The sequence below is a fragment of the Pseudomonas umsongensis genome (assembly GCF_012647205.1).
In the GTDB taxonomy this organism is placed as follows: Bacteria; Pseudomonadota; Gammaproteobacteria; order Pseudomonadales; family Pseudomonadaceae; genus Aquipseudomonas; species Aquipseudomonas umsongensis.
In genome coordinates this window covers 4,454,376-4,510,666 of sequence record NZ_CP051487.1, presented here as the reverse complement: position 1 = coordinate 4,510,666, position 56,291 = coordinate 4,454,376, and the positions used below count along the sequence as shown (strand labels likewise).

The 56,291-nt window shown below is 60.3% G+C and carries 55 protein-coding genes (2 of these 55 cut by a window edge); 15 read left to right on the top strand and 40 right to left on the bottom strand.

Translation table 11 applies throughout. The annotated features are described in order from the left end of the window. Positions 1-1,429: the 3' portion of an ABC transporter substrate-binding protein gene (locus tag HGP31_RS20335; protein WP_168758538.1), read on the top strand. The gene continues 314 nt to the left of window position 1, outside the view; 1,429 of the gene's 1,743 nt are visible here — the last part of the coding sequence; its start codon lies beyond the left edge, outside the window; its stop codon occupies positions 1,427-1,429. A 652-nt stretch (positions 1,430-2,081) separates the two neighbouring features. On the opposite strand, the gene nuoN is transcribed toward HGP31_RS20335, so the two are convergent. The 23 genes from nuoN to HGP31_RS20220 all read right to left on the bottom strand — a co-directional run bounded on the left by nuoN (position 2,082) and on the right by HGP31_RS20220 (position 28,864). Further along, on the bottom strand, positions 2,082-3,545 hold the full coding sequence (gene nuoN, locus HGP31_RS20330) for an NADH-quinone oxidoreductase subunit NuoN (protein ID WP_020799549.1): 1,464 nt from the start codon (positions 3,543-3,545) through the stop codon (positions 2,082-2,084). A gap of 7 nt (positions 3,546-3,552) precedes the next feature. Next, positions 3,553-5,085, bottom strand: coding sequence for an NADH-quinone oxidoreductase subunit M (gene nuoM, locus HGP31_RS20325; protein ID WP_020799548.1), 1,533 nt, complete (start codon positions 5,083-5,085; stop codon positions 3,553-3,555). Positions 5,086-5,124: 39 nt separating this feature from the next. After that, entirely contained in the window at positions 5,125-6,978 is a 1,854-nt protein-coding gene (gene nuoL, locus HGP31_RS20320) for an NADH-quinone oxidoreductase subunit L (RefSeq protein ID WP_020799547.1), read from the bottom strand. Next, the gene (gene nuoK / locus HGP31_RS20315) at positions 6,975-7,283 is read right to left on the bottom strand and encodes an NADH-quinone oxidoreductase subunit NuoK (RefSeq protein WP_007946416.1); all 309 of its coding nucleotides are present in this window, start codon (positions 7,281-7,283) and stop codon (positions 6,975-6,977) included. The genes nuoL and nuoK overlap by 4 nt, the downstream gene beginning before the upstream one ends. Positions 7,284-7,285: 2 nt before the next feature. Continuing rightward, complete coding sequence (nuoJ, locus tag HGP31_RS20310) at positions 7,286-7,789, bottom strand: NADH-quinone oxidoreductase subunit J (protein ID WP_020799546.1); 504 nt, start codon at positions 7,787-7,789, stop codon at positions 7,286-7,288. Between the two features lie 9 nt (positions 7,790-7,798). Then, positions 7,799-8,344, bottom strand: a complete 546-nt coding sequence (nuoI, locus tag HGP31_RS20305; protein ID WP_007970449.1) for an NADH-quinone oxidoreductase subunit NuoI — start codon at positions 8,342-8,344, stop codon at positions 7,799-7,801. Between the two features lie 12 nt (positions 8,345-8,356). Next, positions 8,357-9,364 (bottom strand): NADH-quinone oxidoreductase subunit NuoH, encoded by a 1,008-nt coding sequence (gene nuoH / locus HGP31_RS20300; protein ID WP_020799545.1) that lies wholly within the window; start codon positions 9,362-9,364, stop codon positions 8,357-8,359. After that, positions 9,361-12,075, bottom strand: a complete 2,715-nt coding sequence (gene nuoG / locus HGP31_RS20295) for an NADH-quinone oxidoreductase subunit NuoG (RefSeq protein ID WP_168758537.1) — start codon at positions 12,073-12,075, stop codon at positions 9,361-9,363. The genes nuoH and nuoG overlap by 4 nt, the downstream gene beginning before the upstream one ends. A gap of 137 nt (positions 12,076-12,212) precedes the next feature. Then, complete coding sequence (gene nuoF / locus HGP31_RS20290) at positions 12,213-13,568, bottom strand: NADH-quinone oxidoreductase subunit NuoF (protein WP_168758536.1); 1,356 nt, start codon at positions 13,566-13,568, stop codon at positions 12,213-12,215. Beyond that, positions 13,565-14,062, bottom strand: coding sequence for an NADH-quinone oxidoreductase subunit NuoE (gene nuoE, locus HGP31_RS20285; RefSeq protein ID WP_008053447.1), 498 nt, complete (start codon positions 14,060-14,062; stop codon positions 13,565-13,567). Before nuoE ends, nuoF begins: the two co-directional genes overlap by 4 nt. 2 nt (positions 14,063-14,064) lie before the next feature. Then, positions 14,065-15,849: an NADH-quinone oxidoreductase subunit C/D gene (nuoC, locus tag HGP31_RS20280; RefSeq protein WP_020799542.1), complete on the bottom strand. Its 1,785-nt coding sequence runs from the start codon at positions 15,847-15,849 to the stop codon at positions 14,065-14,067. Positions 15,850-15,922: 73 nt separating this feature from the next. Next, positions 15,923-16,597 (bottom strand): NuoB/complex I 20 kDa subunit family protein, encoded by a 675-nt coding sequence (locus HGP31_RS20275; protein ID WP_008061991.1) that lies wholly within the window; start codon positions 16,595-16,597, stop codon positions 15,923-15,925. A gap of 10 nt (positions 16,598-16,607) precedes the next feature. After that, positions 16,608-17,021 (bottom strand): NADH-quinone oxidoreductase subunit A, encoded by a 414-nt coding sequence (locus HGP31_RS20270; RefSeq protein WP_003223812.1) that lies wholly within the window; start codon positions 17,019-17,021, stop codon positions 16,608-16,610. A gap of 560 nt (positions 17,022-17,581) precedes the next feature. Further along, positions 17,582-18,907: an isocitrate lyase gene (gene aceA / locus HGP31_RS20265; RefSeq protein WP_020799541.1), complete on the bottom strand. Its 1,326-nt coding sequence runs from the start codon at positions 18,905-18,907 to the stop codon at positions 17,582-17,584. A gap of 458 nt (positions 18,908-19,365) precedes the next feature. Further along, positions 19,366-20,142: a secretin N-terminal domain-containing protein gene (locus HGP31_RS20260; protein WP_033044677.1), complete on the bottom strand. Its 777-nt coding sequence runs from the start codon at positions 20,140-20,142 to the stop codon at positions 19,366-19,368. 351 nt (positions 20,143-20,493) lie between these two features. Next, complete coding sequence (locus HGP31_RS20255) at positions 20,494-20,919, bottom strand: GNAT family N-acetyltransferase (RefSeq protein WP_033042527.1); 426 nt, start codon at positions 20,917-20,919, stop codon at positions 20,494-20,496. Then, positions 20,912-22,081 carry a ribosomal protein uL16 3-hydroxylase gene (locus tag HGP31_RS20250; RefSeq protein ID WP_020799538.1) on the bottom strand — a complete coding sequence of 390 codons (1,170 nt, stop codon included), beginning with the start codon at positions 22,079-22,081 and terminating at the stop codon, positions 20,912-20,914. The genes HGP31_RS20255 and HGP31_RS20250 overlap by 8 nt, the downstream gene beginning before the upstream one ends. Before the next feature lie 86 nt (positions 22,082-22,167). Then, entirely contained in the window at positions 22,168-23,538 is a 1,371-nt protein-coding gene (gene purB / locus HGP31_RS20245; RefSeq protein WP_083349383.1) for an adenylosuccinate lyase, read from the bottom strand. Between the two features lie 124 nt (positions 23,539-23,662). Then, positions 23,663-24,286, bottom strand: coding sequence for a high frequency lysogenization protein HflD (gene hflD / locus HGP31_RS20240; protein WP_020799536.1), 624 nt, complete (start codon positions 24,284-24,286; stop codon positions 23,663-23,665). Further along, a complete protein-coding gene (gene mnmA, locus HGP31_RS20235) occupies positions 24,283-25,428 on the bottom strand; it encodes a tRNA 2-thiouridine(34) synthase MnmA (RefSeq protein ID WP_020799535.1) in 1,146 nt (381 codons plus the stop codon). The genes hflD and mnmA overlap by 4 nt, the downstream gene beginning before the upstream one ends. A 59-nt stretch (positions 25,429-25,487) precedes the next feature. Next, positions 25,488-25,934, bottom strand: a complete 447-nt coding sequence (locus HGP31_RS20230) for an NUDIX hydrolase (RefSeq protein WP_020799534.1) — start codon at positions 25,932-25,934, stop codon at positions 25,488-25,490. Positions 25,935-26,142: 208 nt separating this feature from the next. Continuing rightward, on the bottom strand, positions 26,143-28,368 hold the full coding sequence (locus HGP31_RS20225; protein WP_020799532.1) for an NADP-dependent isocitrate dehydrogenase: 2,226 nt from the start codon (positions 28,366-28,368) through the stop codon (positions 26,143-26,145). Between the two features lie 328 nt (positions 28,369-28,696). After that, positions 28,697-28,864: a hypothetical protein gene (locus HGP31_RS20220; protein ID WP_020799531.1), complete on the bottom strand. Its 168-nt coding sequence runs from the start codon at positions 28,862-28,864 to the stop codon at positions 28,697-28,699. On the opposite strand from HGP31_RS20220, the gene icd reads away from it, so the two are divergent. Further along, positions 28,863-30,119, top strand: coding sequence for an NADP-dependent isocitrate dehydrogenase (icd, locus tag HGP31_RS20215; protein ID WP_007951441.1), 1,257 nt, complete (start codon positions 28,863-28,865; stop codon positions 30,117-30,119). The genes HGP31_RS20220 and icd overlap by 2 nt on opposite strands. Positions 30,120-30,199: 80 nt before the next feature. On the opposite strand, the gene cspD is transcribed toward icd, so the two are convergent. Further along, positions 30,200-30,466, bottom strand: a complete 267-nt coding sequence (cspD, locus tag HGP31_RS20210; RefSeq protein ID WP_020799530.1) for a cold shock domain-containing protein CspD — start codon at positions 30,464-30,466, stop codon at positions 30,200-30,202. 224 nt (positions 30,467-30,690) lie between these two features. On the opposite strand from cspD, the gene clpS reads away from it, so the two are divergent. Further along, positions 30,691-31,074: an ATP-dependent Clp protease adapter ClpS gene (clpS, locus tag HGP31_RS20205; RefSeq protein WP_020799529.1), complete on the top strand. Its 384-nt coding sequence runs from the start codon at positions 30,691-30,693 to the stop codon at positions 31,072-31,074. A 30-nt stretch (positions 31,075-31,104) separates the two neighbouring features. Then, on the top strand, positions 31,105-33,375 hold the full coding sequence (gene clpA / locus HGP31_RS20200; RefSeq protein WP_020799528.1) for an ATP-dependent Clp protease ATP-binding subunit ClpA: 2,271 nt from the start codon (positions 31,105-31,107) through the stop codon (positions 33,373-33,375). A 223-nt stretch (positions 33,376-33,598) separates the two neighbouring features. Here clpA and infA read toward each other — a convergent pair whose 3' ends face one another. From infA to trxB, 4 genes are all read right to left on the bottom strand, one after another. Continuing rightward, positions 33,599-33,817: a translation initiation factor IF-1 gene (infA, locus tag HGP31_RS20195; protein WP_002553999.1), complete on the bottom strand. Its 219-nt coding sequence runs from the start codon at positions 33,815-33,817 to the stop codon at positions 33,599-33,601. A gap of 111 nt (positions 33,818-33,928) precedes the next feature. Further along, entirely contained in the window at positions 33,929-34,636 is a 708-nt protein-coding gene (locus tag HGP31_RS20190; RefSeq protein ID WP_020799527.1) for an arginyltransferase, read from the bottom strand. Positions 34,637-34,690: 54 nt separating this feature from the next. Beyond that, complete coding sequence (gene aat, locus HGP31_RS20185; RefSeq protein ID WP_020799526.1) at positions 34,691-35,371, bottom strand: leucyl/phenylalanyl-tRNA--protein transferase; 681 nt, start codon at positions 35,369-35,371, stop codon at positions 34,691-34,693. 62 nt (positions 35,372-35,433) lie between these two features. Next, positions 35,434-36,393 carry a thioredoxin-disulfide reductase gene (trxB, locus tag HGP31_RS20180; protein WP_020799525.1) on the bottom strand — a complete coding sequence of 320 codons (960 nt, stop codon included), beginning with the start codon at positions 36,391-36,393 and terminating at the stop codon, positions 35,434-35,436. Positions 36,394-36,698: 305 nt separating this feature from the next. On the opposite strand from trxB, the gene HGP31_RS20175 reads away from it, so the two are divergent. The 6 genes from HGP31_RS20175 (at position 36,699) to cysG (ending at position 44,337) form a co-directional block, all read left to right on the top strand. Continuing rightward, positions 36,699-39,107, top strand: a complete 2,409-nt coding sequence (locus tag HGP31_RS20175; RefSeq protein WP_033044215.1) for a DNA translocase FtsK — start codon at positions 36,699-36,701, stop codon at positions 39,105-39,107. 68 nt (positions 39,108-39,175) lie between these two features. Further along, positions 39,176-39,799, top strand: a complete 624-nt coding sequence (lolA, locus tag HGP31_RS20170) for an outer membrane lipoprotein periplasmic chaperone LolA (protein WP_008062032.1) — start codon at positions 39,176-39,178, stop codon at positions 39,797-39,799. A 150-nt stretch (positions 39,800-39,949) separates the two neighbouring features. Continuing rightward, a complete protein-coding gene (locus tag HGP31_RS20165; RefSeq protein WP_020799522.1) occupies positions 39,950-41,272 on the top strand; it encodes a replication-associated recombination protein A in 1,323 nt (440 codons plus the stop codon). After that, entirely contained in the window at positions 41,272-41,646 is a 375-nt protein-coding gene (crcB, locus tag HGP31_RS20160; RefSeq protein ID WP_020799521.1) for a fluoride efflux transporter CrcB, read from the top strand. Before HGP31_RS20165 ends, crcB begins: the two co-directional genes overlap by 1 nt. 15 nt (positions 41,647-41,661) lie before the next feature. After that, positions 41,662-42,942, top strand: coding sequence for a serine--tRNA ligase (gene serS, locus HGP31_RS20155; protein ID WP_083349381.1), 1,281 nt, complete (start codon positions 41,662-41,664; stop codon positions 42,940-42,942). Then, the gene (cysG, locus tag HGP31_RS20150; protein WP_168758535.1) at positions 42,943-44,337 is read left to right on the top strand and encodes a siroheme synthase CysG; all 1,395 of its coding nucleotides are present in this window, start codon (positions 42,943-42,945) and stop codon (positions 44,335-44,337) included. It begins immediately after the preceding gene. 131 nt (positions 44,338-44,468) lie between these two features. Here cysG and HGP31_RS20145 read toward each other — a convergent pair whose 3' ends face one another. The 9 genes from HGP31_RS20145 to HGP31_RS20105 all read right to left on the bottom strand — a co-directional run bounded on the left by HGP31_RS20145 (position 44,469) and on the right by HGP31_RS20105 (position 49,463). Then, complete coding sequence (locus HGP31_RS20145; protein ID WP_168758534.1) at positions 44,469-45,467, bottom strand: glutathione S-transferase family protein; 999 nt, start codon at positions 45,465-45,467, stop codon at positions 44,469-44,471. A 90-nt stretch (positions 45,468-45,557) separates the two neighbouring features. Beyond that, positions 45,558-46,559, bottom strand: coding sequence for a glycosyl transferase family protein (locus HGP31_RS20140; protein ID WP_168758533.1), 1,002 nt, complete (start codon positions 46,557-46,559; stop codon positions 45,558-45,560). Then, positions 46,556-46,891: a TusE/DsrC/DsvC family sulfur relay protein gene (locus tag HGP31_RS20135; RefSeq protein WP_008062047.1), complete on the bottom strand. Its 336-nt coding sequence runs from the start codon at positions 46,889-46,891 to the stop codon at positions 46,556-46,558. The genes HGP31_RS20140 and HGP31_RS20135 overlap by 4 nt, the downstream gene beginning before the upstream one ends. Beyond that, entirely contained in the window at positions 46,888-47,181 is a 294-nt protein-coding gene (gene tusB / locus HGP31_RS20130; protein ID WP_020799593.1) for a sulfurtransferase complex subunit TusB, read from the bottom strand. The genes HGP31_RS20135 and tusB overlap by 4 nt, the downstream gene beginning before the upstream one ends. After that, a complete protein-coding gene (gene tusC / locus HGP31_RS20125) occupies positions 47,181-47,543 on the bottom strand; it encodes a sulfurtransferase complex subunit TusC (protein WP_168758532.1) in 363 nt (120 codons plus the stop codon). The genes tusB and tusC overlap by 1 nt, the downstream gene beginning before the upstream one ends. 1 nt (position 47,544) lies before the next feature. Next, complete coding sequence (tusD, locus tag HGP31_RS20120) at positions 47,545-47,937, bottom strand: sulfurtransferase complex subunit TusD (protein ID WP_168759202.1); 393 nt, start codon at positions 47,935-47,937, stop codon at positions 47,545-47,547. A gap of 198 nt (positions 47,938-48,135) precedes the next feature. Then, positions 48,136-48,840, bottom strand: coding sequence for a YoaK family protein (locus tag HGP31_RS20115; protein WP_020799590.1), 705 nt, complete (start codon positions 48,838-48,840; stop codon positions 48,136-48,138). 24 nt (positions 48,841-48,864) lie between these two features. Next, a complete protein-coding gene (locus HGP31_RS20110; protein ID WP_020799589.1) occupies positions 48,865-49,194 on the bottom strand; it encodes a DUF6388 family protein in 330 nt (109 codons plus the stop codon). A 20-nt stretch (positions 49,195-49,214) separates the two neighbouring features. Then, on the bottom strand, positions 49,215-49,463 hold the full coding sequence (locus tag HGP31_RS20105; RefSeq protein WP_168758531.1) for a hypothetical protein: 249 nt from the start codon (positions 49,461-49,463) through the stop codon (positions 49,215-49,217). Between the two features lie 148 nt (positions 49,464-49,611). On the opposite strand from HGP31_RS20105, the gene HGP31_RS20100 reads away from it, so the two are divergent. Further along, on the top strand, positions 49,612-49,962 hold the full coding sequence (locus HGP31_RS20100) for a hypothetical protein (protein WP_020799587.1): 351 nt from the start codon (positions 49,612-49,614) through the stop codon (positions 49,960-49,962). 135 nt (positions 49,963-50,097) lie between these two features. Here the strand turns inward: HGP31_RS20100 and HGP31_RS20095 are convergent, their stop codons facing one another. Continuing rightward, a complete protein-coding gene (locus HGP31_RS20095) occupies positions 50,098-50,523 on the bottom strand; it encodes a GNAT family N-acetyltransferase (RefSeq protein WP_020799586.1) in 426 nt (141 codons plus the stop codon). Between the two features lie 145 nt (positions 50,524-50,668). Here HGP31_RS20095 and HGP31_RS20090 point away from each other — a divergent pair, with 145 nt between their 5' ends. After that, positions 50,669-51,115 carry a hemerythrin domain-containing protein gene (locus HGP31_RS20090; RefSeq protein WP_033042600.1) on the top strand — a complete coding sequence of 149 codons (447 nt, stop codon included), beginning with the start codon at positions 50,669-50,671 and terminating at the stop codon, positions 51,113-51,115. A 97-nt stretch (positions 51,116-51,212) separates the two neighbouring features. Here the strand turns inward: HGP31_RS20090 and HGP31_RS20085 are convergent, their stop codons facing one another. After that, a complete protein-coding gene (locus HGP31_RS20085) occupies positions 51,213-51,725 on the bottom strand; it encodes a methylated-DNA--[protein]-cysteine S-methyltransferase (protein ID WP_020799584.1) in 513 nt (170 codons plus the stop codon). Between the two features lie 135 nt (positions 51,726-51,860). Here HGP31_RS20085 and ggt point away from each other — a divergent pair, with 135 nt between their 5' ends. Beyond that, the gene (gene ggt, locus HGP31_RS20080) at positions 51,861-53,588 is read left to right on the top strand and encodes a gamma-glutamyltransferase (protein ID WP_020799583.1); all 1,728 of its coding nucleotides are present in this window, start codon (positions 51,861-51,863) and stop codon (positions 53,586-53,588) included. A gap of 64 nt (positions 53,589-53,652) precedes the next feature. Continuing rightward, a complete protein-coding gene (locus tag HGP31_RS20075; protein ID WP_168758530.1) occupies positions 53,653-54,186 on the top strand; it encodes a cysteine hydrolase family protein in 534 nt (177 codons plus the stop codon). A 109-nt stretch (positions 54,187-54,295) separates the two neighbouring features. Here HGP31_RS20075 and HGP31_RS20070 read toward each other — a convergent pair whose 3' ends face one another. Next, entirely contained in the window at positions 54,296-55,201 is a 906-nt protein-coding gene (locus tag HGP31_RS20070; RefSeq protein ID WP_110754272.1) for a LysR family transcriptional regulator, read from the bottom strand. Between the two features lie 199 nt (positions 55,202-55,400). Between HGP31_RS20070 and HGP31_RS20065 the strand changes: the two genes are divergently transcribed. Next, positions 55,401-56,291, top strand: the 5' portion of a protein-coding gene (locus tag HGP31_RS20065) for a purine-cytosine permease family protein (RefSeq protein ID WP_033043508.1). The gene runs 609 nt beyond the window's last position; 891 of the gene's 1,500 nt are visible here — the first part of the coding sequence; it begins with the start codon at positions 55,401-55,403; the stop codon falls past the right edge of the window.

The following is a 56,291-nucleotide window of genomic DNA, read 5'->3' as shown; positions in this document are numbered from 1 at the left end:
CCTGTTGCAGGAAGGCGATGTGGTGGAAAAGCTGCAGACGCAGATGCAGTCGGACAAGAACATCTATGACGGCTGGGTCAACGACTCGGACCTGATCGGTACGCACTTTCGATACGGCAAGACCGAATCGATCACCGACCTGATGGCCAACGAGGGCAAGAACTTCACTTCGCCTACCCTGGACATCAAGGACTTCATCGGCATCTCCTTCACCACCGCGCCGGACGGCAAGATCTATCAATTGCCTGACCAGCAGTTCGCCAACCTGTACTGGTTCCGCGCCGATTGGTTCGAACGTGCGGACCTCAAGGCCAAGTTCAAGGAAAAGTACGGCTACGAGCTGGGTGTACCGGTGAACTGGTCGGCCTATGAAGACATCGCCAAGTTCTTCAGCGAAGACGTCAAGGAAATCGACGGCAAGCGTGTCTACGGGCACATGGACTACGGCAAGAAAGACCCGTCCCTGGGCTGGCGTTTCACTGACGCCTGGTTCTCCATGGCCGGTGGTGGCGACAAGGGCATTCCCAACGGCTTACCGGTGGATGAATGGGGTATCCGGGTCGAGGATTGCCATCCGGTCGGCTCCAGCGTGACCCGTGGCGGCGACACCAACGGCCCGGCGGCAGTGTTCGCCACCACCAAATACGTGGACTGGATGAAGAAATACGCACCACCGGAAGCGGCGGGCATGACCTTCTCCGAGTCCGGGCCGGTGCCGTCCCAGGGCAACATCGCCCAGCAGATCTTCTGGTACACCGCCTTCACCGCCGATATGACCAAGCCGGGCCTGGCAGTGATGAACGCCGATGGCACGCCGAAATGGCGCATGGCACCGTCGCCACGCGGACCGTATTGGGAGGAGGGCATGAAGCTGGGGTATCAGGACGTGGGTTCCTGGACGTTCATGAAGTCCACGCCTGAGAAGCAGAAACTGGCAGCCTGGCTGTATGCGCAGTTCGTGACCTCTAAAACCGTGTCGCTGAAGAAAACCATCGTCGGCCTGACCCCGATCCGCGAATCGGACATCAACTCGCAGGCCATGACCGACCTGGCACCGAAACTCGGCGGCCTGGTGGAGTTCTACCGCAGCCCGGCCCGCGTGCAATGGACCCCGACCGGGACCAACGTGCCGGACTATCCACGCCTGGCGCAACTGTGGTGGAGCCACATCGCCGAAGCCGCCAGCGGCGAAAAAACCCCGCAACAGGCACTCGACGGCCTGGCCAAGGATCAGGACGCGATCATGTCCCGTCTGGAACGCTCGAAGGCCCAAGCCACCTGCGCGCCGAAAATGAACCCGGAGCGCGATGCGCAGTACTGGTTTGATCAGCCGGGTGCGCCGAAGCCAAAACTGGCGAACGAGAAGCCGCAGGGTGAGACCGTGAGTTATACCGAGCTGCTCAAGTCGTGGGAGGCGGCGCGTAAGTAAAGTGCTGAAGTTGTGACATGCGAACGGCACCGGAAGGTGCCGTTTTCATTTGTGTCTGATAAGGCCTCTTCGCGAGCAAGCCCGCTCCCACATTAGATCGGCGTCGGACTCAAGTTATGTGTTCACTGCAGATCAACTGTGGGAGCGGGCTTGCTCGCGAAGAGGCCGTCTCTGGCAATCGATATCTAATGGACGGTCAAATGTATGAAGGTTAAAAGATCGCAGCCTTCGGCAGCTCCTACAGGGTGTACCTCGTTCCAATGTAGGAGCTGCCGAAGGCTGCGATCTTTTGATGTCGACTCAATAACAAAAACGGCACCCGAAGGTGCCGTTTTCATTTGTGTCTGATAAGGCCCCTTCGCGAGCAAGCCCGCTCCCACATTAGATCGGCGTCGGACTCGAGTTATGTGTTCACTGCAGATCAACTGTGGGAGCGGGCTTGCCCGCGAAGAGGCCGTCTCTGGCAATCGATATCTAATGGACGGTCAAATGTATGAAGGTTAGAAGATCGCAGCCTTCGGCAGCTCCTACAGGGTGTACCTCGTTCCAATGTAGGAGCTGCCGAAGGCTGCGATCTTTTGATGTCGACTCAATAACAAAAACGGCACCCGAAGGTGCCGTTTCTGTTTACTACCGAGTGTCGCTTAAGCGATCAACCCGCCAGACCCGATTGCTGTACCAGGTTCAACAGCGGCTGTGGATACAGGCCGAGGAAGAACGCCAGTACCGCGATGGCCAGCAGCATCACGCCGCCTGCACGTTGTTCCCAGTGCAGTTGGGCATCGTGGCGACGCAGGTTTGGTTCGATCAGGTACAGGGTGACCATGACACGCAGGTAGTAGAACACGCCGATGGCGCTGCCCAGTACCAGGGAGCCGACCAGCCACCATTGTTGCGACTGGACACCGGTGGCGATGATGTAGAACTTGCCGATGAAGCCCGCGGTCAGCGGGATACCAGCCAGGGACAGCATCATCACGGTCAGTACGGCAGTCAGGTACGGACGGCGCCAGAACAGGCCGCGGTATTCGTACAGGGCATCGGCGTCACGGCCGTTGTACGGCGACGACATCAGGGTGATCACGCCGAAGGCGCCGAGGCTGGTGATCACGTAGGTGACCAGGTACACGCCGATGGCTTCCACGGCCAGACCCTTGCTCGCCACCAGGGCGATCAGCAGGTAACCGAAGTGAGCAATGGACGAGTAACCCAGCAGACGCTTGAGGTTGCTCTGGGTTAGCGCCAGCAGGTTACCGAACAGGATCGACGCGATGGCGATGATGGTCAGCACGTCGCTCAGTACACCGCTGCTCGCCGCTGGCGAGATCTGGAACAGACGCACCATCACCGCGAACACCGCGACTTTGGAGGCCGTGGCCAGGAACGCTGCAACCGGCGCCGGAGCACCTTCGTAGACGTCCGGGGTCCAGAGGTGGAACGGTACCAGCGACAGTTTGAACGCCAGGCCGATCAGCATCATGCCCAGGCCCAGTTGTGCCAGCGAGCTTGGCAGGCCGGTGGCGGCCAGAGCCTGGCCGATACCGACGAAGCTCAGGGAGCCGGAGTCGGCATACAGCAACGCCATGCCGAACAACAGGAACGCGGAACCGGCAGCCGACAGCACCATGTACTTGATGCCGGCTTCCAGCGAACGCTTGTTGAAGAAGGCATAGGCGACCAGGCCGTAGACCGGTACCGAGAGCAGTTCCAGGCCAATGAACAAGCCAGCCAGGTGCTGCGCGCTGACCAGCACCAGGCCACCGGCGGCGGCCATCAGGATCAGCAGGTACAATTCTTCACGGTTGCCCGGGTAACCCGAACCGCCATCGCCGAGGTAGGCGTGGGCGAGGGTCACGCAAGCGAGGGTGGCGACCAGGATCAGCGCCATGTACAGGCAGGCAAAGGTGTCGATCTGCAGCAATGGCGTCACGGCCAGGGGCGCGACTTTCAGGGCTGGCAGGATCGACAGCAAAGCCAGGTTCAGACCCGCCACCGACAGCAGGAAGGTCTGGGAGTGGTTGCGGCGCCAGGCAATCGCCAGCATCACCACGATGATCGTGGCGCTGGTGATCAACAACGGCGCTAGCGCGATAAAGTGTTGAGTCGTGAATTCCATAGCGCTCTTACCGGGCCGAAGCGAGTTGAGTGAAGGCGGTGCCGAGCCACTGCTGCACGCCATGCATCGTCGCGGCAGAGGTATCGAGGAACGGTTGCGGGTAGACGCCGATGTAGATCAGCAGCGCAGCCAGGCCGACCACCATGATCATTTCGCGACCGTCCATGCCATGCAGGACCGCATCCGACTTGGCCGGACCGAAGTACGCACGGTGGATCATGATCAGCGAGTAGACCGAACCGAACACCAGGCCGGACGTCGCGATGATGGTGACCCATGGCGCGATCGGGAAGGTGCCGATCAGGATCAGGAACTCACCGACGAAGTTACCGGTACCCGGCAGGCCCAGGGACGCCGCTGCAAAGAACAGGCTGAGGGCTGGCAGGTAGGCGATCTTCGACCACAGGCCGCCCATTTCGCGCATGTCGCGAGTGTGGGTACGCTCGTACAGCTGGCCACTGAGGATAAAGAGTGCCGCCGCCGACAGGCCGTGCGCGAGCATCTGCATCACCGCGCCCTGCAGCGCCAGTTGGCTGCCGGAATAGATGCCGATCAGTACGAAGCCCATGTGGGAAACGGACGAGAAGGCAATCAGACGCTTGATGTCGGTTTGCGCGAACGCCAGGAACGCGCCGTAGAAGATCCCGATCAGACCCAGGGTCATGGCGAACGGCGCGAACTCGGCCGAGGCATTCGGGAACAGCGGCAGGGCGAAACGCAGCAAGCCGTAGGCAGCAGTCTTCAGCAAGATACCGGCCAGGTCCACGGAACCTGCGGTCGGCGCCTGGGCGTGAGCGTCAGGCAACCAGGAGTGGAACGGTACGACTGGCAGCTTCACCGCGAAGGCGATGAAGAAGCCGAGCATCAGGATGTACTCGGTGGTCGTCGACATCTTGGTTTTCAACAGGTCGGCGTAGTTGAACGTAATCACGCCGGTGTCGTTGAAGTTGACCAGTACCAGGCCCAGGATCGCCACCAGCATGATCAGGCCGGAAGCCTGAGTGAAGATGAAGAACTTGGTCGCCGCGTAGATCCGGGTTTTCTTGCCGTCCGAAGAACTGTGACCCCAGAGCGCGATGAGGAAGTACATCGGCACCAGCATCATTTCCCAGAAGAAGAAGAACATGAACAGGTCGAGGGCCAGGAACACGCCGACGACACCGCCCAGGATCCACATCAGGTTCAAGTGGAAGAAGCCCACGTGACGCTGGATCTCTTTCCACGAGCAGAGTACCGAGAGGACACCCAGCAGGCCGGTCAGCATGATCATCAACAGCGACAGGCCGTCGAGGGCCAGGTGCACGTTGATGCCGAAGCGCTGGATCCAGACGTGCTTGAACTCAAGCGCCCAGGTCGGATCGGCGCCAGGCGCCGGGGCAAACGAATAGTCGCCGTTAGCCCACAGCCAGAGGCCGAGGGCGAGCAACAGGGACATGGTGATCAGCGCAATCCAGCGGGGGAGGGTGGCGCCGAAGCGCTCACCCAGCCAGCACAGCAGGCCGCCGATGAAGGGGATCAGGATTAGCCAAGGCAGAATCATGACGGGCTCAATTCCTTTCGCAAGTTCGCAAGGTTCATATCAGACCGCTACCAGCACGACGGCGCCGATTACCAGCACGGCACCAGCAGCCATCGAGGCGGCATACCAACGCAGTTGACCCGTCTCGGTACGGCTCAGGGCGGTGTGACCGCCTTTGGCCATGCGCGGGATCAGGCCGATGGTCTGGTCCAGTGGGTCTTTGCGCAGGATGTGGCTGATCGCCAGGTATGGCTTGACGAACAGTTTGTCGTAGATCCAGTCGAAGCCCCAGGCAGCGAACCACCAGGCCGAGAGGAAACGGCCGATGCCGCTGTTGGCGATCGCGGTGACGAAGCGACGCTTGCCGAGGAACAGCAGCGCAGCCAGCAGGATACCGGACAGGGCGATGGCGCCCGAGGCGATTTCCAGGCTGTGCTTGGCTTCGCCGCCGGCATGGCCGACGCTTTGCGGCAGTACGCCGTGCAGGGGTGGAACGATCATCGCGCCAATGGCGGTGGACAATACGATCAGCACCGACAGCGGCAGCCAGTGAGCGATGCCGTGACCGGCGTGGGCTTCGGTCTTCGCTTCACCGTGGAACGCGATGAAGATCAGGCGGAAGGTGTACAGCGAGGTCATGAACGCACCGACCAGACCTGCGTAGAGCAGACCCTGGTTGCCGCTGGCGAACGCTTCCCAGAGGATTTCGTCCTTGGAGTAGAAACCTGCGGTCACCAGTGGCAGGGCCGCCAGGGCCGCACCGCCAACGATGAAGCTGGCGTAGGCCAGAGGCAGTTTCTTCCACAGGCCGCCCATCTTGAAGATGTCCTGCTCGTGGTGGCAGGCAACGATCACCGCACCGGAGGCAAGGAACAACAGCGCCTTGAAGAAGGCGTGGGTCATCAGGTGGAAGATAGCGCCGTCCCAGGCGCCAACGCCCAGGGCCAGGAACATGTAGCCGATCTGGCTCATGGTCGAGTAGGCGAGGATACGCTTGATGTCGGTTTGAACCAGGGCGGCAAAACCTGCCAGCACCAGGGTCACACCGCCGACGATGCCGACCAGGTGCAGGATTTCCGGCGCCAGGGTGAACAGGCCGTGGGTACGGGCGATCAGGTAGACGCCCGCGGTTACCATGGTTGCGGCGTGGATCAGTGCCGAAACCGGGGTAGGACCGGCCATCGCGTCCGCCAGCCAGGTTTGCAGCGGCAGTTGCGCGGATTTACCGACAGCGCCGCCCAGCAGCATCAGGGTGGCCATGACCATCCAGAAGTCACCGGCCTGGAATTTCTGCGGTGCCAGCACCAGCAGTTCCTGGACGTTCAGCGTACCCAGTTGGGCGAACAGGATGAACAGGCCGATAGCCATGAACACGTCGCCGATACGGGTCACGATGAAGGCCTTGAGCGCGGCGTTACCGTTGTTGCGGTTGCTGTAGTAGAAACCGATCAACAGGTACGAGCACAGGCCCACGCCTTCCCAGCCGAAGTACAGGAACAACAGGTTATCGCCCAACACCAGGAACAGCATGCTGGCGATAAACAGGTTGGTGTAGGCGAAGAAGCGCGAGTAACCGGCTTCACCGCGCATGTACCAGGACGCGAACAGGTGGATCAGGAAACCCACGCCAACCACCACACCGAGCATGGTCAGGGACAGACCATCGAGGTACAGCGCGAAGTTCGGCGTGAAGCCTTCCACCGCCATCCACTGCCACAACACCTGGGTGTAGTGGCCGTCTTCCGGTGGGGCGACGTTGAATTGCCAGATCACGTAAGCCGTGACGATGGCCGACAAGCCGACGGAACCGACGCCGATCAGCGCCGAGAGGTTTTCCGAGAGGCGTCCACGGGAGAACGACAGCAGCAGGAAACCAATGAGAGGGAATACGAAAGTCAGATAGAGAAGATTCATCCGCGCATCTCGCTGGCAGCGTCGATATCGAGAGTGTGGAAGCGGCGGTACAGCTGCAACAGAATCGCCAGGCCGATACTGGCCTCGGCGGCTGCCAGGCTGATCACCAGGATGAACATGATCTGTCCATCCGGCTGCGCCCAACGGCTACCGGCAACGATGAAAGCCAAGGCGGAGGCATTCATCATGACCTCCAGGCTCATCAGCACGAAAAGAATGTTGCGGCGGACCATCAGGCCGACCAGACCGAGGCAGAACAGGATGCCGGCGACCGCCAGACCATGCTCCATAGGGATAGCAGGCATCGTCATTGCTCCTTGGCTTCGTTGCGGCCCAAGTGGAACGCCGTCACGGCTGCGGCGAGCAGCAGCATCGAGGCGAGTTCGACCACCAGCAGGTACGGACCGAACAGGCTGATGCCCACGGCCTTGGCGTCTACGGTGGTGTGGCCAACGGCCTCACCGGTCTGGTGGGAGAACAGCACATACAGCAGTTCCACCAGCAGCAGCGCAGCCAGGGCGACCGGGCCGGCCCAAATACCGGGCTTGAGCCAGACGCGCTCTTGCTGAACCGAGGCCGGGCCAAGGTTCAGCATCATCACCACGAACACGAACAGCACCATGATGGCGCCAGCGTAGGCGATCACTTCCAGGACACCGGCAAACGGCGCGCCGAGGGCGAAAAACGTCATCGCCACGGCAATCAGCGAAATGATCAGGTAGAGCAGGGCGTGCACAGGGTTGGTGTTGGTGATCACGCGAAGCGTGGACACCACAGCGATACCCGATGCGAAATAGAAAGCGAATTCCATCTTTCTTCCTTAAGGCAGCAAGCTCTTCACGTTGATCGGTTCGGCTTCATTCTGCGCGGAGCCTTTCGGCTTACCGGCAATAGCCATACCTGCAACACGATAGAAGTTGTAATCAGGGTTTTTGCCGGGGCCGGAGATCAGCAGATCTTCTTTCTCGTAAACCAGGTCCTGACGTTTGAACTCGGCCATTTCGAAATCCGGCGTGAGCTGGATCGCGGTGGTCGGGCAGGCTTCCTCGCAGAGGCCGCAAAAGATGCAGCGCGAGAAGTTGATGCGGAAGAAGTCCGGATACCAGCGACCGTCTTCGGTTTCAGCTTTCTGCAGCGAGATGCAACCGACCGGGCACGCCACGGCGCACAGGTTGCAGGCTACACAACGCTCTTCGCCGTCGGGGTCGCGGGTCAGGACGATACGGCCACGGTAGCGCGGCGGCAGGTAGACCGGTTCTTCCGGGTACTGCAGCGTGTCGCGCTTGCGGAAGGCGTGGCCGAAAATCATCACCAGGCTGCGAAGCTGGGTGTAGAAGCCATGCACGATGTCAAATATGTACTTCATGATTCTCTCTCCTCACTGAGCCGCGACGGCGGGCGTGTTGAGCAACACGATCGCAGCGGTCACCAGCATGTTGACGAGGGTCAGCGGCAGGCAGAACTTCCAGCTGAAATCCATCACCTGGTCATACCGTGGGCGCGGAATCGAGGCGCGCAGCAGGATGAACATCATGATGAAGAACGCGGTTTTCAGTGCGAACCAGATGAACGGGATCTGCGGCAGGATGCCGAACGGACCGTGCCAGCCACCGAAGAACAAGGTCACCAGCAGTGCCGAAATCAGCACGATGCCGATGTACTCGCCGACGAAGAACATGCCCCATTTCATGCCGGCGTATTCAATGTGGTAACCGTCGGCCAGTTCCTGCTCCGCTTCCGGCTGGTCGAACGGGTGACGGTGAGTCACGGCGACGCCAGCGATGAAGAAGGTCAGGAAGCCGAAGATCTGCGGAATGATGAACCACATGTTCTGCGCTTGGTATTCAACGATGTCGCGCATGTTGAACGAGCCGACCTGGATCACGATGCCCATCAGCGACAGGCCCATGAACACTTCGTACGACACGGTCTGTGCCGAGGCCCGCAAGCTGCCCAGCAGGGCGAACTTGTTGTTGCTCGACCAGCCGGCGAACAGCACCGCGTAGACCGACAGGCCGGCCATGGCGAAGAAGAACAGGATGCCGATGTTGATATCCGCCACGCCCCAGGTCGGGGTGATCGGGATGATCGCGAAGGCAATCAGCAGGGCGCTCATGGCCACGACCGGTGCCAGGGTGAAGATCATCTTGTCGGCGAATGGAGGCGTCCAGTCTTCCTTGAAGAACATCTTGATCATGTCGGCGGCGATCTGGAACGCGCCGAACGGGCCGACGCGGTTCGGACCGTAACGGTCCTGCCAGAGGGCGAGCAGGCGACGCTCCACCCAGCTGAGCAGGGCGCCGCAAACCACCACGGCGAGCAGGATCACCACGGCCTTGAGGACCGCGATGATCACGTCGATCACTTCAGGAGTGAACAAGGTCATTGAGCTGCCTCCTGCAGACCGTCAACGGATTTACCAAAGATCGCTGGCGGAATGCCGGCGATGCCCGCAGGCAAGGCCACCAGGCCTGCGCCCAGCTCTTCGTTGATGCGCAGCGGCAGACGCAGGGTCTGGCCGGAAACGTTCAAGCTCAGCATGGCGCCGTCGTTGACACCCAGGCGGTCGGCTTCGGATTTGGCCAAGGCGACGTAGGCGGCCGGAATACGTTCCTGGACCGGCGCGGCTTTCGAAGAGTTCTCTTCGCTGCCGAACAGGTGGAAGAACGGCACGACCTGCCAGGTGCCCGGGGCCGGGTTGAACGCGCGCGGAACACTGGCGAACCAGTTCAGCGAATCACCTGTGCTTTCGATCAGGCGGGTGCCCGGGTCGCCAGCGCGGATGTGACCACCGACTTCGTCCTGGAACTTGTTCCAGGCTTGCGGCGAGTTCCAGCCCGGAGACCAGGCGAATGGCACTTGCTGGCGCGGTTCGGCCGAGCCCGAGTAACCTTCCATCGAGAAGGCGAACGCGGTGTCCTTGTCCTGCGGGGTACGCGGTTCGTGCACGCTGATGTCGGCGCGCATGGCGGTACGACCGGAGTAACGCAACGGTTCACGGGCCAGTTTCATGCCCTTGATGCGGAACGCGGCGGACGGAGCGGCATCGACGATGCGGTTCAATTGCGGCGTGCTTGCAGCCACGGCAGCGGTGACGTGGTCCAGTTGGGTCCAGTCGATCGGCTGGTTCAGCAGGGTCGCACGCAGGGCATGCAGCCAGCGCCAGCCTTCGTGAACCAGGATGCTCGCGTCCATGTACTTCGGATCGAACACCTGGAAGAAGCGCTGGGCGCGACCTTCCTGGCTAACCAGGGTACCGTCGCCTTCAGCGAAGCTGGCGGCTGGCAGGACCAGGTGTGCGCGATCGCTGGTAGCGGTCTTCTGGTGGTCGGCCACGATCAGCACTTTGGTGGCGTTCAGGGCTGCGTCGACCTTGGCCTTGTCAGTGCGGGTGTACAGATCGTTTTCCAGCACGACGATGGCGTCGGCTTTACCGTCGATCACCGCTTGCAGGGCTGCATCGACCGATTCGCCACCGAGCATGGCCAGGCCGAGGCTGTTGGCCTCAGGCACGATCAGGCTGATGGAACCGTTCTTCTCGCGCAGCTTCAGGGCCTTGGCGATGTTCGCGGCAGCTTCGATCAGGGCTTTGGAGCCCAGGGAAGTGCCGGCGATGATCAGTGGGCGCTTGGCCGCGAGCAGGGCGTCGGCAATGCGCTTGGCCAGCTCGAGGGCTTCGGCGTCCAGGCCTTCGACGGCCGGAGCGCTGGCGTCGAGGGCGTGAGCCACGGCGAAACCGATGCGGGCCAGGTCGTCGGGAGCGGCGTGAACGCACTCTTCGGCGATGTCGTCGAGCTTGGTTTCAGCCAGGCTTGCAATGAACAGCGGGTTCAGCGCGTGCTGGCCGATGTTCTTCACCGCAGCGTCGAGCCAAGGCTGGACGCGCATGGCGTCAGCCATGTCTTCGGCCTTGCCCTTGACCGATTGACGCAGGGACAGGGCCATACGAGCAGCAGTCTGGGTCAGGTCTTCACCGAGGACGAACACGGCGTCGTGGTCTTCGATGTCGCGCATGTTCGGCACAGGCAGCGGGCTGTCTTTGAGCACCTGCAGGACCAGACGGATGCGTTCCAGCTCGGCAGCTTCGATACCGGAGTAGAAGTGCTCGGCACCGACCAGTTCGCGCAACGCGTAGTTGCTTTCGAGGCTGGCGCGGGGCGAACCGATACCGACGATGTTGCGACCGCGCAGCAGGTCGGCGGCTTTATCCAGGGCTTCGTCGAGGCTCAGCTTGGCGCCATTGGCCAGCAGGGGCTGACGTGGGCGGTCTTCGCGGTTGACGTAGCCATAGCCGAAACGGCCACGGTCGCACAGGAAGTACTGGTTCACCGAACCGTTGTAGCGGTTTTCGATACGACGCAGTTCACCGTAGCGCTCGCCCGGGGAGATGTTGCAACCGCTGGAGCAGCCATGGCAGATACTCGGCGAGAACTGCATGTCCCACTTACGGTTGTAGCGCTCGGAGTGAGTCTTGTCGGTGAACACACCGGTCGGGCAGACCTCGGTCAGGTTGCCGGAGAACTCGCTTTCCAGCACGCCGTCTTCAACGCGACCGAAGTACACGTTGTCGTGGGCGCCGAATACGCCGAGGTCGGTGCCGCCAGCGTAGTCTTTATAGAAGCGCACGCAGCGGTAGCAAGCGATGCAGCGGTTCATCTCGTGGGAAATGAACGGGCCCAGTTGCTGGTTCTGGTGGGTACGCTTGGTGAAGCGGTAACGGCGCTCGTTGTGGCCGGTCATTACCGTCATGTCTTGCAGGTGGCAGTGACCGCCTTCCTCACAGACCGGGCAGTCGTGAGGGTGGTTGGTCATCAGCCATTCAACAACGCTGGCGCGAAATGCCTTGGACTCTTCATCGTCGATGGAGATCCAGGTGCCATCGGTGGCAGGGGTCATGCAGGACATGACGATACGACCACGGGTGTCGTTCTCGTCGGTGTACTGCTTGACCGCGCACTGGCGGCAAGCGCCAACACTGCCGAGGGCAGGGTGCCAGCAGAAATACGGAATATCGAGGCCCAGAGACAGACATGCCTGTAACAGGTTGTCTGCCCCATCGACTTCGAGCGCTTTGCCGTCTACGTGGATAGTGGCCATGGTTCAAAGTTCTTCGTTGGCCCGGTGTCAGCGGGCGTGGCTAATGGAATCTTGTTATCCGCGCGAATCAACACAGCCGGTGAAGGCGTCATCGCGCGAAAAGCGAAGGGCACGGACCCTTCGCCTTTTTTAAGCATTTACGCGCCGACTACGATCGGCCTTGCCAGAGGCGGGACGGCGGCGCGGGTAGGCGCGATGCCGGCTTCGAACTCGTGGCGGAAGTATTTGATGGCACTGCCCAACGGCTCCACGGCGCCCGGTGCGTGAGCACAAAAGGTCTTGCCTGGGCCAAGGAAGCCGACCAGACCCAGCAGGGTCTCGATGTCGCCGGCTTGCCCTTCACCGTTCTCGATGGCCATCAGCAGCTTGACGCTCCATGGCAGGCCATCGCGGCAAGGGGTGCAGAAGCCGCAGGATTCGCGGGCGAAGAACTGCTCCATGTTGCGCAGCAGGGACACCATGTTGACGCTGTCGTCCACCGCCATGGCCAGGCCGGTACCCATACGGGTGCCCACCTTGGCGATGCCGCCGGCGTACATTTGTGCGTCCAGGTGTTCCGGCAACAGGAAGCCGGTACCGGCACCGCCAGGCTGCCAGGCCTTGAGCTTGTAACCGTCGCGCATGCCGTCAGCATAGTCTTCGAACAGCTCGCGAGCGGTGACGCCAAACGGCAGCTCCCACAGGCCAGGGTTCTTGACCTTGCCGGAGAAGCCCATGAGCTTGGTGCCCATGTCTTCGCTGCCTTCGCGAGCCAACGATTTGTACCAGTCCACGCCGTCGGCGATGATCGCCGGCACGTTGCACAGGGTCTCGACGTTGTTCACGCAGGTCGGCTTGCCCCATACGCCAACGGCGGCAGGGAAGGGCGGCTTGGAGCGCGGGTTGGCGCGGCGGCCTTCGAGGGAGTTGATCAGTGCGGTTTCTTCACCGCAGATGTAACGCCCGGCACCGGTGTGGACGAACAGCTCGAAATCAAAGCCGCTGCCCAGGATGTTCTTGCCCAAAAGACCGGCTGCCTTGGCTTCTTCCACGGCACGGTTCAGGTGCTTGGCGGCGGTGGTGTACTCGCCGCGCAGGAAGATGTAGCCACGGTAGGTTTTCAGTGCGCGGGCACTGATCAGCATGCCTTCGATCAGCAGATGGGGCAGTTGCTCCATCAGCATGCGGTCTTTCCAGGTGTTGGGCTCCATTTCATCCGCGTTGCACAGCAGGTAGCGGATGTTGATGGATTCGTCTTTTGGCATCAGGCCCCACTTCACGCCAGTGGGGAAGCCTGCACCGCCGCGGCCTTTAAGGCCGGAGTCTTTCACGGTCTGGACGATATCGTCCTGGGCCATGTCGGCGAAGGCCTTGCGCGCCGCGGCGTAACCGTTCTTGGCCTGGTATTCGTCGAGCCATACGGCTTCGCCGTCGTCACGCAGGCGCCAGGTGAGCGGGTGAGTCTCGGCCGAACGCTTGATGCGGTTGGCCGGACCGAAGGAAGTCAGGGTCATACGTAGCCCTCGAGCAATTTGGCAACGCCAGCTGGCTGCACATCACCGAAAGTGTCGTCGTCGATCATCAACGCCGGCGCCTTGTCGCAGTTGCCGAGGCAGCAGACCGGCAGCAGGGTGAAACGACCGTCGGTGGTGGTTTGACCCAGGCCGATGCCGAGTTTGCTCTGGATTTCGCTGACCACCGACTCGTGGCCGCCGATGTAGCAGACCATGCTGTCGCAGACGCGAATGATGTGACGGCCCACTGGCTGACGGAAGATCTGGCTGTAGAACGTCGCCACGCCTTCAACGTCGCTGGCCGGGATGCCGAGGATCTCGCCGATGGCGTACAAGGCGCCGTCCGGCACCCAGCCACGTTCCTTCTGGACGATCTTCAGGGCTTCGATCGACGCCGCGCGCGGGTCTTCGTAGTGATGCAACTCGTGCTCGATGGCCGAGCGCTCGGTTTCACTCAAGGTGAAACGGTCTGTCTGGATAAGCGTGCTGTTCATGCTTAGCGGTCCACGTCGGCCATAACGAAATCGATACTACCCAGGTACGCGATCAAGTCCGCGACCATGCTGCCTTTGATCACCGAAGGGATCTGCTGCAGGTGCGGGAAGCTTGGGGTACGAATCCGGGTGCGGTAGCTCATGGTGCCGCCATCGCTCGTCAGGTAATAACTGTTGATGCCCTTGGTCGCTTCGATCATCTGGAAGGATTCGTTGGCCGGCATGACCGGGCCCCACGAAACTTGCAGGAAGTGCGTGATCAAGGTCTCGATGTGCTGCAGCGTGCGCTCTTTCGGTGGCGGCGTGGTCAGCGGGTGATCCGCCTTGTACGGGCCTTCCGGCATGTTGCGCAGGCACTGGTCGATGATCTTGATGCTCTGGCGCATTTCTTCCACGCGCACGATGCAACGGTCGTAGGCATCGCCATTGGCCGCCAGCGGCACTTCGAACTCGAAGTTCTCGTAGCCCGAGTACGGCCGCGCCTTACGCAGGTCGAAGTCGCAACCGGTGGCACGCAGGCCGGCACCGGTGACGCCCCATTCCAGGGCTTGCTTGGTGTTGTAGTCGGCGACGCCGATGGTCCGGCCACGCAGGATGCTGTTGTCCAGCGCGGCTTTCTGGTATTCGTCCAGGCGCTTGGGCATCCACTCGACGAAATCCTTGACCAGTTTTTCCCAGCCGCGCGGCAGGTCGTGGGCGACGCCACCGATGCGGTACCAGGCCGGGTGCAGGCGGAAACCGGTGATGGCTTCGATCACCGTGTACGCCTTCTGGCGGTCGGTGAAGGTGAAGAACACCGGGGTCATGGCGCCAACGTCCTGGATGTAGGTACCCAGGAACAGCAGGTGGCTGGTGATCCGGAAGAACTCGGCCATCATGATGCGGATGACGTCGACCTTCTCAGGCACCTTGATGCCGGCCAGCTTCTCGACCGAGAGCACGTACGGCAAGTTGTTCATCACGCCGCCGAGGTAGTCGATACGGTCGGTGTACGGGATGAAGCTGTGCCAGGACTGACGCTCGGCCATCTTCTCGGCGCCACGATGGTGGTAGCCGATGTCCGGGACGCAGTCGACGATCTCTTCACCGTCCAGCTGCAGGATGATGCGGAACGCACCGTGCGCCGAAGGGTGGTTGGGACCCAGGTTGAGGAACATGTAGTCCTCGTTCGGGCCGGAACGCTTCATGCCCCAGTCTTCAGGCTTGAAGCGTGCGGCTTCTTCCTCGAGCTGTTGCTTGGCCAGGGTCAGGCTGTACGGGTCGAACTCGGTGGCACGGGCCGGGAAGTCCTTGCGCAGCGGGTGACCTTCCCAGGTCGGCGGCATCATGATGCGCGACAGGTGCGGGTGACCTTTGAAGTCGATGCCGTACATGTCCCAGACTTCACGCTCGTACCAGTTGGCATTTGGCCAGATGCTGGTGACGGTTGGCAGGCTGAGGTCGCTCTCGGACAAGGCGACCTTGATCATGACGTCACTATTACGTTCGATCGACATCAGGTGGTAGAACACGGAGAAGTCGACGCCGTTCGGCAGCCCTTGACGCTTGGTGCGCAGACGCTCGTCCACGCCATGCAGGTCATAGAGCATGACGTACGGCTTGGGCAGGTTGCGTAGGAACGTCAGGACTTCGACGAGTTTGGCGCGGGCAACCCAAAGCACCGGCATGCCGGTGCGGGTAGGCTGGGCGGTGAACGCCTCCGGGCCAAAACGGTTGTTCAGTTCGACGACCACATCCTGGTCGTCTGCCTTGTAAGGCGGGATGTACAGAGCACTGCCTGTAGTCATGGTTATTTAATCGCTTTCGGTCAACGTAAAGAATGAAGCCAGTGTCTCGTTCTATTGAAGAAGCAGAGCTGGATCAGACTTCGTCGGGGCTGCGCAGGTTGGTGACTGCGATTCGCTGTTCGCGGCGCTTGTCCTTTTCGGAAGGCATCTCGGCGCGATATACGCCTTGATCGCCAACGACCCAGGAAAGCGGACGACGCTCCTGTCCAATCGACTCCTGCAGCAGCATCAAGCCTTGCAGGAAAGCTTCAGGGCGGGGCGGGCAGCCAGGCACGTAGACGTCCACGGGCAGGAACTTGTCCACCCCTTGAACGACGGAGTAGATGTCGTACATGCCACCGGAGTTGGCGCACGAACCCATGGAGATGACCCATTTAGGTTCGAGCATTTGCTCGTAGAGACGCTGAATGATCGGCGCCATCTTGATGAAGCAGGTACCGGCGATAACCATGAAATCCGCCTGGCGCGGCGATGCCCGGATAACCTCGGCGCCGAAGCGCGCGATGTCGTGGGGCGCCGTGAAGGCGGTGGTCATTTCCACGTAGCAGCACGAAAGACCGAAGTTATACGGCCACAGGGAGTTCTTGCGCCCCCAGTTGATCGTGCCGTTAAGCACGTCTTCGAGCTTGCCCATGAAAATGTTTTTGTGGACTTGATCTTCTAACGGATCGGAAACGGTTTCCCGCTGGCCGATCGGATACTGCTCGTTAGGAGCATCGGGGTCGATCCTGGTGAGATTGTATTGCATTGCCAAAGCCTCATTGTTTCAGCTTCGCTTGCCGCTTGCGCCGAGCTTCCGGAGCCCAGTCAAGGGCACCCACTCGGAATAGGTAGACAAGACCTGCCAACAGAATTGCTATGAAAACGAGAGCTTCGACGAATCCGGTCCAGCCGCTTTCGCGGACGGACACAGACCATGCAAAGAGAAAGAGGGCTTCGATATCGAAGATCACGAACAGCATCGCGACCAGATAGAATTTGGCTGAGAGCCGCAAGCGGGCGCCACCTGTAGGTAGCATGCCGGACTCGAACGGTTCGTTTTTGCTGCGGCCCCAGGCTTTTGACCCAAGGAGGCTGGAGACGCCCAGCATGAAGGCACAGAGGCCGACGACGCCTAGAAGGAAAATGGCAAAGCCCCAGTTGTGGGCCATGAGTCCTGTCGCTTCGGGCATGCTGGTAATCCTTAACAGAGAGCAAAGGTCTCTGAGCTTGAAAAGGTAACAACGCAGTGACGATATGTCGCAGCAATCAATCCCGCTGATTTTATGGCTAAACACCCAGCAAGTAAAATTCCTATAGCGAAATTATTTATAGGAATAAGGACATAGCGAGCGGCAAAAGCGCCGTAGCCCTTGCGTTGCGGGCATTAGCCGGCATTTTTGGAAATATGTTTTGTAGGGAATGTAACGAACATAGTTTTGGCTAAATGATAATCAATATTGTTTGGGTTGGTTTTTAAACTGTTTATCAGGTTTATGGTTGGAAAGTTGCCTTACATGCACGTAACTGTAGGAGCTGACGAGTGAAACGAGGCTGCGATCTTTTGATCTTGTTTATCGGCAAAATCAAAAGATCGCAGCCTCGTTTCACTCGTTAGCTCCTACAGGGTTACGGGGGTTTGTGGTGCTGCGCGCAAAAAAAAACGCCCCGAACCAGTCGGGGCGTCAGATGTGCAGCGCTGCGGTTAGCTTTCTATAGGGCCCGCAGCGGCTGATGTCTCAATCGAAGCAGATCAGTGGAACTGTTCTTCTTCAGTCGAACCGGTCAGAGCGGTCACCGACGACGAGCCACCCTGGATCACGGTGGTCATGTCGTCGAAGTAACCGGTGCCCACTTCCTGCTGGTGAGCCACGAAGGTGTAGCCCTTGGCGGCGTCGGCGAATTCCTGCTCCTGCAGCTTCACGTAGGCAGTCATGTCGTTGCGGGCGTAGTCGTGCGCCAGGTTGAACATGCTGTGCCACATGTTGTGAATGCCGGCCAGGGTGATGAACTGGTGCTTGTAACCCATGGCGGACAGTTCGCGCTGGAACTTGGCGATGGTCGCGTCGTCCAGGTTTTTCTTCCAGTTGAAGGAAGGCGAGCAGTTGTACGACAGCAGTTGGTCCGGGTATTCCTTCTTGATCGCTTCAGCGAAGCGACGAGCCTCTTCCAGGTCTGGCTTGGCGGTTTCGCACCAGATCAGGTCGGCGTACGGTGCATAGGCCAGGCCGCGAGCGATTGCCTGGTCGAGGCCGGCGCGCACTTTGTAGAAGCCTTCCTGGGTACGTTCGCCAGTTACGAACGGCTGGTCGTACGGGTCGCAGTCGGAAGTCAGCAGGTCGGCGGCGTTAGCGTCGGTACGGGCCAGGATGATGGTCGGAGTACCGGCAACGTCGGCTGCCAGACGGGCAGCGGTCAGCTTCTGTACCGCTTCCTGGGTAGGAACCAGTACCTTGCCGCCCATGTGGCCGCATTTCTTCACGGAAGCCAGCTGGTCTTCGAAGTGAACGCCGGCGGCGCCTGCCTCGATCATGCTCTTCATCAGCTCGTAGGCGTTCAGTACGCCGCCGAAACCGGCTTCGGCGTCAGCCACGATTGGCGCGAAGTAGTCGATGTAGCCTTCGTCGCCCGGGTTCTTGCCGGCTTTCCACTGGATCTGGTCGGCACGACGGAACGAGTTGTTGATGCGCTTGACCACGGTTGGAACCGAGTCCACCGGGTACAGCGACTGGTCAGGGTACATCGATTCGGCGGAGTTGTTGTCCGCAGCCACTTGCCAGCCCGACAGGTAGATCGCCTGGATACCGGCTTTGACTTGTTGTACAGCCTGGCCGCCGGTCAGGGCGCCCATGCAGTTGACGAAATCTTTCTCAGGACGGAAGGCTGGCTTGGCACCCTGGGTAACCAGGTTCCACAGCTTCTCGGCGCCCATTTTTGCAAAGGTGTGCTCAGGTTGAACCGAGCCACGCAGGCGGACGACGTCAGCAGCGGAGTAAGTGCGTGTCACGCCTTTCCAGCGCGGGTTTTCAGCCCAGTCTTTTTCGAGGGCTGCAATTTGCTGTTCGCGTGTCAGTGCCATGGGAGATAAACCTCGTCGCGTCTTTATGAAAAGTTGTTCTGCGGTGGAAAATTCCTGCGCTCGCTGACCAGAAGCCTAGGTGGTCAAGTCGGGTTCGGCGGGGGTGGCGACGGGATGAACGATGGCTCGAGGGGAAGTGAGCAGGTAAAGGCGAACTGCGGGCGCATTCGGGCGTCGTGGGCCTTGGTACGAACATCAGTGTGGTGCCGGATTACCTAATTACGCTTCCGTCCCTCGGGACAACTTCGTTCCAGTCGGCAACCTCGTCAAACACACCTTGTGGGCGGTACAGACACGAAGCGGTTCGCGGGGTAGGTGCGAACATCGCCTCGAAGGCCCTTGCCAGGGCCCCTGATTAGCGGGAGCGAGGCCATCATGCCTTTGCTTTTTTGACTCGTCAAACGTTTTGTAGTGCTTTTTTTCAGGCACTACATCTTTGGTCTAATACGACCTGCCAGTCAGTTTTTGGTGTCTTGGTCCAAAGTATCGACTTTCACCCGCAGGGTCATGTCATCGCGTCCCTGGGTCCCGTAGCTGCGGGCCATACCCTGTTTGTCGGCCTGTGTCTGGCGATTCACGCCGGCCAGCAGGATCCATTCCCCCAGGCGGCCGGTGACGGTTGTGTCGGTGCTTTGCACATTCACTACATCGGGACGTTCCTGGCTCATGCGGTCACGGTTGGTACTGATCGAAAGGTGAACGATCTCGCCGGTGACGTTGGCGGTGACGTAAAAGCCCTGGGTGACGTTGCGGTATTCGGTCTGGCTGCGCAGGTCGCCGTAGGAATCGACCTGGGTGCTGGTCAATGGCACGCTCTGGCCGACCTGGATCAGCGCCGGCATGCCGTCGGTGGCCTGGATTTGCTGGATGCCACCCTCGCGACTGGCGGTGCTATGGCTGATGATTCGGGTCTGGCCCGGCTTGGCGCCGTTCACCGAGTAGCCCTGATCGCCCTGAAAGTTGTTTTCGTTCGTATCGACTGTGATCAGCAAGCGTTTGGGTGCCGTATCGAGTTGGCTTAATAAAGTCTTAAGTTCGTCGATTTTGCGCTGATCGGCTTTGACGATGAGTTGATTGCCGTAAGCGCTGACTTGGCCATCCTTGCCGATGAAATCCTGCGCAACCGGCAACATGTCGGCACTGCTGTGGTAGTTCAGCGGCACGATTTCGGTGGCGGCCATGAGTGAAAAACTGCAGGTCACCAGCAGTGTGGTGAGCAGGGTGCGTAGGGACATATCCGTTATCTCCGCCAGCTTCAAAGTGTAGATAGTGCCAGTTTGTCGGCCCGGGGTGTGTAGGAGCGAGCATGCTCGCGATGGTCGTGAACGATGAAGCGTGAAGCCTGACACCCCGCGGCGTTCTCAAGTCCATCGCGAGCATGCTCGCTCCTACAGCGTGTTGGTATTACCGGTTTGTCGGCCTGGGAGGGGGCAAGTTGAATCGTAGACAGCAAAACGCCCCGGCATCGTATGATGCCAGGGCGTTTTGTGGTGGGCTTCAAGGCCCCATCGCGGGCAAGCCCGCTCCCACAGGTCTTGCGCGATCCTTGTGGGAGCGAGCCTGCTCGCGAAGGCCGCGACTCGGTATCAGCCCGAGTGACGAACCATGTCCACATGCGGAATCCCTGCTTCCAGGAACTCCTCGCTGACCATGTGAAAGCCCAGGCGCTCGTAGAACGCCGTGGCCTGCACCTGGGCGCTGAGCATTTGCTGCTTCAGCCCGCGCTCTTCGGCTTCGTCGATCACCGCATGCATCAGCGCATCGCCGACCTTCAGGCCGCGCCAGTCCTTGAGTACCGACACCCGGCCGACGTGACCGTCAGGCAGCAGGCGGGCGGTGCCGACCGGAAAGTCGCCTTCGAGGGCAAGAAAGTGCACGGCCGTGACATCGTCGGCATCCCATTCCAGCTCGGGTGGTACGGATTGCTCGGCGACGAACACCGCTTCACGAATGCGCCGGATCTCGGCGTTGTCCTTTTGCCAGTCTGCGACACGTACGTGAATCTTATTCATCGGCAAACCCCAGGCTTCCTTGCTTGACCAGTTCGCACAGCAGGCCGCGGCCATCTTCGTCGGTCAACCAGTCACCCAGGTTGTCGACGTGCAGCGCGTCGGCGGCGCAGATCATCTTCAGCAGTTCGCGCAGTTTGCCCGGCAGGTAGCGGCTCTGGCCGCTGGCAAACAGCAACAGGTCGTCATCGACTTCCGACCACGCCAGGCGCGCACTAGGGTTGCGGATCAGTACGGCGCCTTGCTCCAGCGCGCCGAGAACGTCTTCTTCCTCGAGGTCTTCAGGGCCGACCACCAGTTCCGGGTAGCGGGGTTCGGTCATGAACTGGCCGAACCAGGTCAGCAGCAGGCGCTCGTCGCTCATGTGTTCGGCCAGCAGGCTTTTCAGGCGGTCGAGGGCGTCATGCTGGATCTGGTGCGGATCGACCGCCGGCACGGCGTCGGCGTCGGTGTAGCGCTCTTCGTCCGACAGGAACTGGCTGAGGAAGTCGGTGAAGTGGGTCAGCACTTCAGCGGCGCTCGGTGCGCGGAAACCTACGGAGTAGGTCAGGCAGTCATCGACAGCCACGCCACAGTGGGCCAGGCGTGGCGGCAGGTAGAGCATGTCGCCCGGTTCCAGCACCCATTCATCGGTGGCCTCGAAGTCGGCGAGGATGCGCAGGTCCGCGTGTTGCAGCAGCGGGCTTTCGGCGTTGCACATCTGGCCGATTTTCCAGTTGCGCTTGCCGTGGCCTTGCAGCAGGAACACGTCGTAGTTGTCGAAGTGCGGGCCGACGCTGCCACCGGGGGCGGCGAAGCTGATCATCACGTCATCGATGCGCCAGCTCGGCAGGAAGCGGAAGTTTTCCAGCAGTTCGCTGACTTCCGGCACGAACTGGTCGACGGCCTGCACCAGCAGGGTCCAGTCGCGCTCCGGCAACTTGCTGAACTCGTCTTCGGCAAAGGGGCCGCGACGCAATTCCCATGGGCGCTCGCCGTTCTCGATGATCAGGCGCGATTCGACTTCTTCTTCCAGCGCCAGGCCGGCCAGTTCGTCGGCATCGATCGGGCTTTCGAAATCAGGAATCGCCTGACGGATCAACAGCGGTTTTTTCTGCCAGTAGTCGCGCAGGAACTCGCGTGCCGTGATGCCGCCCAGAAGTTGAAGAGGAATGTCAGGATTCATGTGTAACCTATTGAAAAAAAGCACTTTTCATACGGGAATAAAAACGCCCGGCGCGGCCGGGCGTCTTAAAAGGGTCCAGCGGTCGATCAGATGCGTTTGGCTTGCGCTACAGCGTTGCCGATGTAGTTCGCCGGGGTGAGCAGTTTCAGCTCGGCCTTGGCGACGGCTGGCATGTCCAGGCCGTCGATGAAAGTTTGCAGCGCCTCAGGGCTGATGCCCTTGCCGCGGGTCAATTCTTTCAGCTTTTCGTACGGGTTTTCGATGTTGTAGCGACGCATGACGGTCTGGATTGGCTCGGCCAACACTTCCCAGCAAGCGTCCAGGTCAGCGGCAATCTTCTGCTCGTTGAGCTCCAGCTTGCTGATGCCCTTGAGGCTGGCTTCGTATGCGATCACGCTGTGGGCGAAGCCGACACCGAGGTTGCGCAGTACGGTGGAGTCAGTCAGGTCGCGCTGCCAGCGGGAGATTGGCAGTTTGCTCGCCAGGTGCTGGAACAGTGCGTTGGCGATACCCAGGTTGCCTTCGGAGTTTTCGAAGTCGATCGGGTTGACCTTGTGCGGCATGGTCGACGAGCCGATTTCGCCAGCGATGGTGCGCTGCTTGAAATAACCCAGGGAGATGTAGCCCCAGATATCACGGTCGAAGTCGATCAGGATGGTGTTGAAGCGCGCGATTGCGTCGAACAGCTCGGCGATGTAGTCGTGCGGTTCGATCTGCGTGGTGTACGGGTTGAAGCCCAGGCCCAGCTCGTCTTCGATGAAGGCGCGGGCATTGGCTTCCCAGTCGATCTCAGGGTAGGCCGACAGGTGAGCGTTGTAGTTGCCGACAGCGCCGTTGATCTTGCCCAGCAGCGGAACGGCAGCGACCTGGGCGATCTGGCGCTCCAGGCGGTAAACCACGTTTGCCAGTTCTTTGCCCAGGGTGGTTGGCGACGCCGGTTGGCCGTGGGTGCGCGACAGCATCGGCACGTCGGCGAAGCGGATGGCCAGTTCGCGGATGGCTTCGGCGGTCTGGCGCATCAGCGGCAGCATCACGTCATCACGGCCTTCGCGCAGCATCAGGGCGTGGGACAGGTTGTTGATGTCCTCGCTGGTGCAGGCGAAGTGGATGAACTCGCTGACAGCGGCCAATTCCGGCAGCTTGGCGGCCTGCTCCTTGAGCAGGTATTCGATGGCTTTTACGTCGTGGTTGGTGGTGCGCTCGATCTCTTTGACACGCTCGGCGTGCTCCAGGGAGAAGTTTTCCGCCAGGGTGTTCAATACCGCGTTGGCTTCGGCGGAGAACGCCGGCACTTCGCTGATGGCAGGGTGAGCGGCCAGGCGCTGGAGCCAGCGCACTTCAACCAGGACGCGGGCACGGATCAGGCCGTACTCGCTGAAAATTGGGCGCAGGGCCTGGGTTTTGCCGGCGTAGCGGCCGTCAACAGGGGAAACCGCAGTGAGCGAAGAGAGCTGCATGGGGTGTTCTCGGACAGTCGGGCAACGAAATGGGGCGCGTATCATACATGAAAAAATCCGCCGGTCCGTCGCCAACTGACCGGCGTATTACGCGTATTGCTAAGTTCGGTGCTGTCGATGCGGGTTATTCGTTACGCATCAATGGGTAAAGCTCTTTGAGCAATTTTTTGCGGCTAATCACCAGCTGCCAGCGATGACCGCCCAATTGTCGCCATAGGCGTGCCGAGCGGATACCGGCCAGCAGCAGGGCGCGAATTTTCGAGGCGTTGCTCGGTTGCTGCAGGTTGCGCATGTCACCGTGCACCTGGATGCGTTGGCGCAGGGTGCTCAGGGTGTCCTGATACAGTGCGCCACATGCGGCGATCACGTTTTCGTGGGCCGGACCGAAGTGCTCGACCTGGGACTGGATCTGCGGCAGGCGCTTGCCGATGATCTCCAGCATGTCTTCGCGCTTGGCCAGTTGACGCTCCAGGCCCAGCATGGCCAGGGCATAGCGCAGCGGTTCGCGTTGCAGGGCACTCGGGTCGCGTTCGAGGGCGCCGATCAATGCGCGATAGCCTTCACGCAGGTTGATATCGTCGCCGCCATAGACTTCCAGTGTGTCCTTGGGGTCGCGAATCAGCAGGCTGCCGAGCATGCAGGTCAGGCCGGCCTCGTTGGTCTGGCCGGTCTTGGCGATCTTGTCCACCAGCACCGCGGCGAGGAATACGCCGCCCAGCGCCGTCAGTTGCTCCTGGGTGGGACTCATTGGGCCTGGCCTTTACTGGTGCTCTTGCTTGTCCAGGGTTCTGCAACTTCGATCACACCGCCGCCAAGGCAGATCTCGCCGTCGTAGAACACCACGGATTGGCCTGGAGTCACCGCGCGTTGCGGGTCATCGAAGGTCGCGCGATAGCCGGTAGCGGTTTTCTCCAGGGTGCAGGGCTGGTCGCCCTGGCGATAACGAACCTTGGCGGTCAGCCTGCGCGGCTGGCTCAGGTCGATCGGGTTGACCCAATAGATATCCGAAGCGAGCAGGGCGCGGGAGAACAGCCACGGGTGATCGTTTCCCTGGCCAACGATCAGCTCGTTGTGTTCCAGGTCCTTGATCAGCACGTACCACGGCTCGTCGCTGGCGTCTTTCAGCCCGCCGATGCCCAGGCCCTGGCGTTGGCCGATGGTGTGGTACATCAAGCCATGGTGGCGGCCGATGACTTCACCTTCGGTGGTCTTGATCTCGCCCGGTTGTGCCGGCAGGTATTGCTTGAGGAAGTCGCTGAAGCGGCGTTCGCCGATAAAGCAGATCCCGGTGGAATCCTTCTTTTTCGCGGTCGCCAGCTCGTATTTCTCGGCAATTGCGCGAACCTGGGGTTTTTCCAGTTCGCCGACCGGGAACAGGGTCTTGGCGATCTGCTCGCCGCCAACGGCGTGCAGGAAGTAGCTCTGGTCCTTGTTCGGGTCCAGGCCCTTGAGCAGTTCGGTGCGGCCGTCGATGTCGCGGCGGCGCACGTAGTGACCGGTGGCGATCAGGTCGGCGCCGAGCATCATGGCGTAGTCGAGGAACGCCTTGAACTTGATCTCGCGGTTGCACAGGATGTCCGGGTTTGGCGTACGACCGGCCTTGTATTCGGCCAGGAAGTGCTCGAACACGTTGTCCCAGTACTCGGCGGCGAAGTTGGCGGTGTGCAGCTTGATGCCAATCTTGTCGCACACGGCCTGGGCGTCCGCCAGGTCGTCCATGGCGGTGCAGTATTCGGTTCCGTCGTCTTCTTCCCAGTTCTTCATGAACAGGCCTTCCACCTCATAGCCCTGCTCGATCAGCAGGAGGGCGGAAACGGAAGAGTCCACGCCGCCGGACATGCCGACAATGACGCGCTTCTTTTGTGTGTCAGAAGGGGCTGGATCACGCATAGGGATTCAATGAGTGTCTTGAAAAAGGACGCGATTCTAACAGGCTCCAGCCCGCAAGGCTAAAGAGAAGGGCGGATCAATTCGAGGCCGAAGTGTTTGCCGTCCAGATAATCGTCGATGCAACGCATGATCAGCTCGCTGCGCCAGTTGTCGCGCCGGCCGATTAATTCCTCGCGGGTCAACCACTTGGCACCGACGATGCCCTCATCCAGTTGATACTCGGGGTGATGTTTCAGCGGTTTGGCGATGAAGCAGACCCGCTGGTAGGTCACGCCGTTGCTCGGGGCGGTATAGAGATAGATTCCCAGTACACCGGTGGGTTCGACGTCCCAGCCGGTTTCCTCGAGGGTTTCGCGCACGGCGGCCTCGGTCAGGGTTTCGTTCGGGTCCAGGTGGCCGGCGGGTTGGTTGAGCACCACGCGTCCGTGCTTGAGTTCTTCGACCATCAGGAAGCGGTCGTTGTCTTCGACGATGGTGGCGACGGTGATGTGGGGTTGCCAGTCCATGAATTTCCCTTGATGTTGAAATGCTGTCCCTGTGGGAGCGAGCCTGCTCGCGAAGGCTGTGGGTCAGCCAGCATTGATGTTGAATGATAAACCGCTTTCGCGAGCAGGCTCGCTCCCACAGGGTCCGGTTTCGACAGATAAATTTGTGTGATGGCTGAAAACACAAACCCCGGCACATGGCCGGGGTTTGTGATGTTCCCTTACAACCTTAAACCAACGCTGCAACCGCTGCGTTGAAGGTTGCGCTCGGGCGCATGGCCTTGCTGATCAGCTCGGCATCGGCGTGGTAGTAACCGCCGATGTCCACTGGCTTGCCCTGTACGGCGTTGAGCTCGGCAACGATGGTTGCTTCGTTCTCGGTCAGGGTCTTGGCCAGGGTCGCAAACTGCGCTTGCAGTGCAGTGTCTTCGGTCTGGGCGGCCAGGGCTTGAGCCCAGTACAGCGCCAGGTAGAAGTGGCTGCCGCGGTTGTCGATGTTGCCGACTTTGCGCGATGGCGACTTGTTGTTGTCCAGGAACTGGCCAGTGGCCTGATCCAGGGTCTTGGCCAGAACCAGCGCCTTGGGGTTGTTGTAGGTCACGCCCAGGTGCTCAAGGGAAGCGGCCAGGGCCAGGAACTCGCCCAGGGAATCCCAGCGCAGGAAGTTTTCTTCCAGCAGTTGTTGCACGTGCTTCGGAGCCGAACCGCCGGCGCCGGTTTCGAACAGGCCGCCGCCATTCATCAGCGGAACGATCGACAGCATCTTGGCGCTGGTGCCCAGTTCCATGATCGGGAACAGGTCAGTCAGGTAGTCGCGCAATACGTTGCCGGTTACCGAGATGGTGTCTTTGCCTGCGCGAGTGCGTTGCAGGGTGAACTTCATCGCGTCGACAGGTGCCATGATCTGGATGTCCAGGCCGGCAGTGTCGTGATCCTTCAGGTAAGCCTGGACTTTCTCGATCACCACGCCGTCGTGGGCGCGCATCGGGTCCAGCCAGAAGATCGCTGGCGTGCTGCTTGCGCGGGCACGGTTGACGGCCAGCTTGACCCAGTCCTGGATCGGCGCGTCTTTGGTCTGGCACATGCGGAAGATGTCGCCGGCTTCAACCGACTGTTCCAGCAGCAGGGTGCCATTGGTGTCGGTCACGCGGACAACGCCGTTGGTCTTGATCTGGAAAGTCTTGTCGTGCGAGCCGTACTCTTCGGCTTTTTTCGCCATCAGGCCAACGTTCGGCACGCTGCCCATGGTGGTTGGATCGAACGCGCCATTGGCCTTGCAGTCTTCAATCACTGCCTGGTAGATGGTGGCGTAGCAGCGATCCGGGATCACCGCCTTGGTGTCGTGCAGCTGGCCGTCGGTGCCCCACATCTTGCCGGAGTCACGGATCATGGCTGGCATCGAGGCGTCGACGATGACGTCGCTCGGCACGTGCAGGTTGGTGATGCCTTTGTCGGAGTTGACCATGGCCAACGACGGACGAACGGCGTAGACCGCCTGGATGTCCGCTTCGATGGCGGCTTGCTGCTCGGCAGGCAAGGCCTTGATGCGCGAGTACAGGTCGCCGATGCCGTTGTTCAGGTTGAAGCCGATCTGCGCCAGCACGTCAGCGTGCTTGGCCAGGGCGTCTTTGTAGAACTCGGCAACGATCTGGCCGAACATGATTGGGTCGGAGACCTTCATCATGGTGGCTTTGAGGTGAACCGACAGCAGCACGCCTTGTGCCTTGGCGCTTTCGATTTCAGCGGCGATGAAAGCGCGCAGGGCGTTTTTGCTCATCACGGCGCAGTCGAGGATCTCGCCAGCCTGGACGCTGGTTTTTTCTTTCAGGACGGTGGTGGTGCCGTCTTGAGCGATCAGTTCGATCTTGACCGCGCCAGGGGCGTCGATCAGGGCAGCTTTTTCGCTACCGTAGAAATCACCGCTGCTCATGTGCGCGACGTGGGACTTGGAGTCTGCGGCCCAGGCGCCCATTTTGTGCGGGTGCTTGCGTGCGTAGTTCTTCACCGACAGTGGAGCGCGGCGGTCGGAGTTGCCTTCGCGCAGAACCGGGTTCACGGCGCTGCCCTTGACCTTGTCGTAGCGCGCCTTGGCTTCTTTGTCGGCGTCGCAGGTCACGGTTTCCGGATAGTCCGGCAGGGCGTAGCCCTGGGCTTGCAGCTCCTTGATCGCGGCTTGCAGTTGCGGAACCGAGGCGCTGATGTTCGGCAGCTTGATGATGTTGGCTTCAGGCGTAACGGCCAGCGCGCCCAGCTCGGCGAGGTGGTCGGCTACGGCTTTGTCGCCCAATTGCTCGGGGAAGCTGGCCAGGATGCGCCCTGCAAGAGAGATATCGCGGGTTTCAACGGCGATATCAGCCGAGGCGGTGAACGCCTCTACGATAGGCAACAGTGAATAGGTGGCGAGGGCGGGAGCTTCGTCGGTGAAGGTATAGATGATCTTCGAGCGGGTGGGCATATTCGGATTAACTCTCTCTTCTTTGCTAAAGCGTGCGCAGAAACTCGAGGGGCGCCGGGTAAGCGCGTTCGTTCAAAGTCATCCATGAGCCGAATATCGAGATTTCGTTGCTGTGATGTTGGGTGCATCAGTAGGGCGTCAAGCAGGCGGGCTGCGGTAGCAGGCCGTCTCATCGGGCGCAAACACTCGTCGTAGAGCTGTTCAGCCTGATGTGACCCTTTAGTCAGCGGCCGCATTATACATAGGTAGCTGGCAATCTGCCGATGGTTCATACACATCTGTTGTCGTCCATTGGTCTAAAGGTCGCAGGGACGAGCAGGGCGTATGGTCATTCTTCGTGCTTGAGATTGGCGTTTTTCCCTTTGCTTTCAGGCTTGTAGGTCGCGCGTTGAGCGGCTTTGCGGCAGATGAATGGAACATAGGGTTTGCGCGCCGATTTAACTGGGTTACGCTCGAACCAAGCCAGATGTTCAATCCAATCAATGGAGTTCAGCATGGGTTACAAGAAGATTCAGGTTCCAGCCGTCGGCGACAAAATCACCGTCAATGCAGACCATTCTCTCAATGTTCCTGATAATCCGATCATCCCGTTCATTGAAGGCGACGGCATTGGCGTTGACGTCAGCCCCGTCATGATCAAGGTTGTCGATGCTGCCGTGGAAAAGGCCTACGGGGGCAAGCGCAAGATTTCCTGGATGGAAGTCTATGCTGGCGAAAAGGCTACACAGGTCTACGACCAGGACACCTGGCTGCCCCAGGAAACCCTGGACGCCGTGAAAGACTACGTCGTTTCCATCAAGGGCCCGCTGACCACGCCGGTCGGTGGGGGTATCCGCTCCCTCAACGTTGCCCTGCGCCAGCAGCTGGACCTGTATGTGTGCCTGCGGCCAGTGGTGTGGTTCGAAGGTGTGCCAAGCCCGGTGAAAAAACCTGGCGACGTCGACATGGTGATCTTCCGCGAGAACTCCGAAGACATCTACGCCGGTATCGAGTGGAAGGCCGGCTCGCCCGAAGCCACCAAGGTCATCAAGTTCCTGAAAGAAGAAATGGGCGTCACCAAGATCCGTTTCGACCAGGACTGCGGCATCGGCATCAAGCCGGTTTCGAAAGAAGGCACCAAGCGCCTGGTGCGCAAGGCCCTGCAGTACGTGGTGGACAACGACCGCAAGTCGCTGACCATCGTGCACAAGGGCAACATCATGAAATTCACCGAAGGCGCCTTCAAGGACTGGGGCTATGAGGTGGCGAAGGAAGAATTCGGCGCCGAGCTGCTCGATGGCGGCCCGTGGATGAAATTCAAGAACCCGAAAACCGGCCGCGAAGTCGTGGTCAAGGACGCCATTGCCGACGCCATGCTCCAGCAGATCCTGCTGCGTCCAGCCGAATACGATGTGATTGCCACGCTGAACCTCAACGGTGACTACCTCTCCGACGCCCTGGCGGCGGAAGTGGGCGGTATCGGTATCGCGCCAGGCGCGAACCTGTCCGATACCGTGGCCATGTTCGAAGCCACCCACGGTACCGCGCCGAAATATGCCGGCAAGGACCAGGTCAACCCGGGTTCGGTGATCCTTTCGGCCGAAATGATGCTGCGTCACCTGGGCTGGACCGAGGCGGCGGACCTGATCATCAAGGGCACCAACGGTGCGATCAAGGCCAAGACCGTGACCTATGACTTCGAGCGCCTGATGGAAGGTGCGACGCTGGTTTCGTCTTCCGGGTTCGGTGAAGCGCTGATCAAGCACATGTAAGCAAACGACAGGCATACAAAAACCGCCCGATTCAATTGATTGAGTCGGGCGGTTTTTTATGACTGGATGACGGTGCGGCGTTAAACCGTCACGGTCTGTTGCGTGGCAGGGGTTGAGGTTTTCGAAGCATCTACAGGGTTGCCGATGTTCACGGCATGCAGACCTTTGGGTCCCTGGATGATTTCGAATACGACAGCCTGGCCGGCCTTCAGGGTTTTATAACCATCCATTTGGATGGCCGAGTAGTGAGCGAACAAGTCTTCTGTCTTGCCGTCCTCGTTGATGAAGCCGTAACCCTTGGCGTTGTTGAACCATTTCACCTTGCCGCTGACCTTGACACCTGACATACCAACTCCCTCTGCAACAGACTCCATCACTGGAGTATCATCCAGTACATCCGCAGTCACTTTTTAGGAAAAAAGTTGACTCCGCGGACCTTTTTTACCCACTGTGGGCTCTATTGGTTGTAACACCGTTTTGCCGATAGTCAAGGTGACCAGGCAGTCGGAGTTGAAATCGCCCAAGACCGCCCCCACCACTGTATTTGCACAACTGACGAACCTTTCTTTCCATGCATGCAATCAGCCAGATTCGACTAACATTCAATCAGGATCGCCCGACTCTCCAGAAAGATCGCCCGGAGGAACACGACGACGATTCCGCAGGCATTGCTGTTCAGGAGGCCAAGCCTGCGTTACAGGCGCCGCCGATGTACAAGGTGGTTTTGTTTAATGATGACTACACACCGATGGATTTCGTCGTCGAAGTGCTCGAGGTGTTTTTTAACCTGAATCGCGAGCTGGCGACCAAGGTCATGCTGGCCGTCCATACAGAAGGGCGGGCAGTATGTGGAGTGTTTACCCGCGACATCGCCGAGACAAAGGCCATGCAGGTCAACCAGTACGCCAGGGAAAGCCAGCATCCGCTACTCTGTGAAATCGAGAAGGACGGTTAATCGCCGACCACTTGGGTATGAGGTGAAGCTATGTTAAACCGCGAGCTCGAAGTCACCCTCAATCTTGCCTTCAAGGAGGCTCGTTCGAAGCGTCATGAATTCATGACCGTCGAACATCTCCTGCTGGCCCTATTGGACAATGAGGCTGCCGCCACCGTTTTGCGTGCGTGCGGCGCGAACCTCGACAAACTCAAGCATGACCTGCAGGAGTTCATCGACTCCACCACGCCATTGATCCCCGTGCATGACGAGGATCGTGAAACCCAGCCAACCCTGGGCTTCCAGCGTGTACTGCAACGTGCTGTGTTTCACGTACAGAGCTCGGGCAAACGCGAAGTGACTGGCGCCAACGTGCTGGTCGCGATCTTCAGTGAGCAAGAGAGTCAGGCAGTGTTCCTGCTGAAACAGCAGAGCGTTGCCCGTATCGATGTCGTCAACTACATCGCCCACGGTATCTCCAAGGTGCCAGGGCATGGCGATCACTCTGAGGGTGAGCAAGATATGCAGGACGACGAGGGCGGTGAGTCTTCATCTTCAGGCAATCCACTGGATGCTTATGCCAGCAACCTTAATGAACTCGCGCGCCAGGGTCGAATCGATCCATTGGTAGGCCGTGAGCTGGAAGTCGAGCGCGTCGCCCAGATCCTGGCGCGTCGTCGCAAGAACAATCCGTTGCTGGTGGGCGAGGCAGGCGTGGGTAAGACCGCGATTGCCGAAGGCTTGGCCAAGCGCATTGTCGACAACCAGGTGCCGGACCTGTTGGCCAACAGCGTAGTTTACTCCCTGGACCTGGGCGCATTGCTGGCTGGGACCAAATACCGCGGCGATTTCGAGAAGCGCTTCAAGGCGTTGCTCAATGAGCTGAAAAAACGTCCGCAGGCGATCCTGTTCATCGACGAAATCCACACCATCATCGGTGCGGGTGCTGCGTCCGGTGGCGTCATGGATGCCTCGAACCTGCTCAAGCCGCTGCTGTCGTCCGGTGATATCCGGTGCATCGGTTCGACCACGTTCCAGGAATTCCGCGGCATCTTCGAGAAGGATCGTGCACTGGCTCGGCGCTTCCAGAAGGTTGACGTGTCGGAGCCTTCGGTGGAAGACACCATCGGTATCCTGCGCGGCCTGAAAGGGCGTTTCGAGACCCATCACAATATCGAATACAGTGATGAGGCCCTGCGCGCCGCTGCCGAACTGGCTTCGCGCTACATCAATGACCGGCACATGCCGGACAAGGCCATCGACGTCATCGACGAGGCGGGTGCCTTCCAGCGCCTGCAGCCGGTGGAAAAACGGGTGAAACGCATCGAAGTGCCTCAAGTCGAGGACATCGTCGCGAAAATCGCGCGGATTCCACCAAAACACGTCACCAGTTCCGATAAAGAGCTGCTGCGTAACCTTGAGCGTGACCTGAAGCTGACGGTGTTTGGCCAGGATGCGGCGATCGATTCGCTGGCGACCGCGATCAAGCTGTCCCGTGCCGGCCTCAAGTCGCCTGACAAACCCGTCGGTTCGTTCCTGTTCGCAGGGCCTACCGGTGTCGGTAAAACCGAAGCGGCACGGCAGTTGGCCAAGGCGCTGGGGGTCGAACTGATTCGTTTCGACATGTCCGAGTACATGGAGCGCCACACCGTATCGCGCCTGATCGGTGCACCTCCAGGCTATGTCGGGTTCGATCAGGGCGGTCTGCTGACCGAAGCCATCACCAAGCAACCCCATTGCGTGTTGTTGCTCGATGAAATCGAGAAGGCGCATCCGGAAGTCTTCAACCTGCTGCTGCAGGTCATGGATCACGGAACGCTGACCGATAACAACGGGCGCAAGGCGGATTTCCGTAACGTGATCGTCATCATGACGACCAACGCCGGTGCCGAAACTGCAGCCCGCGCTTCGATCGGTTTCACCCATCAGGACCACTCGTCCGATGCGATGGAAGTGATCAAGAAGAGCTTCACGCCAGAGTTCCGCAACCGCCTGGACACCATCATCCAGTTTGGTCGCCTCAGTCATGAAGTTATCAAGAGCGTGGTGGACAAGTTCCTTACCGAACTTCAGGCGCAGCTGGAAGACAAGCGCGTACAGCTGGAAGTGACCGACGCTGCACGAGGCTGGCTGGCGGCAAGCGGCTACGACACGGCAATGGGTGCTCGCCCGATGGCGCGTTTGATCCAGGACAAGATCAAGCGTCCGCTGGCGGAAGAGATCCTGTTTGGCGAACTGGCCGACCATGGTGGCGTGGTTCATATCGATCTGAAGGACGGCGAGCTGACCTTCGACTTCGAGACCACGGCCGAAATGGCCTGACGTTCAGAAGCAAAAACAAAAAGGCGCCGAGAGGCGCCTTTTTGCTGTCTGCTGATGATGATCACGCTCTGCGTGGGAATGCAGCCCGGGACGCTCCGCGTCCCAAATCAAAAGCCGAACGCGGAGCGTCCGTTGAGGAATTCCCACGCAGAGCGTGGGAACGATCAGCATCCCAGGCAAACAAAAACGCCCGGCATAAGCCGGGCGTCTTGTATTGACCTGATTAGCGAGCGCGGTAAGTGATGCGCCCTTTGCTCAAGTCATAGGGCGTCAGCTCGACGCGCACTTTGTCACCGGTAAGAATACGAATGTAGTTCTTGCGCATCTTGCCGGAGATATGCGCGGTTACGACGTGCCCATTTTCCAACTCCACACGAAACATGGTGTTGGGCAGGGTGTCGACGACAGTGCCTTCCATTTCGAAGCTGTCTTCTTTCGACATGCAGTAAAGCCCTCGGTGTCCAATGAATGGCCCGGTGCAACTGCGCCAGGCAAAAGCGGCGTGCATTGTGCCCGAAAAATGGTGTTTAAGCCAAGGGGTTTAGGGCTTGCTCTAGTTCAGAACGACCCAGCGCTGGTTTATCAGCAGTTCGATGGGGCGATACTGGGTCTTGTAGCTCATTTTTTTGCAGTTCTTGATCCAGTAGCCCAGGTAAACTGCGTCCAGCCCCAGGCGCCGGGCTTCGGCGATTTGCCACAGTATCGCGTAGCGCCCCAGGCTGCGGCGCTCTTCGCCGGGCTCATAGAAGGTGTAGACCGCCGACAGACCGTTCGGCAGAAGGTCGGTGACGGCGATGGCCAGTAGACGACCCTGGAGGCGAAATTCGTAGAACCGCGAAAAAGGCAGGTCGCGAACCAGAAAGGTCGAGAACTGATCGCGGCTGGGCGGGTACATGTCGCCATCGGCATGGCGTTCTTCGATGTAGCGCTGATAAAGATCGAAATATTCTTCGCTGAAACCTGGCTTGGCGGGGCGGACCTGCAAGTCGGCGTTGCGTTTGAAAATGCGTTTTTGCTGACGATTGGGCGTGAATTGCCCTACCGGAATGCGTGCCGGTACGCACGCATTGCAATTCTGGCAATGGGGGCGATACAGGTGGTCGCCACTGCGCCGAAAACCCATCTCGGAAAGATCTGCATACACGTGCACATCCATGGGCTGGCTAGGGTCGAGAAACAGGGTGGTGGCCTGCTCCTCGGGCAGATAGCTGCAGGAGTGGGGTTGAGTGGCATAAAACTTCAAACGCGCCAACTCGGTCATGATCAACCCTCGGAAAGCTTTTGGATAAGTGTAAGCCACGCGGGCCAAAGTCGCTCAGCAAACCCAGGTTGCACGATTGGGCTGATCCAGATGCCTCGCCAGGTAATCGGCAAACACCCGGCGCGGAATCGCTCGCGCACCCAGGCTATGCAAATGATCGGTGGGCATCTGGCAATCGATGAGCACGAAACCCGAGTCTTTCAGATGTCGTACCAGTGTGGCAAAGCCAAATTTCGACGCGTTGTCGGCCAGGCTGAACATGGATTCGCCGAAAAACAGCTGGCCCATCGCCAGTCCATATAGCCCGCCCACCAGTTGATCCTGGTCCCAGACCTCCACCGAGTGCGCATGGCCGCGTTTGTGCAGTTCGATGTAGGCGTCCTGCATGGCTTCGGTGATCCAGGTGCCGTCCGCATATTCCCGGGGGGCGGCGCAGGCGCGTATGACCGCGGCAAAATCCTGGTCGAAGGTCACTTGGTAGCGTTGTTGGCGCAGCAGTTTGTTCAGGCTGCGGGACACGTGCAGTTCATCGGGAAACAGCACGGTGCGAGGGTCCGGCGACCACCAGAGGATCGGCTGGCCTTCGGAAAACCAGGGGAAGCAGCCATGGCGGTAGGCCTGGATCAGTCGATCGGCGGACAGGTCGCCACCGGCCGCCAACAATCCATTGGGATCGCGCATGGCCTTTTCCAGGGCCGGGAACGTCAGGGTGTTGCGTTGTAACCAGGTCAGCATGGCATCAGGGCTTACAGAAGGGGAGGGCGATGGCGGGCGTAAGCCCGCCGTGAAGTTTGCCGTCAAACAGTGGGAATGTCGTCGAGGTATTTTTCTGCGTCCAGGGCGGCCATGCAGCCGGCGCCCGCAGAGGTGACGGCCTGGCGATAGACGTGATCGGCGACGTCACCCGCGGCAAACACCCCTTCGATGGCGGTTGCCGTCGCATTGCCTTCGCTGCCACCGTTGACCAGCAGATAGCCGTCACGCATTTCCAGCTGGCCGGCGAACAGGTCGGTATTGGGCTTGTGGCCGATGGCGATGAACACGCCGGTCAGGGGCAGCTCAGTGATTGCGCCGGTATGACTGTCGCGCAGGCGCGCACCGGTCACGCCGCTGGCGTCGCCCAGCACTTCGTCCAGATTCTGGTTCCAGTGCAGGCGAATATTGCCCTTGGCGGCTTTTTCAAAGAGTTTGTCCTGAAGAATTTTTTCCGAGCGCAACTTGTCGCGACGGTGAATCAGATGGACTTCCCGGGCAATGTTCGACAGATAAAGCGCTTCTTCAACGGCGGTATTACCGCCGCCCACCACCGCGACCACCTGGTTGCGATAGAAGAAGCCGTCGCAGGTGGCGCAGGCTGAAACCCCTTTGCCGGCAAATGTCTCTTCCGAAGGCAAGCCCAGATACTGGGCCGAGGCTCCCGTGGCGATAATCAGTGCGTCGCAGGTATAAGTGCCGCTGTCACCGATAAGTTCGAAGGGGCGCTGCTGCAACTTGGCGGTATGGATGTGGTCGTAAACGATCTCGGTGGCAAAGCGCTCGGCGTGTTTTTGCATGCGCTCCATCAAGACCGGGCCAGTCAGGCCTTCGACATCGCCTGGCCAGTTATCGACTTCCACGGTGGTAGTGAGCTGGCCACCTGCCTGTATGCCGGTAATCACAACGGGCTTGAGGTTGGCGCGAGCGGCATACACGGCTGCGCTGTAACCCGCGGGGCCGGATCCCAGGATGATCAGGCGGGAATGCTTCGCTACGCTCATAAAAACACCTCATAAGCCTTTGTCACAAAAGAGAATGCGTGCTCAAATTGAGTCGCACGTAATGTGCTGTTGACTATGCTACACCCAAGAGTTGCCAGCATGGCATCGGACGTACAAACCCGTACAATGCCTGGCTATAACAGTGTTTGTAACAAAATCGGCATCGCATTTCGTGTTTATGAAAACCGATGCGCAGTGTTAAAAGTAGTCCCGGTTACGCCTGTTAACTTTTTTACCTGCCTGGATTGGGCAGTTTTATAGTCATTCAACAGATGGACGCGCCGTTGGCGCAGGAAAAACAGGTTTTGAAGAAATCCACCGCAGCACCCAAAACAGTTGTTCCACTCTGGCGTCAGCACCTGCACTACCGCCTCAAGGAAGGTGCATTGATCGCCATCGGTGCGTTGTGCCTGTTCCTGATGATGGCCTTGCTGACCTATGGCAAGGACGATCCGGGCTGGAGCCACAACAGCAAGATCGAGGACGTTCAAAACTTCGGCGGCCCGGCGGGTTCCTACAGCGCCGATATCCTGTTCATGGTGCTGGGTTACTTTGCCTATATCTTCCCGTTATTGTTGGCGATCAAGGCCTATCAGATCTTCCGCCAACGCCACGAGCCATGGGAGTGGAGCGGCTGGCTGTTCTCCTGGCGCCTGATCGGCCTGGTGTTCCTGGTGCTGTCCGGTGCCGCGCTGGCGCATATTCATTTCCATGCCGCGACCGGTCTGCCGGCTGGCGCTGGGGGAGCGCTGGGCGAGAGCCTTGGCGACCTGGCGAAGAACGCGCTGAACATCCAGGGCAGCACGCTGCTGTTCATCGCCTTGTTCCTGTTCGGTCTCACGGTATTCACCGACCTGTCATGGTTCAAGGTGATGGACGTTACCGGCAAGATCACCCTCGACCTGTTCGAGCTGTTCCAGGGTGCCGCCAATCGCTGGTGGGCAGCCCGTACCGAGCGCAAGCAACTGGTGGCGCAGTTGCGTGAAGTCGATGAGCGCGTGCACGACGTGGTCGCGCCAACCGTCACCGACAAGCGCGAACAGGCCAAGGTCAAGGAACGCCTGATCGAGCGCGAGCAGGCCTTGAGCAAGCACATGTCCGAGCGCGAGAAGCAGGTGCCACCGGTGATTGCCCCAGCGCCACCCAAGCCGCCAGCGCCGAGCAAGCGCGTGGAAAAAGAAAAGCAGGCGCCGTTGTTCGTCGACAGCGCCGTGGAGGGCACTTTGCCGCCGATCTCGATTCTCGACCCGGCGGAAAAGAAGCAACTCAATTACTCGCCCGAGTCCCTGGCGGCCGTCGGCCACCTGCTGGAAATCAAGCTCAAGGAATTCGGCGTCGAAGTCAACGTGGATTCGATCCACCCGGGTCCGGTGATTACCCGTTACGAGATCCAGCCAGCGGCCGGGGTCAAGGTCAGCCGTATCTCCAACCTGGCGAAAGACCTGGCGCGTTCCCTGGCCGTGACCAGCGTGCGTGTGGTGGAAGTGATTCCGGGCAAGACCACGGTCGGTATCGAGATTCCCAACGAAGACCGGCAGATCGTGCGTTTCTCCGAAGTGCTGTCTACCCCCGAGTACGACAACTTCAAGTCCCCGGTCACCCTGGCCCTGGGCCATGACATCGGCGGCAAGCCGGTGATCACCGACCTGGCGAAGATGCCGCACCTGCTGGTGGCCGGTACGACCGGTTCCGGTAAGTCGGTGGGGGTGAACGCGATGATCCTGTCGATCCTGTTCAAGTCTGGCCCGGAAGACGCCAAGCTGATCATGATCGACCCGAAAATGCTCGAACTGTCGATCTACGAAGGCATTCCGCACCTGCTGTGCCCGGTGGTTACCGACATGAAGGACGCCGCCAACGCCTTGCGCTGGAGCGTCGCCGAGATGGAACGGCGCTACAAGCTGATGGCGAAGATGGGCGTGCGTAACCTGTCCGGCTTCAACGCCAAGGTCAAGGAGGCGCAGGACGCCGGCGAGCCATTGAGCGACCCGTTGTACAAGCGCGAAAGCATCCACGACGAAGCGCCGCTGTTGCAGAAACTGCCGACCATCGTCGTGGTGGTCGACGAATTCGCCGACATGATGATGATTGTCGGCAAGAAGGTCGAAGAACTGATCGCGCGTATCGCCCAAAAGGCGCGGGCGGCAGGTATCCACTTGATCCTTGCGACCCAGCGTCCTTCGGTGGACGTGATCACCGGCCTGATCAAGGCCAACATCCCCACGCGCATGGCGTTCCAGGTGTCGAGCAAGATCGACTCGCGGACCATCATCGACCAGGGCGGCGCCGAGCAATTGCTGGGTCACGGTGACATGTTGTACATGCCACCGGGTACCAGCCTGCCGATCCGGGTTCACGGTGCGTTCGTTTCCGACGATGAGGTTCACCGCGTGGTCGAGGCCTGGAAACTGCGCGGCGCGCCGGAATACAACGACGACATCCTCAACGGTGTCGAAGAGGCCGGCAGCGGCTTTGAAGGCAGCAGCGGTGGCGGCGACGGCGATGATCCCGAGGCCGACGCGCTGTATGACGAAGCAGTGCAGTTCGTCCTGGAAAGCCGTCGCGCGTCCATCTCCGCGGTACAGCGTAAGCTGAAGATCGGCTACAACCGCGCCGCGCGCATGATCGAAGCCATGGAAATGGCCGGGGTCGTGACGTCCATGAACACCAACGGTTCGCGTGAAGTCCTGGCCCCTGGCCCGGTACGCGACTGACCCGATACTGAAAAGGGGTGGCGCCCCAAGGCGCTGCCCGCACTCCCACGAATGTTATGAGGACTCCCATGCGTCTGATCCGCATGCTGTTGCTGCCGGTACTGGCTTTGAGCACGCTCTCGGCCCACGCCGATGACAAGGACGTGGCACGCCTGACTCAATTGCTGGAAAAATCCCAGACCCTGACCGCGCGCTTCTCCCAACTGACCCTGGATGGCACCGGTACCCAATTGCAGGAAACTGCCGGCGAGATGTCGCTGCAGCGCCCTGGCCTGTTCTATTGGCACACCAATGCGCCTGCCGAGCAGACCATGGTCTCCGACGGTAAAAAGGTCACCCTGTGGGACCCGGACCTGGAACAGGCCACCATCAAGAATCTCGATCAACGCCTGACCCAGACGCCAGCGCTGCTGCTGTCCGGTGACGTGTCGAAGATCAGCCAGAGCTTCGATATCAGCGCCAAGGAAGCCGGTGGCGTGATCGACTTCACCTTGAAGCCCAAGACCAAGGACACCCTGTTCGACAGCCTGCGCCTGTCGTTCCGCAATGGCCTGGTCAATGACATGCAACTGATCGACAGTGTCGGCCAGCGCACCAATATCCTGTTCACCGGGGTGAAGGCTAACGAGCCGATCCCGGCATCGAAGTTCAAGTTCGACATTCCCAAGGGTGCCGATGTAATCCAGGAATAAAACGCGAAACCCCTGTAGGAGCGAGCATGCTCGCGATGAACTCAAGGACACCGTTGGGTGTCAGGTTGCCAGCGTTATCGTTGACGACCATCGCGAGCATGCTCGCTCCTACAGTGGGGACGGTGTTCAATTGAGGTTTCGGAAATAGTGATGGACCTGTTTCGCAGCACCCCGATCGCCCAACCCTTGGCCGCCCGTTTGCGCGCGACCAACCTGGACGAGTACGTCGGTCAGGAACACGTGCTCGCTCGCGGCAAGCCCTTGCGCGAAGCGTTGGAGCAGGGTGCCCTGCATTCGATGATTTTCTGGGGACCGCCAGGCGTAGGCAAGACCACCCTGGCGCGTTTGCTCGCGGAAGTATCGGAGGCGCATTTCGAAACGGTGTCGGCAGTGCTCGCCGGCGTGAAGGAGATTCGCCAGGCGGTGGAAATCGCCAAGCAGCAGGCCGCGCAGTACGGCCGACGCACGATCCTGTTCGTCGACGAAGTGCACCGATTCAACAAGTCCCAGCAGGATGCGTTCCTGCCATATGTCGAAGACGGCACGCTGATTTTTATCGGCGCGACCACGGAAAACCCCTCGTTCGAACTCAACAACGCCTTGCTGTCGCGCGCACGAGTCTATGTGCTCAAGAGCCTCGACGAAGCCGCCTTGCGCAAACTGGTGCACCGCGCGCTGACCGAAGAGCGTGGCCTGGGCAAGCGCAACCTGACCCTCAGCGATGAGGGCTTCCAGATGCTGTTGTCGGCCGCCGATGGCGATGGCCGGCGCTTGCTCAATCTGCTGGAAAACGCCTCGGACCTGGCCGAAGACAACAGCGAGATCGGCATCGATCTGCTGCAAAGCCTGCTCGGTGATACCCGCCGGCGCTTCGACAAGGGTGGCGAAGCGTTCTACGACCAGATCTCCGCGCTGCACAAATCCGTGCGTGGTTCCAACCCCGACGGCGCGTTGTACTGGTTCGCGCGCATGATCGATGGCGGTTGCGATCCGTTGTACCTGGCCCGGCGCGTGGTGCGCATGGCCAGCGAAGATATCGGCAATGCCGACCCGCGTGCGCTTAGCCTGTGCCTGGCGGCGTGGGAAGTGCAGGAGCGCCTCGGTAGCCCCGAAGGCGAGCTGGCGGTCGCGCAGGCCATTACTTATCTGGCGTGCGCGCCGAAAAGCAACGCGGTGTACATGGGCTTCAAGACCGCGCTACGTGCCGCCGCCGAGCATGGCTCGCTGGAAGTGCCGCTGCACCTGCGCAATGCGCCGACCAAGCTGATGAAGCAGCTCGGTTATGGCGACGAATACCGTTATGCCCACGACGAACCTGATGCCTACGCCGCCGGAGAAGACTATTTCCCGGAAGAACTTGACCCGATCCCGTTTTACCAGCCAGTGCCCCGTGGCCTGGAGCTGAAGATTGGCGAAAAGCTCAATCACCTGGCGAAACTAGACCGATTAAGCCCCCGGCAGCGGAGAAAATAGTGCTCCCCTTGATCCTTGCGGTTTCCGCCGGCGGTGTAGCCGGCACCTTGTTACGCTTTGCCACGGGCAACTGGATCAACGCTAATTGGCCGCGGCACTTCTATACCGCGACGCTGGCCGTTAATATCGTCGGCTGTTTGCTGATCGGCGTTTTATACGGTCTGTTTTTGCTACGCCCGGAGGTGCCCATCGAGGTGCGTGCCGGGTTGATCATCGGCTTCCTCGGGGGGCTGACGACTTTTTCATCCTTTTCACTGGATACGGTGCGCCTGCTGGAAAGCGGGCAGGTGCCGCTAGCCCTGGGCTATGCTGCCATCAGCGTATTCGGCGGGCTGCTCGCCACCTGGGCTGGCCTGTCCTTGACCAAACTTTGATAACGAGAGACCGACATGCTCGATTCCAAACTGTTACGTAGCAACCTTCAGGACGTAGCGGACCGCCTGGCATCCCGTGGCTTTACCCTGGATGTCGCGCGCATCGAAGCGCTGGAAGAACAGCGCAAGACCGTCCAGACCCGCACCGAAGCACTGCAGGCTGAACGTAACGCGCGCTCCAAATCCATCGGTCAAGCCAAGCAGCGCGGCGAAGACATCGCCCCGTTGATGGCAGACGTCGAGCGCATGGCGGGCGAGTTGAGTGCCGGTAAAACCGAGCTGGACTCGATCCAGACCGAGCTGGACTCGATCGTGCTCGGCATTCCCAACTTGCCACACGAATCGGTGCCGATTGGCGACGACGAAGACGGCAACGTCGAAGTGCGCCGCTGGGGCACGCCGACCGCGTTCGATTTCCCGGTACAGGACCACGTCGCCCTGGGCGAAAAATTTGGCTGGCTCGACTTCGAGACCGCTGCCAAGCTGTCCGGCGCTCGTTTCGCCCTGCTGCGCGGCCCGATCGCGCGCCTGCACCGCGCCCTGGCGCAGTTCATGATCAACCTGCACGTTACCGAGCACGGCTACGAAGAGGCCTACACGCCTTATCTGGTCCAGGCTCCGGCGCTGCAGGGCACTGGTCAACTGCCGAAGTTCGAAGAAGATCTGTTCAAGATCGCGCGCGAAGGCGAAGCCGACCTGTACCTGATCCCGACCGCCGAAGTGTCGCTGACCAACATTGTCGCCGGCGAAATCGTCGATTCGAAACTGCTGCCGATCAAGTTCGTTGCCCACACGCCGTGCTTCCGCAGTGAAGCCGGTGCGTCGGGTCGCGATACCCGCGGCATGATCCGCCAGCATCAGTTCGACAAGGTCGAGATGGTCCAGATCGTCGAGCCGTCGACTTCGATGGAAGCGCTTGAGGGCCTGACCGCCAACGCCGAGAAAGTCCTGCAACTGCTGGAGTTGCCTTACCGCACCATCGCGCTGTGCACCGGCGACATGGGCTTCAGCGCGGTCAAGACCTACGACCTGGAAGTGTGGATTCCGAGCCAGGACAAATATCGTGAAATCTCGTCGTGCTCCAACTGCGGCGATTTCCAGGCCCGTCGTATGCAAGCGCGTTTCCGTAACCCGGAAACCGGCAAGCCGGAACTGGTACACACCCTGAACGGTTCCGGCCTGGCGGTCGGTCGTACCCTGGTGGCGGTGCTGGAAAACTACCAGCAGGCCGACGGTTCGATCCGTGTGCCTGAGGTGCTCAAGCCTTACATGGGTGGCCTTGAGGTCATCGGCTAAATGAACTATCTGCCGCTGTTCCATAACCTTCGCGGCAGTCGTGTGTTGGTCGTCGGCGGGGGGGAAATTGCCTTGCGCAAATCCCGCCTGCTGGCCGATGCCGGTGCGCTGCTGCGGGTGGTCGCACCTGAAATCGAAACCCAGCTGCGCGAGCTGGTCAGCGCCAGCGCCGGCGAGTGCCTGACGCGCGGTTACCTCGAGTCGGACCTGGACGGTTGCGCGCTGATCATTGCAGCCACCGACGACGAAACGCTCAATGCACAGGTGTCTGCCGATGCCCATCGGCGTTGCGTGCCGGTCAATGTGGTGGACGCGCCGGCCTTGTGCAGCGTGATCTTCCCGGCCATTGTCGACCGTTCGCCGCTGATCATTGCCGTGTCCAGTGGTGGCGACGCGCCGGTGCTGGCGCGATTGATCCGCGCCAAGATCGAAACCTGGATTCCTTCGACCTATGGTCAACTGGCTGGCCTGGCGGCACGTTTCCGTCACCAGGTGAAAAAGCTGTTCCCGGACGTGCAGCAACGTCGTGCGTTCTGGGAAGACGTGTTCCAGGGCCCGATTGCCGACCGGCAACTGGCCGGGCAGGGCGGGGAAGCCGAGCGATTGCTGCAGGCGAAGATTGCTGGAGAGGCGCCGGTGGCCACCGGTGAGGTGTATCTGGTGGGCGCCGGTCCCGGTGATCCGGACCTGCTGACGTTCCGCGCCTTGCGCCTGATGCAGCAAGCCGACGTGGTGTTGTACGACCGCTTGGTGGCACCAGCGATTATCGAGTTGTGCCGTCGTGATGCCGAGCGCGTGTATGTCGGCAAGCGCCGCGCCGATCACGCCGTGCCGCAGGACCAGATCAACCAGCAACTGGTCGACCTGGCGAAGCAAGGCAAGCGTGTGGTGCGGTTGAAGGGCGGCGATCCGTTCATCTTCGGGCGTGGCGGTGAAGAGATCGAAGAATTGGCGGCCCATGGCATCCCGTTCCAGGTCGTACCGGGCATCACGGCGGCCAGCGGTTGTGCTGCTTATGCCGGGATTCCGCTGACACACCGCGATTACGCCCAGTCGGTGCGGTTCATTACCGGTCACCTGAAGGACGGCTCCACCGATCTGCCGTGGGCCGACCTGGTCGCGCCAGCGCAAACACTGGTGTTCTACATGGGACTGGTGGGCTTGCCGAGCATCTGTGAGCAGTTGATCAAGCACGGTCGCGGGGCGGATACCCCGGCGGCACTGATCCAGCAGGGCACTACGGTCAATCAGCGGGTGTTTACCGGCACCCTGGCGGACCTGCCACGGCTGGTGGCGGAGCATGAAGTGCATGCGCCGACGCTGGTGATCGTGGGAGAAGTGGTGCAACTGCGCGAGAAACTGGCGTGGTTTGAAGGGGCTCAATCACAAGTCTGAATCTCTGCAACCGATCGTTCCCACGCTCTGCGTGGGAACGCCGCCAGGGACGCTCTGCGTTCCGCTTCTAACGCTGTGACGCGGAGCGTCACGGGATGCATTCCCACGCGGAGCATGGGAACGATCAGCCTTCAGGCCCTGCGCCAAACCCCTTTCCCGCTCAGCCGCTCCCGATCATGGGCCGTGGTGAAATCCTGCTGCGGCCCTTTCGGCACGATCCCCGTCGGGTTGATGGTCTTGTGACTGCCGTAGTAGTGGTTTTTGATGTGTTCGAAATCCACCGTCTCGGCAATCCCTGGCCACTGGTAAATCTCCCACAGCCAATTCGACAGGTTCGGATAGTCGGCAATGCGTCGCAGGTTGCACTTGAAGTGACCGTAATAGACCGCGTCGAATCGAATCAGCGTAGTGAACAGGCGGATGTCCGCTTCAGTCAGGTACTCGCCGGTCAGGTAGCGATTGGCACTTAACAGCTGCTCCAGGCGATCCAGTTCTGCGAACAGTTCATCGAAGGCCTCCTCATAGGCGGTTTGCGAGGTAGCAAACCCGGCGCGGTATACGCCGTTGTTCACGGCCGGATAGATCCGCTCGTTCAGCGCGTCGATCTCGCCGCGCAGCGGTGCCGGATAGAAATCCAGGTCATTGCCGGTCAGTTCATCGAAGGCGCCATTGAACATGCGGATGATTTCCGCCGATTCATTGTTGACGATGCGTTTCTGTTGTTTGTCCCAAAGCACCGGCACCGTGACGCGGCCGGTGTAGTCTGCGGTGTCGGCGGTGTAGCGCTGGTGCATGAAGTCAAAGTGATCGAGTTTGTCGCCGGTGGAGCCGTGGGACTTGTCGAACGTCCAACCGTTCTCCAGCATCAGGTAGCTGACCACCGACACGTCGATGAGGCTTTCCAGGCCCTTGAGTTTGCGTAGGATCAGCGTGCGATGGGCCCAGGGACAGGCGAGCGACACGTAGAGGTGATAGCGCCCTGGCGTAGCGGCGAAACCACCGACACCACTGGGGCCCGGTTGGCCGTCAGCGGTGACCCAGTTGCGACGCTGCGCCTGTTCGCGCTGGAACGTGCCGTCCTTGCTTTCGTACCACTTGTCCTGCCAGCGACCTTCAACTAACAAACCCATGTCCAAGTCTCCTCTATCGATAAGCGTTGGAGAGGAGTCTAAGCTCATAGGTTCGATAAAAAAGCGCAAAGCTTAATAGGTTATGATCGATTAAATCGATTTGTCACGCGCATCCCAGTACTGCTGGGCAGTCTCGAACGCTTGCTCGCGGCTATGGCCGAGGCCGCGCAGCGCCAGGGCCATGGTCGAGATCAGGGCCATTTGCGGGTAGCTGTCCACCACATCGCCGCGCCATACCGCCTTGAGGTGCGCCGGTTCCAGGCTGGCGGGTTTGACGTGGCGCTGGCTCGACAGTTGCGGCCACTCCTCATCCCAGCTCTCGCCACCGGTGGTGCCGTACAAGTGGCTGTCGGCGTCGGGGTTGATCTCGATCTCGCCGCCATCGCCCTTGACCACGATCGCAGTGTCGCCGAGCAAGCCGCTGGCATCGCGATGCACCGCCTGATAGCCGGGGTGGAAGATGCTTTGCAGGCCGCAACGGGCGCCCAACGGATTGAGAATGCGCGCCAGGGAGTGGATCGGCGAGCGCAGGCCGAGGGTGTTGCGCAGGTCGATCATGCGCTGCAGTTGCGGCGCCCAATCCACCAACGGCATGAAGGCCAGGCCGCCGTTGTCCAGCGCTGTGCCGACCTGCTGCCAGTCGCGGCACAACGGGATGTTCAGTTCATCGAGCAGTTGTTCGCTGTAGAGTCGACCGGCGGTGTGCGCGCCGCCACCGTGCATGAACACCCGCACACCGTTCTGCGCCAGGCACTTGGCGGCCAGCAGGTACCACGGCAGGTGACGCTTCTTGCCGGCATAGGTCGGCCAGTCGAGGTCGACCGCCAGTGCCGGCGCTTGCAAGCGCTCGCGCAGGGCCTCGGTAAAACCGGCCATTTCCTGCGCGCTTTCTTCCTTGTGGCGCAACAGCATCAGGAACGCGCCGAGCTGGGTGTCCTCGACCTGGTCGTCAAGCACCATGCCCATGGCGGCGCGGGCTTCTTCACGCGTCAGGTCACGGGCACCACGCTTGCCTTTGCCGAGGATGCGCACGAATTGGGCGAACGGGTGCTCGGCAGGCGTTTCGAGGGTCAACGCTGGGTAGTCGGTCATAAGCAATTCGTCGGTTTGGGCAGGCCCGCCAGTTTCGCGGCGAGTTTGGCAGGGGTGCCTTTGAACAGTCGGTTCAGGTGCAGGCTGTTGCCTTTGTCCGGGCCGAGTTTCAATGCGGTGTACTTGATCAGCGGCCGGGTCGCCGGCGACAGCTGGAATTCGGCGTAGAAGCTGCGCAACAGTTCGAGGATTTCCCAGTGCTCCGGGCTCAACTCGATGTCTTCGGCGGCGGCCAGGGCACTGGCGACGTCTGCCGACCAGTCACTGAGCTCCAGCAGAAAACCGTCCTTGTCCAGCTCGATGGCGCGCGCGCCGACCGTCAATACATTCATAACCAGCTGTTGACCTTGGCGTGGTGGATCGACAGTTCGACGAAGGCCGGATAATCGACAGCCGTAGCCCAACCCGGAACTTCGATAGCCCGGGCCTGGGCATCTTCGGCCAGCACGTAGAGGGCCAGGCCGCGCGCACTCAGCGCCGTGAAAGGGGCGCTGCCCGGCTGCAGGGCATAGGCGGCGTCACCGCACAGCAGCAATGCGTCGTTGGCGCCGATTATGCGCAGGCAGCTGTTCAGGCGGTCGTCGCCGAACGGGGAATGAGACAACACATGCAAAGTCGACATCAGAGGGTGATCACCTGGTCGTAATGGTCAATGAGTGCGGTGATTTCGTGGGCGGCCAACACGCGGGCTTCCTCCAGTACCAGGGCACCTGGGTCCAGGCCACGTTCGGCAGCGCTGTCGGCACAGACAAACAGTTCTTCGACGCCGAACATCGGCAGCGCCTGCAGGTTGGCGCTCAGGTCTTTCTGTTGCAGGGCCTTGGCGTGCTGATGAGGGGCGAGCTGGAACACGCCGTCGTCGAGAAACAGCAGGCCGATCGGCAGATCGAAGGCGCCTCCCGCCAGCACGATGTCCAGCGCCTCGCGTGCGCCTGGACCGGACCAGGGCGACTGGCGGCTGATGATCAGCAAGGACTTGGCCATTTCACGCACCTCCGAAGCAGATCAGGCGGTCGGCATCCTGCACCGCGTCATGCAACTGCCCCAGCCCGGACAATTCCCACGGCGCGCCGACGGCGACAGCCTCGCGCTGATAGCGCCTGGCTTCCTCCTCGTTCAACACGCCACGGCGCAAGGCGGCGGCGATGCACACCACGCCATCGAGTTGGTTTTCGCTGACGAAGGCGCGCCATTGCCGGGGCACATCCAGCTCGTCCTGGGGTGTGACCACGCTGCTGGAGGCGTTGTACACGCCATCCTGGTAGAAAAACAGCCGGACAATCTCATGCCCGCCGGCAAGCAGCGCCTGTGCGAACAGCAAGGCGCGGCGCGAAGAGGGCGCATGGGCGGCGGAAAATACGGCGATGGCGAACTTCATGGCGGACTCGATCAGCGAAACTGCGGCCATGATAAAGCTTTATCGGCGCAGGGGCTAAATCGATGTTACCGGTGCGGGCCCCTTCGCGAGCAGGCTCGCTCCCACAGGGATTTGTGTGATGGCAAAGTTCACAGCTGCACCGCAAAACCTGTGGGAGCGAGCCTGCTCGCGAAGAGGCCCGCACAGGCAGCAAAAAAATCAGCGCGGCATGTAGCCCAACTGCCAACGCCGCGGGATCTTCAGTGACAGCACTCCCAGCGCAGCCGCCAGCAGGCCGCTGGCAAACAGCGCCTTGAGCCCGAAATGATGTTCCAGCACGGCACCGAGTACCGCGCCGGCGAACATGCCGGTCCAGGGGATCAGTTGCACGCGCCAACCGTTGCGGCGCTCGCCGAGCATCCAGCGCCCCAGTCCGCGGCCAAAGCGCGACAGGGCTCCGGTCACATAGGTCAGGCCGACCGGCAGGCCGTTGACCTCTTCCACGGCGGCATTGAGCATGCCCATGGCGATGATGGCTGCCAGCAGGGCAGGCAATTGCGAGTCATAGGGCCAGGCCGCGGCGGCGCACAGCAGGGCGGCAATGCACAACAGCAAGGGCAGTGACCGGCGCCTGCTCAGGCGGCTGACGATAATGCCCAGCGCATTGCCAAAGATGAAGGTGGCGATGAGGATCACCAGGCGCAGGGTCAACCCAAGGTCGCCGGCACTGATGGCGACGGCCATCCGGGTGGTATTGCCGCTCATGAACGAGACGAAATCGCCACTGGCCATGAAACCGATCGCGTCAGTCATGCCGGCCAGCACCGAAAGCATGGCCACCAGGCTCAGGCCGATGCGCCCACGCCATTTCTGCGTGTGCAGGTGTCCGGGGCTGGCGTGGGTCTTCGAGGCGGTGGGCAGCATCGATGCAGTGATCCTCAGCAAAGGTTACGGTTGTATCCCGTACAGGTCGCAATACTCCAGCCAGTCCATGCCGGCCATTTGCGCAACTTCCCGGTGCACTTCCAGACGCTTGGCCTGATAGTCCTCAGGAGTGGCGGCGGTCAATTGCAGTGTCAGCTCCCAGGCAAACAAACCCAGGCGCTCGGCTTCGGCTTCAAAGGCCTCGTGTAAACGATCATCGCGAAACTGCGCGAGGGTCTCGCCCTTGGCCTGGGCCAGCAGCGGGTTGAGGTGGTCGAGCTCGATGCGCAGTTCGGGACGTTGGTCGAGAAACTTTTCCAGCGCCAGTTCGTGTTGTTGCTCGGGTGCCGCCATGGTCGCTCCTTGAGTACGAATTACGAAGACTGCTTCTTGCTGGCCTTGGCCACTGCCGCCAGACATTCGAGTGCAAACTGCTCGGTATAGGTCATCTGGATCGGCGTGGTTTCACCCTTGACGGTTCTTTCGCCCTCAAGGATGTAACGAATGCGCTTGTCGGTGACGCCGATTCGCTTGGCGATCCAGGACGGTGTCTGACCGATCTGGCTGATCAGCTTGTCGGCATATTCAGTGGTCGGTTTGTAAAACTCGGCGTTGGGGGTCATGGGGCGTCCAGTGAAAGGTGTAATACAGCGCTATTGGCTCGACAGGGTGCGCGAATCGTCACGCGATGTCGCGGTTTTAATGAAGTAAAGCAGAACGATACGCCCTGCCGCGGTGATACAGTCCGCTTTTTCCTCATGAGTGAATGCAATGCGAATTCTGATGGTGGCGCTGGCCGCTACCTTGCTGGCGGGATGCGCGGGCTCGGCGATGAACGATGCTCGTACCAAGGCCCCGTACAAGACCTTGAACTCCGACAAGCCGGCCAAGGACGTCGCCCAGTGCGTGCAGTATTCCTGGCAGGACGAAGCGGTGTTCGGCGTTGATGCTGCGGCGTACCTGGAGCCGGGAGCGAAGGGGAGCACCACCGTCTATACCCGCTCGGCCGAGTCGTTCGTCGACGTGACCACCGATGCCTCGGGCACCGTATTGAGTTACTACGCTCAGCAAGACGACTTCGTCGCCAAGCGCCGCTTGGCGGCACTGGCCACCTGCCTCTGACCTGACGCTGCCCCCCCCTCTGTAGGAGCGAGCATGCTCGCGATGGTCGTTAACGATAACGCGGGGAGCCAGATACCCAGCGGCGCCCGGAAGTCCATCGCGAGCATGCTCGCTCCTACAGGGGGGTGTAGATGATCAGTAGTCCAGGCGCTTCTGGAAGAAGAAGTGCTTGTACCCCGGCGGGTAGTCGGCGATATGCCCAATCTCGCTGTAGCCGCATTTCCTGTAGAACTCCGGTGCCTGGAATTCAAAGGTATCGAGCCACATTCCCACGCATTTTTTCTCCCGCGCCAGGTCTTCGGCCATCTGCATCAGCTTCGTGCCCATGCCCTGTCCCCGGGCCTGCTCCGGCACCGATAGCAGGTCGATGAACATCCACTGGTAGAACAACCTGGCGTAAAGGCCACCAAGGATCACATCGTTTTCGTCACGTACCAGCAGGGCGATATGCTCGGGTACGGCGCCGTCGGCCTTCGAGGCATTGTAGGCGCGCAGCGGCATCAGGATGGCCTGGCGCTCTTCTTCCGTGGGGGTGGGCGAGAACTCTATCCGCAGGTTCATGGCAATGTCCTTATGGCAGTGAATCGGCAGCCTATCGTGGTTGCCGCCATAGTTCCATGACCCTCAGCCAGTGGAACCGTCGCCAGTGCGCAGAGGTCACTTGTTGTGACGCGCCATTCCCGAGTGCGACTGATGAGGACATTCCGTGAATATTTTCGAAGCCTTGCGCGAAAGCCACGAGCGCCAGCGTACCTACGCCAAAGCCCTGATCCGCACCAGCGGCGATACCCCTGAGCGCGTCGACGCATACAAGCAGCTCAAGTCAGAACTGCAGGCTCACGAAACCGCTGAAGAACGGCATTTCTACATCCCGCTGATGGAATTCGACAATGGCGTAGACCTCAGTCGCCACGCGATCTCCGAGCACCACGAGATGGATGAGATGATGGAAGAACTGGACAGCACCGAGATGTCCAGCCCGGCCTGGCTGGCGACGGCGAAGAAATTGTCCGAGAAGGTCCATCACCACCTTGAAGAAGAGGAGCAGAAGTTCTTCCAGATGGCGGGCAAGTTGCTTGACGACAAGCAGAAAGAGTCGCTGGCGACGCAGTATCAAAAGGAATACAAGGCGCAGCTTTCTACACCGGCGTGATGTAGTCCTGTAGGAGCTGCCGCAGGCTGCGATCTTTTGACTTTGCTTTTTAAACAACAAGATCAAAAGATCGCAGCCTGCGGCAGCTCCTACAAGATCAAAAGCCCGGGAGGCGCGCGGTTTCGGGGGATTGGCCGCCTTCCAGCGTGAGCAACGTCTGCTTCGCCTCCAGCCCCCCGGCAAACCCGGTCAATTTCCCCGACGCGCCAATCACCCGATGACAGGGCGCGATGATCGAAATCGGATTCCTGCCATTCGCCGCACCCACTGCCCGCACCGCGCTCGGGTGGCCGATCTGCTCGGCGATCTGGCTGTAGCTGCGGGTCTGGCCAAAGGGAATGGTCAACAAGGCCCTCCAGACCTTCTTCTGAAATTCCGTCCCGGCAAAATCAAGGTCGAGCTCGAACGCCTGGCGTGTGCCCGCGAAGTATTCGCGCAACTGTTGCGCAGTGCGCATCAGGACCGGGTTGTCCGGCGCTTCATCCATCGGGCCGAGGCGCACCCGGCCTGGTTTGTCATTTTCCCAGAGGATGGCCGCCAGACGGCAATCGTTCGCTACCAGCTTCAACTCACCGACGGGTGATGCCAAGGTGATGTAGGTGTAGGTCATGCCGCACGCATCGCCGAATTGCTGAACAGGTGTTAAGCATACTGCCTCGCCGGGGAGGCGCAATATGCAATCCCGACCATACTGCCTACTGCTCTTGAAGCGTTTTCCTACTTTAAAACAAAAAGAGACCGACTCATGAAGTACGAACCTTTTGCCAAATCGCTGATTGCGACCTCGTTGGCGCTCAGCTGCCTGATGGCCCATGCGGCCTCTGTGGCCCCGGTCGCGGCTGAAAACGGCATGGTGGTCACCGCCCAGCATTTGGCCAGCCATGTGGGCGTGGATGTGCTGAAGAACGGCGGCAATGCGGTCGACGCCGCTGTCGCAGTGGGTTACGCGCTGGCGGTGGTGTATCCCGCGGCCGGTAACCTGGGGGGTGGCGGTTTCATGACCATTCAACTCGCCGACGGTCGTAAGACCTTCCTCGACTTCCGTGAAAAAGCCCCGCTGGCCGCTACCGCCGACATGTACCTGGACAAGGCGGGCAACGTCGTCCCCGACCTGAGCACCCGCGGACACTTGGCCGTCGGGGTGCCGGGCACCGTGTCCGGCATGGAGCTGGCGCTGTCCAAATACGGCACCAAGCCGCGCAAGGAAGTGATCGCCCCGGCGATCAAGCTGGCGGAAGACGGCTTCGTGCTGGAGCAGGGCGATGTCGAGTTGCTGGAGTACGCCACCGACGTGTTCAAGAAGGACATCAAGGATTCCGGCGCGATCTTCCTGAGCAATGGCGAGCCGATGCAGGTCGGCCAGAAACTGGTGCAGAAAGACCTCGGCAAAACCCTGCGGGAAATCTCCGAGAAAGGCGCCGACGGTTTCTACAAGGGCTGGGTGGCCGACGCCATCGTCACCTCCAGCCAAGCCAACAAGGGCATCATCACCCAGGCCGACCTCGACAAGTACAAGACTCGCGAGCTGGCACCCATCGAGTGTGACTATCGCGGCTACCATGTGGTCTCGGCACCGCCACCGAGCTCCGGCGGGGTGGTGATCTGCCAGATCATGAACATCCTCGAAGGCTATCCGATGAAGGACCTGGGCTACCACTCGGCCCAGGGCATGCACTACCAGATCGAAGCGATGCGCCACGCCTATGTGGACCGCAACAGCTACCTGGGCGACCCGGACTTCGTGAAAAACCCGATCGCGCATTTACTCGACAAAAACTACGCGACCAAGCTGCGCGAAGCCATCCAGCCGCAAAAGGCCGGCATCTCCAAGGATCTCAAGCCCGGCGTGGCGCCCCATGAGGGCAGCAACACCACCCATTACTCCATCGTCGACAAATGGGGCAACGCGGTATCGGTGACCTACACCCTCAACGACTGGTTCGGTGCCGGGGTCATGGCCAGCAAGACCGGGGTCATCCTCAACGACGAAATGGATGATTTCACCTCGAAAGTCGGCGTACCGAACATGTACGGCCTGGTGCAGGGCGAGGCCAATGCCATCGCGCCCGGCAAGGCGCCGTTGTCGTCCATGAGCCCAACCATCGTCACCAAGGACGGCAAAGTGGTAATGGTGGTCGGCACCCCCGGTGGCAGCCGCATCATCACCGCGACCCTGCTGACCATGCTCAACGTGATCGACTACGGCATGAACATCCAGGAAGCGGTCGATGCGCCGCGTTTCCACCAGCAATGGCTGCCGGAGGAAACCAACCTGGAGACCTTCACCACCAGTCCCGACACGGTGAAGATCCTCGAAAGCTGGGGCCACAAGTTTGCCGGTCCCCAGGACGCCAACCACCTGGCAGCAATCCTGGTAGGGGCTCCGTCGCTGGAGGGCAAGCCGGTGGGCAAGAACCGTTTCTACGGGGCCAACGATCCACGGCGTAATACCGGGTTGTCGCTGGGTTACTGATGGTTGTGTTTGAATGGGGGGGCGCACGCGTCCCCTGATTTTTCAACTCATCAAGGAAGGTACCATGACCACCGCACTGTTAATCATCGACGTCCAGCAGGCCCTGTGCTCCGGCGAGTACGAGTGCTTCGAGATCCAGCGCGTCATTGAAACGATCAATGGCCTGAGTGCCCGGGCGAGAAAAGCCGGCGTGGCAGTGGTGCTGATCCAGCACGAAGAAGAGGGCGACCTGATGAAGCATGGCGCTCCCGGCTGGCAATTGTCGCAAGGGCTGCACACTGCGCCCGAGGATCATCGCGTACGTAAAACCACCGGTGATTCGTTCTATCAGACCAACCTGCAGAAACTGGTGCCGGTGCAAGACTACGATCGCCTGGTCATCTGCGGCCTGCAAACCGATTACTGCGTGAATGCAACCCTGCGCCAGGCGCATCAACTGGGTTACGACGTGGTGCTGGCCGCCGACGCGCATTCCACTGTCGACAATGGCAAAACCACGGCCGAAGACATCATTGCCGAACACAACAAGGATTGGGCCGACCTGAGCAGTTCGGTGGCGCGGATCGACGTGGTCCCTGCCGCTGAAATCCGCTTCTGATAACACCACCCCCCTGTAGGAGCGAGCCTGCTCGCGATGGACGTTAACGATAACGCTGGAAACCTGACACCCCGAGGCGCTCTGAAGTCCATCGCGAGCAGGCTCGCTCCTACAAGGGTGCGTTGAAGATATCGATCAGCTCATTGAGGAACGCACTGACCAGCTCCCGCTGCCGCGCCGAATGCCGCACCGCCGCGTGGAAGCCGACCTCGTAGCGCAGTAATTGCGGATTGAGTGGATGCAGCTGCCCGAGCTGTTCATGCCGGGCCGCATAATGCTGCGGCAGGAAGCCCAGGTGTTGGCCGGACAGGATCAGCAGGGCCGCTCCGTCCATGCTGTCGGTGAGCACGGTCAAGCGTTCGATCGAGGTCGGCGCCGGCATTTCCGGCAAGGGATGGCTGGGCCAGACCCAGTCATGCTGGCTGACATCCTCGCGCGTCAGCGCACCCACCTGCTCGAACAGCGGGTGTGACGGCGCGCAGTAGGCGATCTGGGTTTCCTGGAACAACGGGAAGTAGTCGATATTGGGCAAGCGATGCCAAAAATAACCGATCGCCAGATCAATATGGCCGTTGATGATTTTCTCTTCCAGCAGCGATGAAGACAGTTCGGTGAAGTGAAAGTACAGCCCCTCGTGCCGAGCCCGCAGGCGGGCAATGGCCAAGCCGATTTTCTTGTTTGCCACCGGATCGATCTGCCCCAGCAGGCCGACGTTGATGTTGCCCGAGACTTTGCGGTTGATGTGCTGCACTTCAACCCTGAAGCCCTCGGCGGCAGCCAGCAAGCGTCGCGCTGCCTCGACGAACTGACCACCCTTGGGCGTTACGGAAAATCCGCCGCGACCGCGTTCGCACAGGCGAAAACCCACCCGTGCCTCCAGCGTCGCCAGTTGTGCGCTGATGGTCGGTTGCGTGGTATTGAGGGCAGTTTGCGCCGCCGAGATCCCGCCAGCCTCGACCACCGTGAGAAATACCCGGATCAGGCGCAGATCCAGCTCCGTTACAGTTCCCAGCATGGGGGCTCCCGATACTCGATTACATTGACGCCGATCTATGTGAACAGTGCGCCTTGGATATTTTATCGCTGCGGCCAACGCCATACATTGCAGGGAAACCAGGGTCTTCGTCAGCTTTTTCTGGAGTTTTGCCAGATCTGGACGTCGAATCGACCACTGCGCTCAAAATAAAAACAATCTACTGCATAGGAACTATCGTATGTCAGGGTCCCCACTTTCTGCGCACGCCACCGAGGCGAGCGGCGGGTTGGCCATCGAAGGCCACTCGATCGATTACATCCCGGAAAACGAACGTCACGCCAAACTCAGCAGCCAGGGGCCGTTCTGGTTTCTCGGCAACTTCCACTTCTTCACCATCTCCATCGGTTTCGTCGGCCCCAGCCTGGGCTTGTCGGCGCTGTGGACCCTGCTGGCCGGTGCGCTGGGCATCATGTTCGGTACGATCTTCATGGCTTTCCACGGCTCGCAAGGGCCGGAAATGGGCCTGCCGCAGATGATCCAGTCCCGTGCCCAGTTCGGCTATCGCGGGGTCATCCTGGCGCTGATGGCGACAATGTTTGTGTTCGTCGGTTTCAACGTGGTGAACGTCTCGCTGATCATGAACGGGCTGGAGCATGTGTTCGGCATCGACCCGACCATCGTCGCCGTGACCGTGGTACTGATCGGCGCACTGCTGTCGATCTTCGGCCACGACCTGATGCACAAAGCCTTCAAGTGGGCGCTGCTGGCGACGCTGCCGTTGTATGCCCTGGTGACCATCGCCCTGATGTTCGGCGCGGGTTCCGAGGGCGTCACGCCGGCCAGCGACCTCGGCTTCAGCTGGATCGCCTTCGCGACCCTGTTCGCCATTGGTGCCAGCTACAACATTTCCTATGCACCCTATGTTTCCGACTATTCGCGCTACCTGCCGAAAAACACCAGCCGGCCGAAACTGATCGCGGCGATATTCATCGGCGCGTCGCTGTCGGGCAGCTGGATGATCGGCCTCGGTGCCTGGCTCGCCCAGGAACTGAAAGCGGTGGATGCGCTGGTGGCATTGAACCAGGTAGGTTCCTCGATGATTCCCGGGCTGGGCAATCTGTTGGTGGTG

Excerpts from the sequence above, each read along its gene's own strand:
- purB (WP_083349383.1), bottom strand. The coding sequence starts at position 23,538 with ATGCAGCTCTCTTCGCTCACTGCGGTTTCCCCTGTTGACGGCCGCTAC.
- ggt (WP_020799583.1), top strand. The coding sequence starts at position 51,861 with ATGAAGTACGAACCTTTTGCCAAATCGCTGATTGCGACCTCGTTGGCG.
- HGP31_RS20230 (WP_020799534.1), bottom strand. The coding sequence starts at position 25,934 with ATGGACTGGCAACCCCACATCACCGTCGCCACCATCGTCGAAGACAAC.
- clpS (WP_020799529.1), top strand. The coding sequence starts at position 30,691 with ATGCATGCAATCAGCCAGATTCGACTAACATTCAATCAGGATCGCCCG.
- HGP31_RS20225 (WP_020799532.1), bottom strand. The coding sequence starts at position 28,368 with ATGCCCACCCGCTCGAAGATCATCTATACCTTCACCGACGAAGCTCCC.
- cspD (WP_020799530.1), bottom strand. The coding sequence starts at position 30,466 with ATGTCAGGTGTCAAGGTCAGCGGCAAGGTGAAATGGTTCAACAACGCC.
- nuoK (WP_007946416.1), bottom strand. The coding sequence starts at position 7,283 with ATGCCTGCTATCCCTATGGAGCATGGTCTGGCGGTCGCCGGCATCCTG.
- HGP31_RS20115 (WP_020799590.1), bottom strand. The coding sequence starts at position 48,840 with ATGCTGCCCACCGCCTCGAAGACCCACGCCAGCCCCGGACACCTGCAC.
- trxB (WP_020799525.1), bottom strand. The coding sequence starts at position 36,393 with ATGAGCGTAGCGAAGCATTCCCGCCTGATCATCCTGGGATCCGGCCCC.
- cysG (WP_168758535.1), top strand. The coding sequence starts at position 42,943 with ATGAACTATCTGCCGCTGTTCCATAACCTTCGCGGCAGTCGTGTGTTG.
- tusC (WP_168758532.1), bottom strand. The coding sequence starts at position 47,543 with ATGGCCAAGTCCTTGCTGATCATCAGCCGCCAGTCGCCCTGGTCCGGT.
- clpA (WP_020799528.1), top strand. The coding sequence starts at position 31,105 with ATGTTAAACCGCGAGCTCGAAGTCACCCTCAATCTTGCCTTCAAGGAG.
- nuoN (WP_020799549.1), bottom strand. The coding sequence starts at position 3,545 with ATGGAATTCACGACTCAACACTTTATCGCGCTAGCGCCGTTGTTGATC.
- nuoG (WP_168758537.1), bottom strand. The coding sequence starts at position 12,075 with ATGGCCACTATCCACGTAGACGGCAAAGCGCTCGAAGTCGATGGGGCA.
- lolA (WP_008062032.1), top strand. The coding sequence starts at position 39,176 with ATGCGTCTGATCCGCATGCTGTTGCTGCCGGTACTGGCTTTGAGCACG.
- HGP31_RS20145 (WP_168758534.1), bottom strand. The coding sequence starts at position 45,467 with ATGGGTTTGTTAGTTGAAGGTCGCTGGCAGGACAAGTGGTACGAAAGC.
- mnmA (WP_020799535.1), bottom strand. The coding sequence starts at position 25,428 with ATGCGTGATCCAGCCCCTTCTGACACACAAAAGAAGCGCGTCATTGTC.
- HGP31_RS20275 (WP_008061991.1), bottom strand. The coding sequence starts at position 16,597 with ATGCAATACAATCTCACCAGGATCGACCCCGATGCTCCTAACGAGCAG.
- nuoF (WP_168758536.1), bottom strand. The coding sequence starts at position 13,568 with ATGACCCTGACTTCCTTCGGTCCGGCCAACCGCATCAAGCGTTCGGCC.
- tusB (WP_020799593.1), bottom strand. The coding sequence starts at position 47,181 with ATGTCGACTTTGCATGTGTTGTCTCATTCCCCGTTCGGCGACGACCGC.
- tusD (WP_168759202.1), bottom strand. The coding sequence starts at position 47,937 with ATGAAGTTCGCCATCGCCGTATTTTCCGCCGCCCATGCGCCCTCTTCG.
- nuoI (WP_007970449.1), bottom strand. The coding sequence starts at position 8,344 with ATGAAGTACATATTTGACATCGTGCATGGCTTCTACACCCAGCTTCGC.
- aat (WP_020799526.1), bottom strand. The coding sequence starts at position 35,371 with ATGCTGACCTGGTTACAACGCAACACCCTGACGTTCCCGGCCCTGGAA.
- HGP31_RS20255 (WP_033042527.1), bottom strand. The coding sequence starts at position 20,919 with ATGAATAAGATTCACGTACGTGTCGCAGACTGGCAAAAGGACAACGCC.
- nuoL (WP_020799547.1), bottom strand. The coding sequence starts at position 6,978 with ATGAATCTTCTCTATCTGACTTTCGTATTCCCTCTCATTGGTTTCCTG.
- HGP31_RS20190 (WP_020799527.1), bottom strand. The coding sequence starts at position 34,636 with ATGACCGAGTTGGCGCGTTTGAAGTTTTATGCCACTCAACCCCACTCC.
- HGP31_RS20095 (WP_020799586.1), bottom strand. The coding sequence starts at position 50,523 with ATGAACCTGCGGATAGAGTTCTCGCCCACCCCCACGGAAGAAGAGCGC.
- nuoH (WP_020799545.1), bottom strand. The coding sequence starts at position 9,364 with ATGACCTTGTTCACTCCTGAAGTGATCGACGTGATCATCGCGGTCCTC.
- HGP31_RS20165 (WP_020799522.1), top strand. The coding sequence starts at position 39,950 with ATGGACCTGTTTCGCAGCACCCCGATCGCCCAACCCTTGGCCGCCCGT.
- icd (WP_007951441.1), top strand. The coding sequence starts at position 28,863 with ATGGGTTACAAGAAGATTCAGGTTCCAGCCGTCGGCGACAAAATCACC.
- hflD (WP_020799536.1), bottom strand. The coding sequence starts at position 24,286 with ATGAGTCCCACCCAGGAGCAACTGACGGCGCTGGGCGGCGTATTCCTC.
- HGP31_RS20270 (WP_003223812.1), bottom strand. The coding sequence starts at position 17,021 with ATGCCCGAAGCGACAGGACTCATGGCCCACAACTGGGGCTTTGCCATT.
- serS (WP_083349381.1), top strand. The coding sequence starts at position 41,662 with ATGCTCGATTCCAAACTGTTACGTAGCAACCTTCAGGACGTAGCGGAC.
- HGP31_RS20100 (WP_020799587.1), top strand. The coding sequence starts at position 49,612 with ATGCGAATTCTGATGGTGGCGCTGGCCGCTACCTTGCTGGCGGGATGC.
- HGP31_RS20140 (WP_168758533.1), bottom strand. The coding sequence starts at position 46,559 with ATGACCGACTACCCAGCGTTGACCCTCGAAACGCCTGCCGAGCACCCG.
- HGP31_RS20085 (WP_020799584.1), bottom strand. The coding sequence starts at position 51,725 with ATGACCTACACCTACATCACCTTGGCATCACCCGTCGGTGAGTTGAAG.
- aceA (WP_020799541.1), bottom strand. The coding sequence starts at position 18,907 with ATGGCACTGACACGCGAACAGCAAATTGCAGCCCTCGAAAAAGACTGG.
- HGP31_RS20220 (WP_020799531.1), bottom strand. The coding sequence starts at position 28,864 with ATGCTGAACTCCATTGATTGGATTGAACATCTGGCTTGGTTCGAGCGT.
- nuoE (WP_008053447.1), bottom strand. The coding sequence starts at position 14,062 with ATGAACAGCACGCTTATCCAGACAGACCGTTTCACCTTGAGTGAAACC.
- HGP31_RS20110 (WP_020799589.1), bottom strand. The coding sequence starts at position 49,194 with ATGGCGGCACCCGAGCAACAACACGAACTGGCGCTGGAAAAGTTTCTC.
- HGP31_RS20135 (WP_008062047.1), bottom strand. The coding sequence starts at position 46,891 with ATGAATGTATTGACGGTCGGCGCGCGCGCCATCGAGCTGGACAAGGAC.
- HGP31_RS20070 (WP_110754272.1), bottom strand. The coding sequence starts at position 55,201 with ATGCTGGGAACTGTAACGGAGCTGGATCTGCGCCTGATCCGGGTATTT.
- nuoM (WP_020799548.1), bottom strand. The coding sequence starts at position 5,085 with ATGATTCTGCCTTGGCTAATCCTGATCCCCTTCATCGGCGGCCTGCTG.
- HGP31_RS20260 (WP_033044677.1), bottom strand. The coding sequence starts at position 20,142 with ATGTCCCTACGCACCCTGCTCACCACACTGCTGGTGACCTGCAGTTTT.
- HGP31_RS20105 (WP_168758531.1), bottom strand. The coding sequence starts at position 49,463 with ATGACCCCCAACGCCGAGTTTTACAAACCGACCACTGAATATGCCGAC.
- infA (WP_002553999.1), bottom strand. The coding sequence starts at position 33,817 with ATGTCGAAAGAAGACAGCTTCGAAATGGAAGGCACTGTCGTCGACACC.
- HGP31_RS20075 (WP_168758530.1), top strand. The coding sequence starts at position 53,653 with ATGACCACCGCACTGTTAATCATCGACGTCCAGCAGGCCCTGTGCTCC.
- nuoC (WP_020799542.1), bottom strand. The coding sequence starts at position 15,849 with ATGACTACAGGCAGTGCTCTGTACATCCCGCCTTACAAGGCAGACGAC.
- HGP31_RS20250 (WP_020799538.1), bottom strand. The coding sequence starts at position 22,081 with ATGAATCCTGACATTCCTCTTCAACTTCTGGGCGGCATCACGGCACGC.
- nuoJ (WP_020799546.1), bottom strand. The coding sequence starts at position 7,789 with ATGGAATTCGCTTTCTATTTCGCATCGGGTATCGCTGTGGTGTCCACG.